The 57,172-nt window shown below is 58.8% G+C and carries 54 protein-coding genes, 1 other RNA gene and 1 riboswitch (1 of these 56 cut by a window edge); of the genes, 21 read left to right on the top strand and 34 right to left on the bottom strand.

Features of this window, described 5'->3' with window-relative positions; translation table 11 throughout:
• The 5 genes from ACR0IM_RS22055 to rplJ form a co-directional block, all read right to left on the bottom strand.
• A protein-coding gene (locus ACR0IM_RS22055; protein WP_480683236.1) for a sigma-54-dependent Fis family transcriptional regulator crosses the window boundary here: on the bottom strand, positions 1-1,549 show its 5' portion. The gene continues 83 nt to the left of window position 1, outside the view; the window shows 1,549 of its 1,632 coding nt (coding positions 1-1,549); the start codon lies at positions 1,547-1,549; the stop codon falls past the left edge of the window.
• Positions 1,550-1,879: 330 nt separating this feature from the next.
• Positions 1,880-6,121: a DNA-directed RNA polymerase subunit beta' gene (gene rpoC / locus ACR0IM_RS22050; RefSeq protein ID WP_480643217.1), complete on the bottom strand. Its 4,242-nt coding sequence runs from the start codon at positions 6,119-6,121 to the stop codon at positions 1,880-1,882.
• 50 nt (positions 6,122-6,171) lie between these two features.
• Complete coding sequence (gene rpoB, locus ACR0IM_RS22045) at positions 6,172-10,308, bottom strand: DNA-directed RNA polymerase subunit beta (protein WP_480595524.1); 4,137 nt, start codon at positions 10,306-10,308, stop codon at positions 6,172-6,174.
• Between the two features lie 250 nt (positions 10,309-10,558).
• Positions 10,559-10,933, bottom strand: coding sequence for a 50S ribosomal protein L7/L12 (rplL, locus tag ACR0IM_RS22040; protein WP_037314964.1), 375 nt, complete (start codon positions 10,931-10,933; stop codon positions 10,559-10,561).
• Positions 10,934-11,013: 80 nt separating this feature from the next.
• Entirely contained in the window at positions 11,014-11,532 is a 519-nt protein-coding gene (rplJ, locus tag ACR0IM_RS22035; RefSeq protein ID WP_480595523.1) for a 50S ribosomal protein L10, read from the bottom strand.
• A gap of 404 nt (positions 11,533-11,936) precedes the next feature.
• Between rplJ and ACR0IM_RS22030 the strand changes: the two genes are divergently transcribed.
• Positions 11,937-12,902: a phosphotransferase family protein gene (locus ACR0IM_RS22030; protein WP_480683235.1), complete on the top strand. Its 966-nt coding sequence runs from the start codon at positions 11,937-11,939 to the stop codon at positions 12,900-12,902.
• Positions 12,903-13,133: 231 nt separating this feature from the next.
• Positions 13,134-14,042 carry a phosphotransferase gene (locus tag ACR0IM_RS22025; protein ID WP_480683234.1) on the top strand — a complete coding sequence of 303 codons (909 nt, stop codon included), beginning with the start codon at positions 13,134-13,136 and terminating at the stop codon, positions 14,040-14,042.
• A 100-nt stretch (positions 14,043-14,142) separates the two neighbouring features.
• On the opposite strand, the gene rplA is transcribed toward ACR0IM_RS22025, so the two are convergent.
• Together rplA and rplK are read right to left on the bottom strand one after the other, a co-directional pair.
• Positions 14,143-14,841: a 50S ribosomal protein L1 gene (gene rplA, locus ACR0IM_RS22020; protein ID WP_170407486.1), complete on the bottom strand. Its 699-nt coding sequence runs from the start codon at positions 14,839-14,841 to the stop codon at positions 14,143-14,145.
• Between the two features lies 1 nt (position 14,842).
• On the bottom strand, positions 14,843-15,292 hold the full coding sequence (gene rplK / locus ACR0IM_RS22015; protein WP_010440985.1) for a 50S ribosomal protein L11: 450 nt from the start codon (positions 15,290-15,292) through the stop codon (positions 14,843-14,845).
• Between the two features lie 311 nt (positions 15,293-15,603).
• On the opposite strand from rplK, the gene ACR0IM_RS22010 reads away from it, so the two are divergent.
• Both ACR0IM_RS22010 and ACR0IM_RS22005 read left to right on the top strand, forming a co-directional pair.
• Positions 15,604-16,464, top strand: a complete 861-nt coding sequence (locus ACR0IM_RS22010) for a hypothetical protein (protein WP_480643212.1) — start codon at positions 15,604-15,606, stop codon at positions 16,462-16,464.
• A complete protein-coding gene (locus ACR0IM_RS22005; RefSeq protein WP_480683233.1) occupies positions 16,461-17,225 on the top strand; it encodes a hypothetical protein in 765 nt (254 codons plus the stop codon). Before ACR0IM_RS22010 ends, ACR0IM_RS22005 begins: the two co-directional genes overlap by 4 nt.
• A gap of 121 nt (positions 17,226-17,346) precedes the next feature.
• Here the strand turns inward: ACR0IM_RS22005 and nusG are convergent, their stop codons facing one another.
• The 7 genes from nusG to ACR0IM_RS21970 all read right to left on the bottom strand — a co-directional run bounded on the left by nusG (position 17,347) and on the right by ACR0IM_RS21970 (position 23,556).
• A complete protein-coding gene (gene nusG / locus ACR0IM_RS22000) occupies positions 17,347-17,880 on the bottom strand; it encodes a transcription termination/antitermination protein NusG (RefSeq protein WP_170328796.1) in 534 nt (177 codons plus the stop codon).
• 199 nt (positions 17,881-18,079) lie between these two features.
• Positions 18,080-18,277: a preprotein translocase subunit SecE gene (gene secE / locus ACR0IM_RS21995; protein WP_170335602.1), complete on the bottom strand. Its 198-nt coding sequence runs from the start codon at positions 18,275-18,277 to the stop codon at positions 18,080-18,082.
• A gap of 68 nt (positions 18,278-18,345) precedes the next feature.
• The gene (ccoS, locus tag ACR0IM_RS21990) at positions 18,346-18,504 is read right to left on the bottom strand and encodes a cbb3-type cytochrome oxidase assembly protein CcoS (protein WP_170335604.1); all 159 of its coding nucleotides are present in this window, start codon (positions 18,502-18,504) and stop codon (positions 18,346-18,348) included.
• A 5-nt stretch (positions 18,505-18,509) separates the two neighbouring features.
• Complete coding sequence (locus ACR0IM_RS21985) at positions 18,510-20,687, bottom strand: heavy metal translocating P-type ATPase (protein WP_480643209.1); 2,178 nt, start codon at positions 20,685-20,687, stop codon at positions 18,510-18,512.
• 4 nt (positions 20,688-20,691) lie between these two features.
• Entirely contained in the window at positions 20,692-21,150 is a 459-nt protein-coding gene (locus ACR0IM_RS21980; RefSeq protein WP_480595517.1) for a FixH family protein, read from the bottom strand.
• A 1-nt stretch (position 21,151) separates the two neighbouring features.
• On the bottom strand, positions 21,152-22,579 hold the full coding sequence (ccoG, locus tag ACR0IM_RS21975; protein ID WP_480683232.1) for a cytochrome c oxidase accessory protein CcoG: 1,428 nt from the start codon (positions 22,577-22,579) through the stop codon (positions 21,152-21,154).
• Positions 22,580-22,680: 101 nt separating this feature from the next.
• Complete coding sequence (locus ACR0IM_RS21970; RefSeq protein ID WP_480595515.1) at positions 22,681-23,556, bottom strand: LysR family transcriptional regulator; 876 nt, start codon at positions 23,554-23,556, stop codon at positions 22,681-22,683.
• Positions 23,557-23,656: 100 nt separating this feature from the next.
• Between ACR0IM_RS21970 and ACR0IM_RS21965 the strand changes: the two genes are divergently transcribed.
• Positions 23,657-23,794: a hypothetical protein gene (locus ACR0IM_RS21965; RefSeq protein WP_480683231.1), complete on the top strand. Its 138-nt coding sequence runs from the start codon at positions 23,657-23,659 to the stop codon at positions 23,792-23,794.
• A gap of 136 nt (positions 23,795-23,930) precedes the next feature.
• Here ACR0IM_RS21965 and ccoP read toward each other — a convergent pair whose 3' ends face one another.
• The 4 genes from ccoP to ccoN are packed head-to-tail and all read right to left on the bottom strand — an operon-like array spanning position 23,931 to position 27,337.
• Entirely contained in the window at positions 23,931-24,794 is an 864-nt protein-coding gene (gene ccoP, locus ACR0IM_RS21960) for a cytochrome-c oxidase, cbb3-type subunit III (RefSeq protein WP_480595514.1), read from the bottom strand.
• Positions 24,791-24,976: a cbb3-type cytochrome c oxidase subunit 3 gene (locus ACR0IM_RS21955; protein WP_170328812.1), complete on the bottom strand. Its 186-nt coding sequence runs from the start codon at positions 24,974-24,976 to the stop codon at positions 24,791-24,793. Before ACR0IM_RS21955 ends, ccoP begins: the two co-directional genes overlap by 4 nt.
• Positions 24,977-24,986: 10 nt before the next feature.
• On the bottom strand, positions 24,987-25,715 hold the full coding sequence (gene ccoO / locus ACR0IM_RS21950) for a cytochrome-c oxidase, cbb3-type subunit II (protein ID WP_480595513.1): 729 nt from the start codon (positions 25,713-25,715) through the stop codon (positions 24,987-24,989).
• Between the two features lie 14 nt (positions 25,716-25,729).
• The gene (ccoN, locus tag ACR0IM_RS21945) at positions 25,730-27,337 is read right to left on the bottom strand and encodes a cytochrome-c oxidase, cbb3-type subunit I (RefSeq protein ID WP_480643206.1); all 1,608 of its coding nucleotides are present in this window, start codon (positions 27,335-27,337) and stop codon (positions 25,730-25,732) included.
• Between the two features lie 194 nt (positions 27,338-27,531).
• Here ccoN and ACR0IM_RS21940 point away from each other — a divergent pair, with 194 nt between their 5' ends.
• Positions 27,532-28,371 carry a universal stress protein gene (locus tag ACR0IM_RS21940; protein ID WP_480595511.1) on the top strand — a complete coding sequence of 280 codons (840 nt, stop codon included), beginning with the start codon at positions 27,532-27,534 and terminating at the stop codon, positions 28,369-28,371.
• Between the two features lie 42 nt (positions 28,372-28,413).
• On the opposite strand, the gene ACR0IM_RS21935 is transcribed toward ACR0IM_RS21940, so the two are convergent.
• The gene (locus tag ACR0IM_RS21935) at positions 28,414-28,665 is read right to left on the bottom strand and encodes a GlsB/YeaQ/YmgE family stress response membrane protein (RefSeq protein WP_480595510.1); all 252 of its coding nucleotides are present in this window, start codon (positions 28,663-28,665) and stop codon (positions 28,414-28,416) included.
• A gap of 74 nt (positions 28,666-28,739) precedes the next feature.
• Positions 28,740-29,483, bottom strand: a complete 744-nt coding sequence (gene fnrL, locus ACR0IM_RS21930; protein WP_480595509.1) for a transcriptional regulator FnrL — start codon at positions 29,481-29,483, stop codon at positions 28,740-28,742.
• A 61-nt stretch (positions 29,484-29,544) separates the two neighbouring features.
• Between fnrL and hemN the strand changes: the two genes are divergently transcribed.
• The 3 genes from hemN to ACR0IM_RS21915 all read left to right on the top strand — a co-directional run bounded on the left by hemN (position 29,545) and on the right by ACR0IM_RS21915 (position 33,580).
• A complete protein-coding gene (gene hemN, locus ACR0IM_RS21925; RefSeq protein WP_480643205.1) occupies positions 29,545-30,900 on the top strand; it encodes an oxygen-independent coproporphyrinogen III oxidase in 1,356 nt (451 codons plus the stop codon).
• A 175-nt stretch (positions 30,901-31,075) separates the two neighbouring features.
• Positions 31,076-33,007, top strand: a complete 1,932-nt coding sequence (locus ACR0IM_RS21920; RefSeq protein WP_480683229.1) for an elongation factor G — start codon at positions 31,076-31,078, stop codon at positions 33,005-33,007.
• Between the two features lie 93 nt (positions 33,008-33,100).
• Complete coding sequence (locus ACR0IM_RS21915) at positions 33,101-33,580, top strand: DUF995 domain-containing protein (RefSeq protein ID WP_480643203.1); 480 nt, start codon at positions 33,101-33,103, stop codon at positions 33,578-33,580.
• A gap of 28 nt (positions 33,581-33,608) precedes the next feature.
• Here the strand turns inward: ACR0IM_RS21915 and ACR0IM_RS21910 are convergent, their stop codons facing one another.
• From ACR0IM_RS21910 to ACR0IM_RS21890, 5 genes are all read right to left on the bottom strand, one after another.
• On the bottom strand, positions 33,609-35,186 hold the full coding sequence (locus ACR0IM_RS21910; protein ID WP_480683228.1) for an ABC transporter ATP-binding protein: 1,578 nt from the start codon (positions 35,184-35,186) through the stop codon (positions 33,609-33,611).
• Complete coding sequence (locus tag ACR0IM_RS21905; protein WP_480595504.1) at positions 35,183-36,289, bottom strand: ABC transporter permease; 1,107 nt, start codon at positions 36,287-36,289, stop codon at positions 35,183-35,185. Before ACR0IM_RS21905 ends, ACR0IM_RS21910 begins: the two co-directional genes overlap by 4 nt.
• Entirely contained in the window at positions 36,290-37,375 is a 1,086-nt protein-coding gene (locus tag ACR0IM_RS21900) for a microcin C ABC transporter permease YejB (RefSeq protein ID WP_480595503.1), read from the bottom strand.
• Between the two features lie 5 nt (positions 37,376-37,380).
• The gene (locus ACR0IM_RS21895; RefSeq protein WP_480643197.1) at positions 37,381-39,321 is read right to left on the bottom strand and encodes an extracellular solute-binding protein; all 1,941 of its coding nucleotides are present in this window, start codon (positions 39,319-39,321) and stop codon (positions 37,381-37,383) included.
• 174 nt (positions 39,322-39,495) lie between these two features.
• Positions 39,496-40,005 (bottom strand): c-type cytochrome, encoded by a 510-nt coding sequence (locus ACR0IM_RS21890; RefSeq protein ID WP_480595531.1) that lies wholly within the window; start codon positions 40,003-40,005, stop codon positions 39,496-39,498.
• A gap of 119 nt (positions 40,006-40,124) precedes the next feature.
• On the opposite strand from ACR0IM_RS21890, the gene ACR0IM_RS21885 reads away from it, so the two are divergent.
• The gene (locus ACR0IM_RS21885; RefSeq protein WP_480643196.1) at positions 40,125-40,958 is read left to right on the top strand and encodes a prephenate dehydratase; all 834 of its coding nucleotides are present in this window, start codon (positions 40,125-40,127) and stop codon (positions 40,956-40,958) included.
• 11 nt (positions 40,959-40,969) lie between these two features.
• Here ACR0IM_RS21885 and ACR0IM_RS21880 read toward each other — a convergent pair whose 3' ends face one another.
• From ACR0IM_RS21880 to nudC, 3 genes are read right to left on the bottom strand one after another with little or no spacing between them, the layout of a single operon-like run.
• A complete protein-coding gene (locus ACR0IM_RS21880) occupies positions 40,970-41,461 on the bottom strand; it encodes an N-acetyltransferase family protein (protein ID WP_480683227.1) in 492 nt (163 codons plus the stop codon).
• Positions 41,451-41,918 (bottom strand): SRPBCC family protein, encoded by a 468-nt coding sequence (locus ACR0IM_RS21875; RefSeq protein WP_480683226.1) that lies wholly within the window; start codon positions 41,916-41,918, stop codon positions 41,451-41,453. The genes ACR0IM_RS21880 and ACR0IM_RS21875 overlap by 11 nt, the downstream gene beginning before the upstream one ends.
• A gap of 39 nt (positions 41,919-41,957) precedes the next feature.
• The gene (gene nudC, locus ACR0IM_RS21870; protein ID WP_480683225.1) at positions 41,958-42,938 is read right to left on the bottom strand and encodes an NAD(+) diphosphatase; all 981 of its coding nucleotides are present in this window, start codon (positions 42,936-42,938) and stop codon (positions 41,958-41,960) included.
• 175 nt (positions 42,939-43,113) lie between these two features.
• Here nudC and ACR0IM_RS21865 point away from each other — a divergent pair, with 175 nt between their 5' ends.
• Positions 43,114-44,994 (top strand): bifunctional 2',3'-cyclic-nucleotide 2'-phosphodiesterase/3'-nucleotidase, encoded by a 1,881-nt coding sequence (locus ACR0IM_RS21865; protein WP_480683223.1) that lies wholly within the window; start codon positions 43,114-43,116, stop codon positions 44,992-44,994.
• Positions 44,995-45,033: 39 nt separating this feature from the next.
• Positions 45,034-45,132: signal recognition particle sRNA small type (gene ffs / locus ACR0IM_RS21860), an RNA gene on the top strand.
• A 39-nt stretch (positions 45,133-45,171) separates the two neighbouring features.
• Here ffs and ACR0IM_RS21855 read toward each other — a convergent pair.
• A complete protein-coding gene (locus ACR0IM_RS21855; protein ID WP_480683222.1) occupies positions 45,172-46,029 on the bottom strand; it encodes an alpha/beta hydrolase family protein in 858 nt (285 codons plus the stop codon).
• Between the two features lie 141 nt (positions 46,030-46,170).
• Positions 46,171-46,392: riboswitch (cobalamin riboswitch) on the top strand.
• Positions 46,393-46,473: 81 nt separating this feature from the next.
• Between ACR0IM_RS21855 and ACR0IM_RS21850 the strand changes: the two genes are divergently transcribed.
• On the top strand, positions 46,474-46,881 hold the full coding sequence (locus ACR0IM_RS21850) for a hypothetical protein (RefSeq protein ID WP_480683221.1): 408 nt from the start codon (positions 46,474-46,476) through the stop codon (positions 46,879-46,881).
• A gap of 1 nt (position 46,882) precedes the next feature.
• Here ACR0IM_RS21850 and ACR0IM_RS21845 read toward each other — a convergent pair whose 3' ends face one another.
• Positions 46,883-47,386: a protein-tyrosine phosphatase family protein gene (locus ACR0IM_RS21845; RefSeq protein WP_480683220.1), complete on the bottom strand. Its 504-nt coding sequence runs from the start codon at positions 47,384-47,386 to the stop codon at positions 46,883-46,885.
• Between the two features lie 133 nt (positions 47,387-47,519).
• Between ACR0IM_RS21845 and ACR0IM_RS21840 the strand changes: the two genes are divergently transcribed.
• The 4 genes from ACR0IM_RS21840 (at position 47,520) to recR (ending at position 50,659) form a co-directional block, all read left to right on the top strand.
• Positions 47,520-49,271, top strand: coding sequence for a DNA polymerase III subunit gamma/tau (locus tag ACR0IM_RS21840; protein WP_480683219.1), 1,752 nt, complete (start codon positions 47,520-47,522; stop codon positions 49,269-49,271).
• Between the two features lie 86 nt (positions 49,272-49,357).
• Positions 49,358-49,645 (top strand): hypothetical protein, encoded by a 288-nt coding sequence (locus ACR0IM_RS21835; protein WP_475211595.1) that lies wholly within the window; start codon positions 49,358-49,360, stop codon positions 49,643-49,645.
• A gap of 11 nt (positions 49,646-49,656) precedes the next feature.
• A complete protein-coding gene (locus ACR0IM_RS21830) occupies positions 49,657-50,001 on the top strand; it encodes a YbaB/EbfC family nucleoid-associated protein (RefSeq protein WP_475211596.1) in 345 nt (114 codons plus the stop codon).
• 64 nt (positions 50,002-50,065) lie between these two features.
• A complete protein-coding gene (gene recR / locus ACR0IM_RS21825) occupies positions 50,066-50,659 on the top strand; it encodes a recombination mediator RecR (protein ID WP_170328853.1) in 594 nt (197 codons plus the stop codon).
• 20 nt (positions 50,660-50,679) lie between these two features.
• Here the strand turns inward: recR and ACR0IM_RS21820 are convergent, their stop codons facing one another.
• Positions 50,680-51,348, bottom strand: coding sequence for a hypothetical protein (locus ACR0IM_RS21820; protein WP_480683218.1), 669 nt, complete (start codon positions 51,346-51,348; stop codon positions 50,680-50,682).
• A gap of 194 nt (positions 51,349-51,542) precedes the next feature.
• On the opposite strand from ACR0IM_RS21820, the gene ACR0IM_RS21815 reads away from it, so the two are divergent.
• Positions 51,543-52,031 (top strand): hypothetical protein, encoded by a 489-nt coding sequence (locus tag ACR0IM_RS21815; RefSeq protein ID WP_480683217.1) that lies wholly within the window; start codon positions 51,543-51,545, stop codon positions 52,029-52,031.
• On the opposite strand, the gene ACR0IM_RS21810 is transcribed toward ACR0IM_RS21815, so the two are convergent.
• Complete coding sequence (locus ACR0IM_RS21810; RefSeq protein WP_480683216.1) at positions 52,028-52,657, bottom strand: ribonuclease T2 family protein; 630 nt, start codon at positions 52,655-52,657, stop codon at positions 52,028-52,030. The genes ACR0IM_RS21815 and ACR0IM_RS21810 overlap by 4 nt on opposite strands.
• A gap of 130 nt (positions 52,658-52,787) precedes the next feature.
• On the opposite strand from ACR0IM_RS21810, the gene ACR0IM_RS21805 reads away from it, so the two are divergent.
• Both ACR0IM_RS21805 and ACR0IM_RS21800 read left to right on the top strand, forming a co-directional pair.
• The gene (locus tag ACR0IM_RS21805; RefSeq protein WP_480595484.1) at positions 52,788-53,549 is read left to right on the top strand and encodes a DUF1013 domain-containing protein; all 762 of its coding nucleotides are present in this window, start codon (positions 52,788-52,790) and stop codon (positions 53,547-53,549) included.
• A 39-nt stretch (positions 53,550-53,588) separates the two neighbouring features.
• Complete coding sequence (locus ACR0IM_RS21800; protein WP_480643178.1) at positions 53,589-53,993, top strand: hypothetical protein; 405 nt, start codon at positions 53,589-53,591, stop codon at positions 53,991-53,993.
• Between the two features lie 38 nt (positions 53,994-54,031).
• On the opposite strand, the gene ACR0IM_RS21795 is transcribed toward ACR0IM_RS21800, so the two are convergent.
• Positions 54,032-55,063: a permease gene (locus ACR0IM_RS21795; RefSeq protein ID WP_480643177.1), complete on the bottom strand. Its 1,032-nt coding sequence runs from the start codon at positions 55,061-55,063 to the stop codon at positions 54,032-54,034.
• Complete coding sequence (locus ACR0IM_RS21790; RefSeq protein ID WP_058283064.1) at positions 55,056-55,364, bottom strand: ArsR/SmtB family transcription factor; 309 nt, start codon at positions 55,362-55,364, stop codon at positions 55,056-55,058. Before ACR0IM_RS21790 ends, ACR0IM_RS21795 begins: the two co-directional genes overlap by 8 nt.
• 135 nt (positions 55,365-55,499) lie before the next feature.
• On the opposite strand from ACR0IM_RS21790, the gene pdxR reads away from it, so the two are divergent.
• Positions 55,500-56,960: a MocR-like pyridoxine biosynthesis transcription factor PdxR gene (gene pdxR / locus ACR0IM_RS21785; RefSeq protein ID WP_480595481.1), complete on the top strand. Its 1,461-nt coding sequence runs from the start codon at positions 55,500-55,502 to the stop codon at positions 56,958-56,960.
• Positions 56,961-57,172 lie beyond the last annotated feature (212 nt).

The raw sequence follows: 57,172 nt of genomic DNA, 5'->3' as shown, positions 1-57,172 counted from the left end.
ACATGTTCCAATCACAGGCGCGCAGGAGCGCTTCCAGATCATCCACGTCCCGCTCTTGATCAGAGGCCAGCACCGGAGCGGGTAAGTCCGTCAAGTCGATGATGTTGTCCTGACATAAGGCGACAGTACTGAGCAGCAGATGTTCCAGTTCACGAATATTGCCGCGCCAGAGTCGTGACTTCAGATCAGCACGCGCGGCTGTGGACAGGCGGATATCATGGCTGGCAAACCGTCTGAGCAGGCGATCAATCAGCCAATCCAGATCCGCCCGATGTCGTAACGGCGGCAGGGGCAAGGTGGCACCTGCGATCCGGTGCAACAGATCCTCGCGCAGATAACCTTGCAATCCGGCCGGGGCCTCTCGGCAAGAGGCGATGATCCTCAGATCGGCCCGCCGCTCCAGCACCGCCAAAAGAGAGGCCTGCGCAGGTTTGCTAAGATCTTCGACACCGCGCAGGAACAGCGTTCCGGGATCAATGGCGTGGCAGAAATCGAGTGTCTCGGTGTCGCAGCAGATCACGGTGTGAAAATCCTGCGTCGCAGGATCGGCCATGTGGATTGCACGCGCCAGTTTTGTCTTGCCGGTTCCGCTTTCACCGGTCAGCACAAGCGGCAGATTGGTTGGTGCAAGACGCGCAGCTTTGTTCAACAGTTGCTGAAGGTCCGCATCCGGCCCCGCAAAACTGCCAAGGGTCCCGGGCAGAACCTGTTCTCGCTTGCGCAGGGCTGCCGCCATTTGCGGTGTCTGCGGCGCGACGGCATGGCCATAAAGCGCGCGCCCGTCCTTAAGGTGCAATACACGGTCCTCGGACGGCCTGCCGCGCATGAATTCGGGCATGTCGTCAACGCTGATTTCAAGCCAGTCCTGCAACCGAGAACCGATCAGGTGTCCCGTACCGTCCGGGTCCAGCGCGCGGCGGGCTCCCGAGGTCATACCGATGATCTTGCCACCTCCGTCCACTGCAACCGCCGCTTCGGGATCGACCTCCAGAAACTCGGGGCTGGCTGAAAAGCGCAGGACCCAATCGCGCCGGGTCGATGCCATCAGGTTTGCCATCTCGACGCGACGGGCGGAATTCGTCACCAATGTCATGGCCAGATTCTGCGACGCCTTAGGCGAGGGTCCACGCAACAAGGACACATCCAGAACAGCCGCAAGACCACCCTTGGTGTCAAAAATAGGTGCTGCCGTACAAGACAGCGGCGTATGTGTGATCGAAAAATGATCGCCCTGATGGATCGTCACCGGCTGACCTGTAACAATGCACGAACCCACCCCGTTCGTTCCCGCCAACTCTTCCGTCCACTTGAATCCTAGATGAAGACCCGCAGTTCTGAGCTCGTCCTCGAAGTTCCGGTCGCCAAAGAAGTCGACGCAGACTCCATCCGCATCCGCAAGCAGCAGGACGTAGTTCTGCCCTGCCACCTGCGCAAACAGCGATTGCAGCCCCGATCGCGCCGTTGCGATCAGACGTTCGGATTGTTCCAGATGTTCACGGAATTTGGTGTCAGGCAGGATATGCGCGGGTTCCTGCCGTGAGGGATCCATACCATAGGTTTCAACACAGCGCTGCCAGCTATCCGCGACGAGTCGGTCTCGCCCTGTATCGAATCCGCTTAAGACACGGTCAATCTCATTTGTGTGCTGGCGATCCAACAGCTTCCCGTCCTACAAATCCTTCCTAAAAATAGCATGAGGATGGCTTCGCGCCCATGTTCAAGTTTCGTCCGGCAAGCGTTTGGCGCTTCGTCGCGTCAAGCTGAGCTTCGTTGAACGCGCAGCATCGGGCCCTAAAGACTCGAAGCAGTCATTGACTAGTCCACAAAAAGAGGCCCCGCGATAGATATCGCAGGGCCTCTTTTTTGCTTGTGACGAGACTTACTCGCGGCTTTCCGGTGTTTCCACCAGAACGTCCAGCTCGTCGCCGACCATGTCGTCGTCCATCATCGGCGCAGCCAGGGCAGCGGCCGCTTCGGCCTCTTCCCGGCGAGCTTCGATCACGACGTTGTCGCGCGATTGCGCAACCTGACGCACGGCCTGGGTCGCACCACCGGTACCGGCGGGGATCAGGCGGCCAACGATAACGTTCTCTTTCAGGCCGACCAGTTTGTCCTTTTTGCCCTGTACCGACGCTTCGGTCAGAACACGGGTGGTTTCCTGGAACGACGCCGCCGAGATGAACGAACGCGTCTGCAGCGAGGCTTTGGTGATCCCCAAGAGGATCGGCTCGCCCTGAGCCGGACGTCCACCGCGCGAGATGGTCTTCTCGTTGGCCGCGTCGAACTCCTGCTTGTCGACATGTTCGCCTTTCAGCAGGGTGGTGTCGCCTGAATCCAGGATCTCCCACTTCTGCAGCATCTGGCGCACGATGACTTCGATGTGCTTGTCGTTGATCTTCACACCCTGCAGACGATAGACGTCCTGCACCTCGTCGATCATGTAATCCGCCAGCGCTTCGACACCCATGATGGACAGGATGTCATGCGGAGCCGGGTTACCGTCCATCAGGTATTCACCCTTCTGGATGAAGTCCCCTTCGGCGACCGGGATGTGCTTGCCCTTGGGCACCATGTATTCGATGGTCTCCATGGACTCGTCCGCCGGTTCGATGCTGATGCGGCGCTTGTTCTTGTAGTCGCGGCCAAAGCGCACGTAACCATCGGCTTCCGCGATGATCGCGTGATCTTTCGGACGACGGGCTTCGAACAGTTCGGCCACACGCGGCAAACCACCGGTGATGTCCTTGGTCTTGGCGCCTTCACGCGGGATACGCGCGACAACGTCACCGGCTTCAACCTGCTGGCCGTCTTCGACCGACAGGATCGCGTCCACCGACATCGGATAGTGAACCGGGTTGCCCGCATCATTGCGGACCGGCTCGCCATCTTCACCGACCAGAATGATCTCGGGCTTGAGGTCGCTGCCTTTGGGGGCGGCGCGCCAGTCGATCACGATCTTCTGGGTCATACCGGTGGCTTCGTCGGTCTCGTCGCGAACAGCAAGGCCCGAAACAAGGTCGACGTATTTCGCGGTACCGGCTTTCTCGGCGATGATCGGCAGGGTGTAGGGATCCCATTCGAACAGCTTGTCGCCACGGGCGACTTTGGTGCCGTCCTTGACGAACAGCTTCGAGCCGTAGCCCAGCTTGTGGCTGGCACGCTCTTCGCCGTGCTCGTCCTTGATCACCAGCTTCATGTTCCGGCCCATGACCAGGCTTTCGCCTGCAGCATTTACCAAAATCTGCGGGTTTTCGAACGAAACGACACCTTCCTGGCTGGCTTCCTGGAACGACTGCTGACCACCTTGCGCAACACCACCGATGTGGAAGGTCCGCATCGTCAGCTGCGTACCGGGTTCACCAATGGACTGGGCGGCGATGATGCCGACGGCTTCACCCGTGTTCACCATGGTACCGCGCGCAAGGTCACGACCGTAGCAAGTTGCACAGACACCTTCCTCGGACTCACAGGTCAGAGGCGAACGGATGCGGGTCGACTGAACGCCGGCTTCATCAATGGCATCTGCCATACGCTCGTCGATCAGCTGACCAGCCGCAACGATCACCTCATCCGTTCCCGGACGCAGGATGTCGTCAGCCGCCACACGGCCCAGGATACGTTCGGCCAGCGAGGCGACAACCTCACCGTCGTTCACGGCGGCTTCGGCTGTGATTGCGCGCTCGGTGCCACAGTCGATCTCACGCACGATGCAGTCCTGCGCCACGTCCACCAGACGACGGGTCAGGTAACCCGAGTTCGCGGTCTTCAGAGCGGTATCCGACAGACCCTTACGGGCACCGTGGGTCGAGTTGAAGTACTCGAGAACGGTCAGACCTTCCTTGAAGTTCGAGATGATCGGCGTCTCGATGATGTCACCGTTCGGCTTGGCCATCAGGCCGCGCATACCGCCCAGCTGTTTCATCTGAGTGACCGAGCCACGCGCACCGGAGTGGGCCATCATGTAGACCGAGTTCGGTTCCTGTTCGGATCCGTCCTCTGCCCGATCCGAGGATGAGATCGTGCTCATCATCGCCTCAGTCACGCGGTCGTTACACTTCGACCAGGCATCGACAACTTTGTTGTACTTTTCGCCCTGAGTGATCAGGCCGTCCATGTACTGTTGTTCAAAGTCCTTCACCTGACCGCGGGTGTCATCGACGATGCCCCACTTGTCGTCCGGAATGACCATGTCGTCCTTACCGAACGAGATGCCCGCCTTGAACGCTTCTTTGAAGCCCATCGACATGATCTGGTCACAGAATATAACCGACTCTTTCTGACCACAGTAACGGTAGACGGTGTCGATCACCTGCTGCACTTCTTTCTTCCGCAGCAGGCGGTTGACCAATTCAAACGGCGCCTTGTTGTTCATCGGCAGCAACGCACCCAGGCGCAGACGGCCCGGAGTGGTTTCATAACGCTTCTGAACTTCGTTGCCTTCGTCGTCGATCTGCGTGATCCGCGCGGTGATTTTCGAGTGCAGATGCACCTCACCCGCGTCCAGCGCGTGCTGAACTTCTTCGATCGAGCCAAAGACCTTGCCTTCGCCCGGCATGCCTTCGCGTTCCAGGGTCACATAGTAGAGACCCAGGATCATATCCTGCGAAGGAACGATGATCGGCGCGCCGTTTGCAGGCGACAGAACGTTGTTCGTCGACATCATCAGAACACGCGCTTCCAGCTGGGCCTCAAGGCTCAGCGGGACGTGAACGGCCATCTGGTCACCGTCGAAGTCGGCGTTAAAGGCCGAACAGACCAGCGGGTGCAGCTGAATGGCTTTACCTTCGATCAGGACCGGCTCGAACGCCTGAATGCCAAGACGGTGCAGCGTCGGTGCACGGTTCAGCATGACTGGGTGTTCGCGGATCACCTCGTCAAGAATATCCCACACTTCGGGACGCTCTTTCTCGACCAGTTTCTTCGCCTGTTTCACGGTCGAAGACAGACCCTTGGCTTCAAGGCGCGAGTAGATGAACGGCTTGAACAGCTCCAGCGCCATCTTCTTGGGCAGACCACACTGGTGCAGCTTCAGCTCCGGGCCGGTCACGATGACCGAACGGCCCGAGAAGTCGACGCGTTTACCCAGAAGGTTCTGACGGAAGCGGCCCTGCTTACCTTTCAGCATGTCCGACAGAGATTTCAGCGGGCGCTTGTTGGCGCCGGTGATCACGCGGCCACGGCGACCGTTGTCGAACAGAGCGTCCACGGATTCCTGCAGCATCCGCTTTTCGTTGCGGACGATGATGTCAGGTGCGCGCAGTTCGATCAGACGCTTCAGACGGTTGTTCCGGTTGATGACGCGGCGATACAGATCGTTCAGATCCGAGGTCGCAAAGCGGCCGCCATCCAGCGGAACCAGCGGACGCAGTTCCGGCGGAATGACCGGAATCACGGTCATCACCATCCATTCGGGCCGGTTACCCGACTCGAGGAAGGATTCAACTACCTTCAGACGCTTGATGATCTTCTTGGGCTTCAGCTCGCCGGTCGCTTCGGCCAGATCAGCGCGCAGCTGTTCGGCTTCGGCTTCCAGATCGATCTGGGCCAGCATCTCACGAATGGCTTCGGCACCGATATTGGCGGTGAACGCGTCCATGCCATAGGCATCCTGCGCGTCCATGTACTCTTCTTCAGTCAGCATCTGGCCATAAGACAGGTCTGTCAGACCGGGCTCGATGACGACGTAGTTTTCAAAGTACAGAACACGTTCCAGATCGCGCAGCGTCATGTCCAGCATCAGACCGATGCGGGACGGCAGCGACTTCAGGAACCAGATATGTGCGACGGGCGCGGCCAGCTCGATGTGGCCCATACGCTCGCGGCGGACTTTCTGCAGGGTGACTTCCACACCGCATTTCTCGCAGACAACGCCGCGATACTTCATCCGCTTATATTTGCCGCACAGACATTCGTAGTCTTTGATCGGGCCAAAGATACGTGCACAGAACAGACCGTCACGTTCAGGCTTGAACGTCCGGTAGTTTATGGTTTCGGGTTTCTTGATCTCGCCATAGGACCAAGACAGAATCCGCTCGGGCGACGCCAGCGAGACCTTGATCTCGTCGAAAACCTTCGGGGGCGTCAGCGGGTTGAACGGGTTGTTGGTGATTTCCTGGTTCATTTGTTACCTCAAATCTTGCGGAAGGGGGGACGGGAGAAAGGGCAGCGCCCTTACTCCTCAACCTCCGCATCCAGGAGTTCCATATTCAGGCCGAGGCCACGGACTTCTTTCACCAGAACGTTGAACGATTCCGGTACGCCCGCTTCAAAGTTATCCTCGCCCTTGACGATCGACTCATAGACCTTGGTCCGGCCGGCGACGTCATCCGATTTCACGGTGAGCATCTCCTGCAGGGTGTAGGCGGCGCCGTAAGCTTCCAGAGCCCAGACTTCCATCTCACCAAAGCGCTGGCCACCGAACTGCGCCTTACCACCCAGCGGCTGCTGGGTGACCAGGCTGTACGGCCCGGTCGAACGCGCGTGGATCTTGTCGTCCACCAGGTGGTGCAGTTTCAGCAGGTACTTGATGCCCACGGTCACCGGACGTGCGAATTGCTCACCGGTGCGACCGTCGAACAGGATCGACTGACCGCTTTCCGAGAAGCCCGCACGCACCAGCGCGTCGTTGACGTCAGCCTCTTTGGCACCGTCGAAGACCGGGGTTGCGATCGGAACACCGCGGGTCACGTTGCCCGCAGCCTCGATCAGGCCATCCTCGTCCAGACCGGTGATGCCTTCTTCGTAGACATTCTCGCCATAGGCCAGCTTCATTGCTTCGCGCACCGGGGTCAGGTCGCCGGAGCGGCGGTATTCACCCAGTGCGTCGTCGATGTTCAGACCCAGACCGCGCGCGGCCCAACCCATGTGGGTTTCAAGGATCTGACCAACGTTCATACGCGAAGGCACACCCAGCGGGTTCAGACAGAAGTCAACCGGAGTACCATCGGCCAGGAACGGCATGTCTTCCATCGGAACAACCTTGGAGATCACACCTTTGTTCCCGTGACGACCGGCCATCTTGTCGCCCGGCTGCAGCTTGCGCTTCACGGCGATGAAGACTTTGACCATCTTCATCACACCCGGCGGCAGGTCGTCGCCACGGCGGACCTTCTCGACCTTGTCCTCGAAACGGGCGTCCAGAGCACGCTTTTGCACTTCGTACTGCTCGTTCAGAGCCTCGACGATCTGTGCGTCCTGCTCACCTTCCAGCGCCAGCTGCCACCACTGACCACGGGTCAGGGTTTCCAACAGCTCCTCGGTGATCACCGAGCCCGGCTTGACGCCTTTCGGGCCTTTGACAGCAGTTTTACCCAAGATCAGGCCCTGCAGACGCGCATAGATGTTGCGGTCAAGGATCGCCAGCTCGTCGTCCCGGTCACGAGCCAGGCGTTCGACTTCCTCACGCTCGATCTGCAGCGCACGCTCGTCTTTCTCGACGCCGTGACGGTTGAAGACGCGGACCTCAACGACCGTACCGTAATCGCCCGGCTTCACGCGCAACGAGGTGTCGCGCACGTCAGATGCTTTTTCACCAAAGATGGCGCGCAGCAGCTTTTCTTCCGGGGTCATCGGGCTTTCGCCCTTTGGAGTGATCTTGCCGACCAGAATATCGCCCGGCTCGACATCCGCACCGATGTAAACGATGCCCGCCTCGTCGAGGTTGCGCAGCGCTTCTTCACCGACGTTCGGGATGTCGCGGGTGATCTCTTCCGGGCCCAGCTTGGTGTCACGGGCGGCGACTTCAAACTCCTCGATATGAACCGAGGTGAAGACGTCGTCACGCGCGATACGTTCCGAGATCAGGATCGAGTCTTCGTAGTTGTAACCGTTCCACGGCATGAACGCGACGACCACGTTCTTGCCCAGCGCCAGTTCACCCATATCGGTCGACGGACCATCGGCAATGACCTCGCCCTTCTGGACGGTGTCACCCACCTTGATCAGCGGACGCTGGTTGATGCAGGTGTTCTGGTTCGAACGCTGGAACTTGCGCAGACGGTAGATGTCAACGCCAGCGTCGCCCAGTTCCAGATCTTCGGTGGCGCGGATAACGATACGCTGGGCATCGACCTGGTCGATGATACCGGCGCGTTTCGCCTGAATAGCAGCGCCTGAGTCGATCGCAACCTTTTCCTCGATCCCGGTACCGACCAGCGGTGCCTCGGCGCGCAGCAGCGGAACCGCCTGACGTTGCATGTTCGAGCCCATCAGAGCGCGGTTGGCGTCGTCATTTTCAAGGAACGGGATCAGCGATGCAGCGACCGAAACCAGCTGTTTCGGCGACACGTCGATCAGGTCAACATTCTCACGCGGGGCAAGAGTGTAGTCACCAGCCTGACGGGTCGACACCAGATCGTTGATGAACTTGCCATCAGCGTCCAGAGTCGCGTTCGCCTGCGCCACTGTGTGACGCATTTCCTCGGTCGCGGACATGTAATGAACCTCATCGGTCACCTCGGCGTCTTTAACAACGCGGTAAGGTGTTTCAATGAAGCCATACTTATTCACGCGGGCAAAGGTGGCCAGCGAGTTGATCAGACCGATGTTCGGACCTTCAGGCGTTTCAATCGGGCACATCCGGCCATAGTGGGTCGGGTGCACGTCGCGAACCTCAAAGCCCGCACGCTCACGCGTCAGACCACCGGGGCCAAGCGCCGAGAGGCGGCGTTTGTGGGTGACTTCCGACAGCGGGTTGGTCTGGTCCATGAACTGCGACAGCTGCGATGAGCCGAAGAATTCACGCACAGCAGCCGCAGCCGGTTTCGCGTTGATCAGATCCTGCGGCATGACGGTGTCAATCTCGACCGACGACATACGCTCTTTGATCGCGCGCTCCATGCGCAGCAGACCGACTCGATACTGGTTCTCCATGAGTTCGCCGACCGAACGCACACGACGGTTGCCGAGGTGGTCGATATCGTCCACGTCGCCTTTGCCATCGCGCAGTTCCACCAGCGCTTTGATGCAGGCCACAATGTCTTCGCGGCGCAGGGTGCGCAGGGTGTCCGGCGCGTCCAGTGCCAGACGCATGTTCATCTTCACGCGGCCAACGGCGGACAGGTCATAACGCTCGCTGTCGAAGAACAGGGTGTCGAACAGGGCCGACGCAGCTTCGACGGTGGGCGGCTCACCCGGACGCATAACGCGGTAGATGTCCATCAGCGCGCTTTCACGGTTCAGGTTCTTATCCTGAGCCATGGTGTTGCGCATGTAGGGGCCAACATTGACGTTGTCGATGTCCAGAACCGGGATGTCGGTGATACCCGCATCGATCAGTTCCTTGACAGTGCCACCGATCAGGTCGCCGTCCTTGTCGTATTCCAGGGTCAGCTCATCACCGGCTTCGACATAGATCGCGCCGTTTTCTTCGTTGATGATGTCCTTTGCGACATACTTGCCGACGATGTGATCGAACGGAACCAGCAGGTCGGTAACGACGCCTTCTTCGATCAGTTTCTTGACCGCGCGCGGGGTGACTTTCTTGCCCGCCTCGGCAATGACTTCACCGGATTTCGCGTCGATCAGATCATAGGTCGGGCGGGTACCGCGAACACGCTCGGGGAAGAATGGCGCGATCCAGCCCTTCTTCTTGTCCAGCTTGTAGGACACGGTGTTGTAATACGCGTCCATGATCGCTTCCTGATCCAGACCCAGTGCATACAGCAGGGTTGTCACAGGCAGTTTACGGCGACGGTCGATACGGGCGAAGACGATGTCCTTGGCGTCAAACTCAAAGTCCAGCCAGCTGCCGCGATACGGGATGATGCGGCAGGCAAACAGCAACTTGCCCGAGGAATGGGTCTTGCCCTTGTCGTGGTCGAAGAACACACCGGGCGAACGGTGCATCTGGGACACGATCACACGCTCGGTACCGTTCACGATGAACGTCCCGTTCGGCGTCATCAGGGGCATGTCGCCCATGAACACGTCCTGTTCCTTAATGTCCTTGACCGATTTGGCGCCGGTGTCCTCATCGACATCAAACACGATCAGACGCAGAGTGACCTTCAGCGGCGCGCTGTAGGTCATGTCGCGCTGCATGCATTCTTCGACGTCGTACTTGGGTTTTTCCAGATCGTATTTTACGAACTCCAGAACGGAGGTTTCGTTGAAATCCTTGATCGGGAAAACCGACTGGAACACGCCTTTGATGCCTTCGCCGTCGGTGGGCTGCTCTGCATCGCCTGAGCGCAGGAAAAGATCATAAGAAGATTTCTGGACCTCAATGAGGTTCGGCATCTCCAGCACTTCACGGATTTTGCCGTAATATTTACGAAGACGTTTCTGGCCAAGGAACGTTTGAGCCATGTCAGATGTCACCTTTCGATGTTCTCAGCGGGCAAAGACACCGTCGGGCCCCGGCATCTTGCACATTCGAGACGACACGTCCGGATCAATTCATGGCCACCGTCCCGAAGGCAGCCTCCCGATCCGCGAACCGCGTCTTAGAAAACGCCCCAACCCATGAGGCCCTTTCTAAGACAGGTTCGGCTGGACCCGGATTTCTCCGGACCCAGCCAAATTTTTCGGCGCATCAGCGATGCACCTGTCGGTTGACTTAGGCCAGCTCGACTTCGGCGCCAGCTGCTTCCAGCTTGCCTTTGACTTCTTCGGCTTCGTCTTTCGACACGCCTTCTTTGATCTTGCCGCCAGCTTCGACCAGCTCTTTGGCTTCTTTCAGGCCCAGACCGGTGATGCCGCGAACTTCTTTGATCACGTTGATTTTCGAAGCGCCGGCGTTCTTCAGAACGACGTCGAATTCGGTTTTTTCTTCCTCAGCTGCGCCACCGGCGTCGCCACCGGCTGCCATGACAACCGCGCCGCCAGCTGCGGGCTCGATGCCATATTCGTCTTTGAGGATGGTTTTCAGTTCTTGTGCTTCCAGCAGGGTCAGACCCACGATGCTTTCTGCGAGTGCTTTCAGATCAGCCATTGTATTAGCTCTTTCCGTTTTACAGTGTGTGTTCCAACGTCAGGGCAAATGCCCCACGCAGATCATTCAGTGCCAACCGCTTACGCAGCTTCCGCCTTCTCTTCGATGGTGGAAAGGATGCTTGCGATGTTGCTTGCAGGTGCGCCAATCGCGCCAGCGATGTTCGAAGCAGGTGCGCCAATGCAGCCAACGATCGAGGCAATAAGCTCATCGCGGGACGGCATTTTCGATACTGTTTCGACGCCTTTGCGGTCCAGAGCGTTCTCACCCATTGCACCGCCGAGGATTTCAAAATTCTTGTTATCCTTGGCGAAGTCCTCGGCCACCTTGGCTGCTGCCACGGGGTCCTCGGAATAGGTCAGAACGGTCATCCCTGTCAGCAGGTCGGCCATGCTTTCACACGGCTTACCCTCAAGGGCGATTTTGGCGAGCCTGTTCTTGGCAACACGCACGGAGCCTCCGGCTTCGCGCGCACGCGAACGCAGGTCCTGCATCTCGGCAACTGTCAGACCGGCGTAGTGCGAAACCACTACGACGCCAGAGCTTTCGAAGATTTGGCCGAGTTCCTCGACCACTTTCTCTTTCTGGGCTCTATCCACAGTTCTCTCCAAGTTTGGGATGATATCTCACCCCGGCTCATATTTGCCGCGGCTTGCGCCCCGGCGTTCAGGTCCGTTGTTACGGGATTGGCCAAAACTCGCCCGAGGATCGTGACCCTCAGAATTCTTTGGTCTTACCCGTCTCAGGCAGGGAATTAAGGGACCGAATGGACCCACCCACCGTCTTGGACGAAACGAAATAAAGCGCACGACGAATCGCACGCTTTACTACGCAGCTCTCTTTAGGGCAGATGGCCGGGGTTTCCAAGGGGTAAATTGCCCGCTCCGGTAGTTTGGCAAGACCAAGCCACCGCACTCCGGCGCAAGTCAGCGATTGACATGGCTTGCGCGCTGGGGTCCTGTCAACCAACCCCTTTGTTTCACGACCGACTTTTGCTTATCCTATGCTAATCCTCACCGAAGATGAACACAGGCGCGCAACTGAGTTTGTCGAGGAGTTTTCGCGCCATGCCGGGCTGCGCGGGAAGCTACAATTCGATTGCGTATACCGGTCGCACGGCTTTCCCGACACCCGCCTGGTTTTGCGGGTTCAGGGGCCTGCGAATGACTATGCGGTGAAGATTGACACCGCCTCGCCCAAATCCGGCCGGCTGAAGAAAGAGTTCGATATTCTGACCCGGTTGGCGCGGTATTTTGACGGACACGAGACGTCACGGGTGGTTCGCCCCTATTACGTGTCGCCCGGAAATATGTTCTTCGTCTCCGAGTTCATCGACCGACCCACCGCCGTGGACGTGATCCACAACAGCGGGGATAACGATCAGGTTGCCCAGGTCTATCGCCGCGCCGGGGCGTGGCTGCACGACCTTCATGGCTTTCAACCCGCCGCGGAATACGAATTTCGCCCACGCTGGATGACTCTCAGCATCAAAGAGCTGCTGAACTCCGTGCCGCCGCATATCAAAGAAGAAAGTCAGCCGATGGTGGAGAGCTTGAAAACCGCAGCCCGGCATCTGAAGGGCATCCCGGATACACGGGTGTTTTCACACGGAGACTTCCACGGACAGAACCTGATAGTGGGCAAGGGTGAGATGATCGGTCTGGATTTCACCGAGGCGCGGGAGAAACTGGCCGTCTATGACATCGTCGATTTTCTCAAGTCGGATGTTTTCCGCGATACCAGCCCATCCGATGTAGACCGCAGCGGTATCTTAAAACCAAACAAGGACATGTTTTTTCGCCGCTACCGCCACCCGATCCATATGGGGATACTGGATTTCTGCATCCGCGGACGCCTGCTGAAAGACTGGCTTGCGTCGTGGCACATCGACCATAGCTGCAGCCCCTACGAGGAAGACAGGCGGCGGCGCTTGGGGGACCGGCTGAAGATCGCGTTTCAACACCGCTGAAATCACCCAACTCACGCTTCAGACCGGCAGGAAAACCGAAGCCAATTTGAACCGGTTTGCGTTCTGGTACCAAAGTGAACATGATCGCCGCAACCGGGTGTCTTGGTTAAAACTCAAAAGACGGCTTTCTGTATGTGGTTGAACTTCAGAGACACGGACCTTGACCAAGCCGCGTTGAAAGCATGGCCGATGATAGCGGCCGAAGCCGGACTGCCCCGAAGGGGGTGGAAGATGACCCGGCTATATCGCCGGGACGAAGCTGACACGTCTTGTATAGTCCTGCTATTGCAGCACCCGTCCGGTAAGAACCTTGCCTACAAGTACCAAATGAGGCCAGAGGGACAGGGCGGTTTCGTTGCCCAATTCGAACGCCAGCAAAAGTTTTTCAATGTATTTGGTCATCATGACAACCTGGCCATGCCCGAGCCGATCTATGTATCCAAAAAACGTCAGGCCAGCCTGATGGAGTATGTTCCGGGGCGCACGATCGGAAAGCTCGTTCGGCTGGCAGAGGGCAACACGATAAGGCAGCTGGAGCTGTTGTCACACGCTGGTGCGTGGCTGGATGCTTTTCATCGCACCCTAAGCCAAGAGCAAAGGGTGTTTCAGCCAAAACGCACTCTAGAGTATTATCACGACCTGAGAACCCGGATCTTGGCCGGGGAAACCCGCGTGGCCGCCAAACAGATGTTTCTAAACGGAATTGCCCGCCTTTCCGAGCTTGCGCCGCATTTCGAAGGGCGGGAAACCATCGCGGCCGCCCATCACGGCGATTTTCACATGGGCAACCTCGTTTTCGATGGAACAAAGACTTATGGGCTCGATATCTCAAGTGATCGTGTTGAGCCCGTTGGGTATGACATCGCCAAAGTCCTGTTGGATTTTGCGGCCATCGCTCAAAATCTGCGGACTGTCCCACCCGGCAAGATCGTATCAAGCGACGTAATGCGCGCCTTCTTTGACGGCTACACTCTTGTCGGACCCGACGACCCCAGCGTCAATTTTCTGATCTACCCGCGTTTGCTGGCGACCCTGACCCGCGTTCCGCAAAAAAAGAGTGCTCGGAGTATTGCCCAACAACGCACTTTGAGAACGCTGAGACCTTTTGCAAAAAACGCCTTTGAACACCGGCCAGACTGACACACCGGGACCTGGCAAATCAAAAACCCAAAGGCTCAAAAGAAAATCCCGGGCAGTTCGCACCACCCGGGACCAATTCTTCGCAACTTTGCGTAAAGGCTTATTCGCCCGCCGCAGCTGCCACATCCAGAGTCACGCCCGGGCCCATGGTCGAGCTCAGTGCGATTTTCTTCATGTAGGTGCCTTTGGCGCCCGACGGCTTGGCCTTGGCCACAGCCGAAACGAAAGCACGGACGTTTTCAGCCAGCTTGGCTTCGTCGAAGGACGCTTTGCCAACGCCTGCGTGCACAACGCCGCCTTTTTCCGCCTTGAACTGAACTTCACCGCCCTTGGCTGCTTCCACGGCCGCTTTCACGTCCATGGTCACAGTGCCAACTTTGGGGTTCGGCATCAGGTTGCGTGGGCCCAAAACTTTACCCAGACGGCCAACGATTGGCATCATGTCAGGGGTTGCAATGCAGCGATCGAATTCGATGGTGCCGCCCTGAATGGTTTCCATCAGGTCTTCTGCGCCAACGATATCCGCGCCTGCTTCTTTCGCTTCGTCAGCCTTCGGGCCACGAGCGAAAACAGCAACACGCATCGCTTTGCCGGTGCCGTTCGGCAAGCCGACGACGCCGCGAACCATCTGGTCCGCGTGACGGGTGTCAACACCCAGGTTCAGAGCGATTTCGATGGTCTCGTCGAATTTCGAGGTTGCGTTGGCTTTGACCAGGGCAACTGCTTCTTCGACCGACAGGTTTTCCTTGCCGGCGACAGCTTCGCGCGCAGCGCGGGTACGTTTACCGAGTTTTGCCATCTTACTTCACCTCGATGCCCATGGAGCGGGCCGAGCCCAGGATGATCTGCATTGCGCCTTCGACGTCGTTGGCGTTCAGATCTTTCATTTTGGCTTCGGCGATTTCGCGAACCTGCTTCGAGGTCACGGTGGCCACGGTCTCACGACCGGGGTTTTCCGCACCACGGGGGCGGTTACGCTTGCCGACCGGCTTCAGACCAGCTGCTTTTTTCAGGTAGTAAGACGCGGGCGGCGTCTTGATGTCCATGGTGAAGGACTTGTCCTGATAGTAGGTGATCACGGTCGGGCACGGAGCGCCGGGCTCCATGTCTGCGGTCTTGGCGTTGAACGCCTTGCAGAATTCCATGATGTTGATGCCGCGCTGACCCAGCGCCGGACCAACTGGCGGCGACGGGTTCGCCTGACCTGCAGGAACCTGCAGTTTCATTGTACCAGCAAGCTTCTTGGCCATTTGGTTTTCCTTTCAACGTGAATGGGACGCGTCCCACCCGGTATATGTTGCGTGGTCCGATCCGGGATCGCGATCCCAGCAACCTCCCACGAGAGAATCTCGCCCGAAGACGATAGAGGCGGCGTTTACAGGGGAATGTGGAGGTTGGCAAGTGGCTGGCTCATAATCCCAAGGGACCTATTTGCACCGCAATCGGCCCACAGTCAAATATGGGAACTGAGCAACAGAACAGATTACTTGAATACATAAGTTGCCAAAGAGACGCAGGTGGGTATCTTTGCACAGCTTGATTACAAAAGAGGTGGTCAGGGATGGCATCATCTCGGCTGAACAAGGGACTGCTGATCTGCATTCTGATTGCGATGCTGCCGGGGTGCGGCAGTAAGGCGCAAGATCAGAGCGCTGGCTCCGAAACGGCCACCCAAACCGACGGCGGCAACGGAACTTCTTTGCCCTCAACAACAGGGATTGACCCCGCCACTTATGCAGGCCGGTTCCAGATCAAGCTAACCAAAGAAGTTCCCCTGCGTGACATTCCCGTCCCTTTCACCGTCTATAGCGGACTGGAAGAATCCAGCCCGACCCGTTTGCGATTGAGAGCGTTCATGGATTTGCGTGGATTGCAGGAAAAAGCGCCCCGTATACTGACAGGCCCACTTGAAGAAAGCTGCAAACGCCAGATTTACCTCGAAATCCGGGACGTCACCGCCATAGGCGACACCGTAAAGGTCGAGGGTTCAGCCCGTGCCCAGTTCACGCGGTGTAACAGACGAGAAGAACCGGGTATTCGTTATTTTGGGGCGACCGTAGATGCAATTGCTGTCGCTAAGGCAGAAGTGAAAGGCCAATGCCTCACATTCAGTATCGAAAAGGTTAACCTTAGCCCGCGTGGGTTCATCGGAGCCGTCAGCAATCTCTTTGGCCTGACCAACCGGATCAACGAAGCCGTGTTCGAAAAGGGCGGCGAGTTTTTGGCAGCGCATCCGGTTTGCCCACCCTTGCCCGAAGAATTCACTGTTCTCGACCCGATTTACGAGTCCGGCGGCACACGTGAAATTGCTCCTGGCGGGCTGGGAGCAGCTGTTGTCGGATCGGCTGATGTCAGCGCAGAGACAATAGTCAAAGTCCTTGGGGGACTGAAGGAGCTTGGTGATTTGGAGTTCGCTGAATGAGACTTTGGTTAGTATTCCCGGTCTTAATGGCAGCTTTTTTGGACGCCCGGGCCCCAAGCGCACAACAGGTGAACTTCGTTATCAATGCGTCACTGCCCTTTCGCGACACGGAATTGCCGTACACGCTTGACCTGAACCTCACGGCAGTAGCCCCCACTCGGATCGGGGTGGGCGCACTTTTGGATTTGCGTGAAATACAAAAAACCGTACCTGAGCGTTTGGCTGATAATGCAATTGTCGACAATTGCGGCCTGCAAATCAGGCTTGATGGTATGAGTTTTCATGCCAAGGACGATGTGATCGATCTGGACGGGGAAGTAACAGTCACGAACTTTGAATGCAGCCGCACCAGTGAACGTGACTTTCAGCGGGGCGAACAAAAAAGAGCTATCTTGGCCAACATGTCCACCGAAGCAACCGTCGATCTGCGTGACAACTGTGCCTATTTTAAACTCAAAGACCTTACATTAACGGCTCCCGAAGCTCAGCGAGAGCAACTGCTGGAAGACGATACACTGGAATCCGTAAAAGACTTGATGTTGGCTGCTGTGGATCTTGTGCTCAATGAAACCCCATTGTGCCCGGAGTTGCCGGCGGAGCTAGCGTCCCTTGATCCAGTGTATGATAAAGGCGGCCCGCGCGAAATCGGAGAGGGTGGCCTAGGTGTTTTTCTTGACGGATCCGTTGATGTAAGCCCGTCAACAATTCTCGACATACTGACAGTTCTTCAGCAAAAAGAACTGCTTCCAGGTCGGCCATAACGAAAGCTTTTCACAGCGTAGGCGCCATCCTTCACCTGCAGGCTTTAGATTTGGCTCGCCAATACAAAAACGCCGCGTTGCTGATCGCAACACGGCGTCGAAAAACCAGTGGGCGAGCCCTTTAGCTCTGCTTCGTGACTTGAGTGAAGTCCAGCTCGACCGGGGTTTCACGGCCAAAGATCGAAACCGAAACCTTCAGCTTCTGGTTCTCGTCATCCACGCCTTCCACCATGCCGTCGAAATCCTCGAACGGGCCGTCGTTGACCTTGACCTTCTCGCCAACCTCGAAGGTGATCATCAGTTTGGGCGCTTCTTCGCCTTCCTGAACGCGGTTGAGGATCTGGTTCACTTCGGCATCACGCATCGGCATTGGGCGGCCTTGCGGGCCCAGGAAGCCAGTGACGCGGTTGATCGAGTTCACCAGGTGATAGCCCTGATCCGACATTTCCATGTGAACCAGCACGTAGCCGGGCATGAAACGGCGTTCGGTCGTGACCTTTTTACCCCGGCGCACTTCGATCACCTCTTCGGTGGGCACCAGAACCTCGTCGATGTCATCCTCAAGGCCCTGCTCGGCCACGGACGTGCGGATCTGCTCTGCGATCTTCTTTTCGAAATTCGAAAGAACGCTGACCGAGTACCACCGTTTCGCCATGAACCTGTCGTCCTTGTTTTTCTTCGGTGCGCACGGATGGCCGCAAGCACCGTCATTGAAATTCTATCGCATCACCCGGAATAAAAAGCGGCGCGCAGCCCGAATCGCCGCACGCCCATTCCGAATAGTACCGCGTCACCTACTCTGACATCGCGCGCGGTGCAAGGGGGCAGTGGTGTTTCCGCCCGCCCGAGCCGGTTTAGCTGAACGCGCCCAGGATCGCCTGAAGCCCGCCGCGAATGGCTAGGTCGACCAGTGCGAAGAACACGGCCGTCAGAGCCGCCATGATGAACACCATGACCGTGGTCAACAGAACTTCACGCCGGGTCGGCCAGACGACCTTTGCAACTTCGGCGCGGACTTGCTGAATGAACTGGATCGGATTCATAGTTGCCATTTGGCTTGGTTCTCTCTGCTAGCGGATGGGCCGGACATAACCGGGCATTGCGGCAATTTCAAGGGCCGTCAGGGCTTGGGCTTGTCGTCCCATTCATCGCTGAGGATACGGCGCGCATCGCCTTCGGGATCATCATACTGGTTCGACCGCACCGTATAAATGAACGCAACAAGGCCAACCCCGCCCAAAAGCAGGGAAATCGGTATCAGATAGGCCAGAACTTCCAATTCAACTACCTCAGGCGCAGGGCATTCAGAGACACGGTGATGGACGAGGTCGACATCGCCAGCGCCGCGATTAGCGGTGTGGCCAAGCCAACGACAGCCAACGGGACCGCGATGATATTATACACGGTTGCGATGCGGAAGTTTTCACGAATCCGTTTCGTCGCTTTGACGGCCGTATCGCAGGCATCTGCGATTGGGGCAAGATCATTACCCAATAGTACGATATCCGACGCCACCCGCGCCGCATCCAGCGCCGAGGCCGGAGAGATCGACACATGCGCCGCTGCCAGCGCGGCAGTATCATTCAGGCCATCGCCGACCATAAGGACGTGGCGGCCCTGCTCGCTCAATTCCTGCACGCGGGCCGCCTTGTCCTGCGGCAGGGCCTGCGCGACCCAGTTGTCGATCCCCAGTTTTGCAGCCAGTACCTGAACCGCGCCCTGCGTGTCGCCGGATATCAGGACAACGTCCTTACCCGCATCCCGAAGGGCCTGAACCGCCTCGGCCGCGCCGGGGCGCAGTCTGTCCGAGAACAGAAAGGTTGCGGGGGCTTGTCCGCCAACCGACAGCCAGGCCGCTGTCTGGTTGCCCTCTTCCGCGCCGGTCCAGGCAGCGCGGCCAAGGCGCACGCGCTGACCATGCCAACTGCCCTCTGTGCCATAGCCCGGAACTTCGGTGACATCCTTAAGGGTGGCCGGCTTAATCCCGGCGTCGCGCGCAGCCTTGGTCAGAGCGACGGACAACGGATGCGAGGACACCTCGGCCAGTGCCAGAGCGACCTCAAGGTCCACACGGGAATGATCACCCAGATTAGTCAGCTCGGGCGTGCCCGAGGTCAGCGTACCGGTCTTATCGAAGACGACCGTATCGACTTCGGCCAGACGCTCCAGCGCGGTGGCATGTTTGATCAGCATCCCCTTGCGGAACAGCCGCCCCGAGGCCGCCGTGGTCACCGCAGGCACGGCCAGACCCAGCGCGCAGGGGCAGGTGATGATCAGAACGGCGGCGGCAATGTTCAGCGCAGTGCGGATATCGCCGGAATAGATGTACCAGCCAAGAAAGCTGAGCGCCGACAGGATGTGCACGCCCGGCGCATAGAGTTTGGCCGCCTTGTCTGCCAGCGAGGTATAGCGAGACCGGCCCGATTCAGCGATGGCGACCAGATCGGCCATGCGATGCAGTGAGGTATCCTCGCCCACCGCCGTTGCCCGGATGGTCAGGGGGCCGGTCAGATTGACCTCACCGGCACTTACGGTCAGGCCAGCCTCGGCGAAGACCGGTAAGGTCTCCCCGGTCAGCAGAGACCGGTCGAGTTCCGATTGGCCAGAGACGATTTCGCCATCCACCGGCATTCGGCCCCCGGGCCGGACAAGGATCAGGTCACCGACGGTCAGAGTGGCCACAGCAACCTCTTCTTCTGACCCATCGACCAGCTTTACGGCACGGGGCACTTCAAGCGCCGTCAGTTCCTCGGCCGCAGACCGGGCCGCGGCACGGGTGCGGTAGTCCAGATACCGTCCGGCCAGCAGGAAGAAGGTCAGCGTCAGCGCTGCATCGAAATAGGCATGTTCACCGCTGAGTACGGTTTCCCAAAGCGACGTCACCAGCGCCAGCACGATGGCCAGTACAATCGGTACGTCCATATTCAGACGGCGTACGCGCAGGGCGCTCCAGGCGTTGGCAAAGAAGGGCTGCCCGGAAAAAGCAATCGCCGGCAGCGCAATGGCTGCCGATATCCAGTGGAACATGTCGCGGGTGGCATCCGATGCTCCCGACCAGACAGACACCGACAACAGCATCACGTTCATCGAGGCAAACCCGGCCACCGCCAGCCGCATCAGCAGATCGCGGCCCGCCTTGTCCGCCTGCGTGGCCGACAAGGCGCCGGGGTCCAGCTCATGGGCCTCGAACCCCGCCCGTTCCAGCACCGGGATCAGGTCGGTGGCCCGCAGGTCTGGCGCCGCTTTGACCATCGCGCGTTTCAGGGTCAAGTTCACCCGCGCGTCTTCCACGCCGGGGTGGGCGTTCAGCTCTCGCTCGACCGTCGCGATACAGGCCGAACAGTGAATGCCCGGCAGCGACAGCGCGATCTGCACATCCTGCGGAATGGGCCGCGCCGGTTCCGCCGGGCCGGCAATGCATCCCGGACAGGCCGCCGTGCCGGATGTCAGTTGCGCCGCCATCCGTTCACCCCTTCACATACAGCGGCACACGCTGCGCGAACTCGGCGCCCGAGCTGTCCTTGGCCACCAGTCGGATGTTCCAGTTGCCCTTGCCCAAAACCGCCGGGGTCGCATAGGCCTGACCATCAAAGGTGAAATCGGGCGCGAAGTCGTCTTTCACATGGGTTGCGCGGCCAACTACGGCCTGCAGTTCCGACACTTCGACCGGGGCACCGGTCTTGTCGGTAATATGCAGGATCAACAGCCCACCGGACACCTCGGCACGGATGTTCCAACCCAGCGCCTGCTGTTCCTGCAGGCGCTCATTGAACTCCTGGCTGGCGACGTAGGAGTTCTTCACCTCGAGCCCCGGAAAGGTTTTGACCGCGCTATATGCCAAGACGAGGTTGACGGCGATGATCACGCCGAAGGCGACGATAAACACCGCCAGGGCGTGCTTTCCGGTAAACTGACGCTCGGCCATCTTAGTTTCCTCGTCCGTTGAACGTGGTGTCCTTATAGGCGCGCTCACCACTTTCCACATCTTCGACCCAGATACGCACCGGCGTGGAAGCCGCGGCCGCAGGTCCGGTACCTTGTTCTGAAATGATGTAGACGCGTGTCAATTGTGCCGTATCTGCGGTGACATTAACAGTGCTGCCCTCGATCCCTTCGATTTGCAGCTGCAGCGCCGGATCACCGGCCAGTGTCAGTTCGAACGGCCGATTCACTCCATGTTTGTTGCGCAGACGCACATCATAGGTGTTTCGGATGGTACCGTCGGACAGGGTCACGAAGGTCGGGTTGCGCACCGGCGCCACCGTCAGATCGATGTCAGAACGGATAAACAGCGCAAACAGCAGGCCAAAACCAACCAGAGACCACAGGGACGTATACATGATCGTCCGAGGCCGCAGGATGTGCTTCCAGACATTTTTGGGTGCATGCCCCGCGCGTTCTCGGGTCTCATCGCTGAGAGCCATATAGTCGATCAGGCCGCGTGGCTTGCCGATCTTGGCCATCATGTCGTCGCAGGCATCGATGCACAGGGCGCAGGTGATGCACTCCAACTGCTGGCCGTCGCGAATGTCGATACCCACGGGGCAGACATTCACACAGGCCATGCAGTCGATGCAGTCGCCCAACTCGGAATCCGCTGTCCGCTTGCCCTTACCGCGTGGCTCACCCCGCCATTCGCGGTAGCCAACGACCAGAGTATCCTCGTCCATCATCGCAGCCTGAATACGCGGCCACGGGCAGGCATAGATACAAATCTGCTCGCGGGCGAAGCCACCGAACAGAAAGGTCGTGCCGGTCAGAATCAAAATGGTGGTGTAAGCAATCGGATGGGCGTTGCCGGTGACCAGATCGCGCAGCAATGTCGGCGCATCGGCAAAATAAAACACCCAGGCGCCGCCAGTAGCCACGCCGATCAACAACCACACGGTCCACTTGGTCAGACGCAGCCGAGCCTTGCGGAAATCCAGTTTCTCCTGCCGATGCAGACGCAGGCGGGCATTTCGATCTCCCTCGATCCAGCGTTCAACCAGAATGTAGAGGTCCGTCCACACGGTCTGCGGACAGGCATAGCCGCACCACACGCGCCCCAGCGCCGAAGTGAACAGGAATAACCCAAGACCGGCCATGATCAGTAGACCCGCCACGAAATAGAACTCGTGCGGCCAAATCTCGATCCAGAAGAAATAGAACCGCCGGTTCGCCAGATCCAGCAGTACCGCCTGATCCGGCAGACTGGGACCGCGGTCCCACCTGATCCATGGCGTCAGATAGTAAATCCCCAATGTGACCGCGAGGATGATCCATTTCAGGTTTCTAAAAGGACCGGACACGCGCCGGGGAAAAATGGGCTCCCTAGCAGCATAAAGGCTGGGGGCGGGGTCGGAATCGCTCACGAGCTGGCTCCAGATGTGGCTGTTTTTTAGGCGTCTTGTCCCAAATCACAACGTGTCCCACTTTGACATGGGTCAAAAGCGCATCGCACAGACACCTTTTGTCACATGCGACCAGATTGCCGCCTGAGCCAAGCCACAAAAACCTTGACGGCAGGCCGCAGCGGTGCATCGCCGGTTACAATATGATAGCCTCGTTCGCCCGGTTCGCAAAACAGTTCGACAAGGCGACCCGCTTTTATGTCGGGTTCAACGAAATGCCGCGCCGTGACGGTCACCCCCTGCCCGGCCCGCAGCCCTTCAAGCACCAGATTGCCCGGCAACACGATACGACCGGCGCGGGGGCCATGTTCCACCCCTTGTCGGTTAAGCCACGAGGTCGCCTCGGTGGTTCCAAGCTCTTCAAGCCAGGGCAACTGGCTTAGTTCGTCCGGGGTCATCGACGCCCTGCCCTGCAGCAGCGAGGGCGCAGCGACGATCACGATCGGGCTTTGCAGCAACAGTTCCGATGTCATACCGGACCAGTTCCCATCCCCGTACCGGATCGCAACATCCACCCCGCCCGGGCGCAGGCTAACCAATTCCGGGGAGGGGTCCAGCACCAGAGGAATATCGGGATGGTCGAGCTGAAAGGCAGGCAGGCGCGGCATCAGCCACGAGGCCGCAAAAGACGCGGTCAGCGAGATGTGAACCGGACGATCTTCGGCCAGATGCATCAGGTCGGCCACCGCATCACCGATGGCACCAAATCCCAGATGCAGGGCACGGGCCAGTTTCTCGCCCTCGGGGGTCAGGGTCATGGATTTTCCGCTTCGGTCCAGCAACGCGGCACCCAGATGCTTTTCCAACGCACGCAATTGCTGGCTGATGGCAGCGTGACTGACATTCAGCTTTGTACCCGCCTGCACCACATTTCTCGTTTCCGCGAAGGCATTGAAGGCCTTCAGCGACGCAAGCGGTGGCATCTTCAACCAATCCATATGTAAGTCCACCTTACATTTTCACACATCAATTGAGTCGCATTTCCGCGCCCGCAGATCAATCTTGAATCCAGTTGGACCCACATTCAGGAGAGATCAGATGCTGTCTATTCTTGCCAGAACTTTCATGGTCGCCACCCAAACCGAGCCGCGCGACGAACCGCCAAAGCCAAAGTGGCTTTCTGATGATCACTGGTGGAAGAAAAGCTTGCGCGTCACAGGTTCGTGCTCCAAGTAATAGGTGCACTGGACCGGTACATTTTGGATTACTGGCCTGGAAATGTAGCACCGGCTGTTCAGGAAACGCGCGAACAGATGGAACAGCCGGTGCCTCAACCTTCGGCGGCGAACCGTCCGAAGGTATTCTTTAAACCTTACTGACCACCACCAAGCTGGTGGACGTAAGCCGAGACAGCGCGAATCTGCGCGTCGGTCAGACGGTTTTCCCAAGCAGGCATCACACCAAAACGGCTGTAGGTGACCGTTTCGGTCAGAGCCTCTTCACTGCCGCCATAGAGCCAGATCGCGTCGGTCAGGTTCGGCGCGCCCTGGAAGACATCGCCTTTGCCGTCTTCGCCGTGGCAAGCCGCACAGTTGTCTTCGAAGACAACCTTGCCCGCCTGCGCCGCCGCATCGTCGGTCTGCGCATTGGTCAGCGACATGACATACTGAACCACCTGAGTGATTTCGTCTTGTTCAAGCATTTCGCCAAAGGCCGGCATCTCGGAATAGCGCGCATCATCGCTTTCCTCGTTCCGAATACCGTGGGCAATGGTGAACTCGATGTCCTCGAGCGTACCGCCCCACAGCCAGGCATCGTCCAGCAGGTTCGGGAAGCCAGTTGCACCCTGTGCCCCCGAGCCGTGACACTGCGCACACCAGGTGCGGAACACAGCACCACCCGAGTTCACCGCGTATTGCTGCAACTCAGCGTCAGCCGAGATCTGCTCTAACGGCGTTTCGACCAGCTTGGCATTCCACGGTGCGTTGGCCTCTTCGAACGCCACCATATCCTCTTGCACGATTTCACGTGTGGACCAGCCCAGAACACCTGCAGTCGCCGAATGGACCAACGGCCAAGCCGGATACATGATCGTGTAGATCACGCCCCAGATGATGGTGGCGTAGAAGGTCCACAGCCACCATCGCGGCATTGGATTGTCGAATTCTTCGATGCCGTCCCAGGTATGTCCGGTTGTATTTGGATCGCCCGGCAGTTTTTCAGATGGTTTGCTCATTGCCGCGCCTCCTCGGATGTGGCCGGTTTGTCTTGATGCCGGAACGGGATGTTGGCGGTGTCCTTGTATTCCTTGCTGGCGCCAGGGCGGAAAACCCAGATGACGATGCCAACAAAGAAGGCAAACAAAAGCAACAGCATCCAGCTATCCGCGAATTGCCGTAAGAGAGTATATTCTTCCATCACACCCTCCTTAGCGGCTCGCGTCTGGGGTAAAGGTCGAAAAGTCGACCAGCGTACCCAGCATCTGCAGGTAAGCGACCAGCGCATCCGCTTCGGTCAGTTCGGGCTGACCGTCGAAGTTGCGAACGCTGACCTTGTCGCCATAGCGTTCCAGCAGCCCGTCATAGTCGCTGTCCGGATCAGCCTGCGCACGGAAGTCCGCCTGGGCGTTGGCCAGCATCTCTTCGGTATAGGGCGTGCCCACTACGGCGTTTGCCGCCATTACATCACCGATATACTTGCCGTCGATCTTGCGGTGCTCGAGGAAGCCGTATTTCGGCATCACCGATTCCGGCACAACCGACTGCGGATCACGCAGGTGGTCCACATGCCACTGGTCCGAATAACGGCCACCCACGCGTGCCAGATCAGGCCCTGTACGTTTGGAGCCCCACTGGAACGGGTGGTCATACATCGACTCGGCCGCCAGCGAGTAGTGCCCATAGCGTTCGACCTCGTCCCGCATCGGGCGGATCATCTGGCTGTGGCAGACATAGCAGCCTTCACGGATGTAGATCTCACGGCCCGCCATTTCGAGAGGGGTGTAAGGGCGCATGCCCTCCACCTTCTCGATGGTGTTCTCAAGATAGAACAGCGGGGTGATCTGCACCAGGCCACCGATGGTTACGACCAGAAAGCTGAAGATCAGCAGGAGGGTCGCGTTGGTCTCGAGGATCTTATGTTTGTCGAGAATTGCCATAGCTCCGGCCCTCCTTATTCAGCCGGGACCGCGACGGTCAGGCTGGCCTCTTTGGCCGGCGCTTTCCGCACAGTCATCCACAGGTTGTAGCACATGATCACAGCACCAGCGACGAACAGGACGCCACCCAGAGCACGCACCACATACATCGGGAACTTGGCCGCCACGGTGTCGGCGAACGAGTTCACCAGGAAGCCGTTGGCATCCACTTCGCGCCACATCAGGCCTTCCATGATACCGGTCACCCACATCGACGCGGCGTAGAGCACGATGCCGATGGTGGCGAGCCAGAAGTGCCAGCTGACCATCTGTAGCGAATACAGACGTTCACGCTTCCACAGGACGGGCACGAGGAAGTACAGCGCACCAAAGGTAATCATGCCGTTCCAGCCAAGCGCGCCCGAGTGCACGTGGCCAATGGTCCAGTCGGTGTAGTGGCTGAGCGAGTTCACAGCGCGGATCGACATCATCGGACCTTCAAAGGTGGACATGCCGTAGAAGCCGACCGAGATCACCATCATCCGGATCACCGGGTCCGTGCGCAGCTTGTCCCAGGCGCCCGACAGGGTCATCAGACCGTTGATCATACCACCCCAGGACGGCATCCACAGCACAATCGAGAACACCATACCCAGCGTCGAAGCCCAGTCTGGCAGCGCGGTATAGTGCAGGTGGTGCGGACCAGCCCAGATATACAGGAAGATCAGCGCCCAGAAGTGGATGATCGACAGCTTGTACGAAAAGACCGGACGTTCGGCCTGTTTCGGGATGAAATAGTACATCATGCCCAGAAAGCCTGCAGTCAGGAAGAAGCCCACAGCGTTGTGGCCGTACCACCACTGGATCATGGCGTCCTGTACGCCCGACCAGACGATGACCGATTTCGAACCCCAGATGCTGACCGGGATGGTCATGTTGTTGACCAGGTGCAGCATCGCTACGGTGACGATGAAGGCCAGGTAGAACCAGTTGGCCACGTAGATGTGCGGCTCTTTCCGCTTGACCACTGTGCCAAGGAAAACGGCCAGGTAGGCAACCCAGACGATGGTCAGCCACAAGTCAACATACCATTCAGGCTCAGCGTATTCTTTCGATTGGGTACCGCCCAGCACATAGCCCGTTGCGGCCAGCACGATGAACAGCTGGTAGCCCCAGAACACAAACCACGCCAAATTACCGCCCCACAGGCGCGCGGCACTGGTGCGCTGCACGACGTAGAACGAAGTCGCGATCAGCGCGTTGCCGCCAAATGCGAAAATAACCGCCGAGGTGTGCAGCGGGCGAAGACGCCCAAAGTTCAGATAGCCCTGGGCCCATTCGAAGTTGAGCACCGGAAAGGCCAGCTGGAACGCAATAAAGGTTCCCGCCAGGAACCCGACTACGCCCCAGAAGGCGGTTGCGATCACGCCGAAGCGGACGACTCCATCCATGTATTCGCCCGAGCGATCCACGAGAATATCTGGCTCATCGGTATTTCTGAGCGTCCAGATGAACAAACCAACGGCGATCACCATCACCAGAATTGCGTGCACCTGATACGCCAAATCGCGTGCATAATTGGTTCCGATCGCAGCGAATATCGCGATCAGACCAAGCACGATCAGCTTGATGTAATTTGACATATTGCGTCCCTTTGCCATGCCCCGCGCGATTCTATCTGTGTCGCAGGGCTTATTTGACTGGCTGCTGTTTTGTCCGACAGAGGCCAGAACTGCTTTGATCTGTGTCAAGACAATAGCCTGATTTCTGTGACAATCGTATTCTGGCGGCTGGGTCATCAGGACGCAGTCAGACGCTTTGCAGGCACGAGGTCAAAATGGCTTACAAATCTCTTCTCACCGTCATGACGGACACAAGCCAAAGCGATCCGGCTCTGGCCCAAATGGCGGCGCTGGCATCCGCACAGGACGCGCATATCGAAGCGCTCTGCCTCGGTGTCGACCGCAGCCAGACCGGCTATTACTACGCCGGTGCTAACGCCTTGATTCTTCAGGAAACGCTAAATCGTGCCAATGCCGAAGCCGAGGAAATCCTGTCCTACGCCAAAACCTATCTGGGCAAGACCGACACCCGCTGGTCCGCCGAAAGCGGTGTAGCGCAGATATCGGACATCGGCCGCCATGTCGCACATCGTGCGCGATTCTCCGACCTCGTCATCCTGCCACAACCTTATGGAGAGGATCGCGGCGCCGAGGCCGAACCCATCGTCGAAGCCGCTATGTTCGAGGGTCACGCGCCGGTTTTGATCGCACCGCAGGGCGCCACTCCCTTTGCACGACCCGGCACGATCCTGATCGGATGGAACGAAAGCGTCGAGGCCATGCGTGCCATTCGCCGCGCCCTGCCGTTCTTGGTCGCAGCCGATCTGGTGCGCATCGTCGTCATCGATCCGCCACGCCACGGCCCCGACCGGTCTGACCCTGGCGGTTTGCTGTCACAGATGCTGGCCCGCCATGGCGTGAAATGCGAGATTGACGTGCTAAGCAAGACCATGACCCGCGTGTCGGATATCCTGAACCGGCACGCTGCGGACACCGAAGCGGACATGATCGTCATGGGCGCTTACGGCCACTCTCGGTTCCGTGAAGCCATTCTGGGTGGTGCGACCCGGAACATGCTGGAACAATCCTCGGTGCCGGTTTTCCTGGCCCATTGAGGTAAAGGTGATCACAATAGCCGTCCCTCGGGGGCGGTTTTCCTATCGCTTCACCAGCCCGATCAGGAACAGCAGGATCACTGCCCCGACCGTGGCGAAGAAGATCGATGAGAACACTCCACCGCCCACGGCAAATCCGAGCGCCGGGAAGATCAATCCTGCAAGAAACGCACCGACGATGCCAACAATGATGTTGCCAATCAAACCAAAGCCACGGCCTTCCATGATCTTGCCCGACAGCCACCCGGCGATTGCGCCGATGAACAGCATCGCCAGAATGCTACTGAATCCCATGGTTCACTCCTGAGGATCGCTTCACCCGGACCCAGTAAAGCACGGTGTGCAGCCTCAGTCACGCCGCAAGCGTGTCAGACCAGAAACCCACCATCCGAGTCGTCTCCCGCCTCTTCCATCAGGCGCCCCATATCCGGGATCGTGACATGGCGCTTGCCTTCCAGCAGAATGACCTGTTCCTTTTTCAGGGCCGAGATCTGACGGCTGACTGTTTCCAGCGTCAGGCCTAGATAATCCGCCATCGCCTCGCGGGTCAGGGGCAGGTCGAACACGATCGGGCCGGCATTGCCCTTCTGGTGGATCGAGGCGTCGCGGCGGGCGATGATCGAAAGCAGGCTGGCGATCTTTTCGCGCGCGGTCTTGCGCCCCAGCACCAGCATCCATTCGCGCGCCGCGTCCAGTTCGTCGAGAGTCATCTGCAACAGACGATGCGCGATATGCGGCGTTTTGCTCATCAGGTCTTCGAATGGCTTTTTGCGAAAACAGCACATGACCAGATCAGTTGTCGCCAGCACGTCATAGGGCGCAGAATCACGCCCCGGCCGACCGACGAAGTCGCTGGGCAGCAATAGGCCGACCATTTGCGTGCGCCCGTCTTCCATTGTCTGTGTCAACGATGCGATACCCGACACGACAGAGCCGACAAAGTTCATCTGATCCCCGGACCAAATAATCGTCTGCCCCGCTTCAAAACTGCGGTAATACTTAATACCTTCAAGCTCTTCCAGCTCATTCGCATCGCAGTGCGCGCACACTGCGCGATGCCGGATAGGGCAGTCTCCACAGTTCGTATGGTCGATCTTGAATATCGGTGTCATGCGCGTTTCCACTTGATCTCGGTCAAAGCATCTGGCCGGGTCGTCCCTTAAACGTATCGCCATGATAGTGAAACCACAATTGGCAAAGCTTGGACTATTTGACGCGAAAGTCCCGCGTTACACAAGCTACCCCACTGCTCCCCATTTCAGCAATGATGTGGGGGCAAGTCTTTATGGTGACTGGATTTCCGGCCTCAAGCCCGGCAGTTCCGTATCGCTGTATATCCACGTCCCATTCTGCCGCAGGCTGTGCTGGTTCTGCGCCTGCCGCACGCAGGGCACGCAGACGGACAACCCGGTCATCGCTTACGTGGATGTACTGAAGGCCGAGCTGGACCTGCTGGCCGAGCGCCTGCCCGAAGGTGTCACCCTGTCGCGCCTGCATTGGGGCGGTGGTACGCCGACCCTGCTGAACCCGGATCTGATGCGCGATCTGGCAGCGCGGATTCTGGAGGTTGTGCCGCTGGGGCCGAACGCCGAATTCTCGGTTGAGATCGATCCGAACGAGATCGACGAAGGCCGTCTGGACGCGCTGGCCGAGGCTGGCATGAACCGCGCCTCGATCGGGGTTCAGGATTTCGACGATGAGATTCAAAAGACCATCGGGCGTATACAAAGCTATGACACCACCCGCGAAGCCGTGGACATGATCCGCGCGCGCGGGATCAACAGCCTTAATGCCGACATCCTGTATGGCCTGCCGCATCAGACCAAGAACCGGATGACGGAAAGCGTGCAGAAACTGCTGTCGCTCAGCCCGGATCGGGTGGCGCTGTACGGTTACGCCCACGTACCGTGGATGGCCAAGCGGCAACAGCTGATCCCGTCCGATGCCCTGCCCACCCCCGAAGAGCGGCTGGACCTGTTCGACACCGCCCGCCGCCTGTTCATGTGGGACAACTACGCAGAGATTGGCATCGACCACTTTGCCACGCAGGACGATGGTCTGACCCATGCGCTGAAAGCCGGGCGGCTCAAGCGGAACTTCCAGGGCTATACCGACGACCAGGCCGAAGTTCTGATCGGTGTCGGCGCCAGCTCGATCTCGCGTTTCCCGCAAGGCTATGCGCAGAACGCACCCGCGACCTCCGCCCATACCAAGGCAATCCGCGAGGGGCGCTTCTCAACTTCGCGCGGGCACCTGTTCAAAGGGCAGGACATCCTGCGTGCCCGGTTGATCGAAGCGTTGATGTGCGATTTCCAGATCGACAGCGCCGAGATTCTGCGCGACCACAATATCTCCGCTGCCGAACTGCAAAGCATGTATCAAGACGCCAACAGCGCCTTTGACGGGTTGTTGCGCATCACCGAGGACGGGTTGTTCATCCCGCCCGAGGCGCGTCCGCTGACCCGCATGATCGCGCGCAGTTTCGACGCCTATGATCTAAGTAAAGCCGGCCACAGCTCAGCAATCTGACCCGCCAAGAGGTCAGGGCTTGACGCGACGGGTCGGTTTTTCACACACTTGCAGGGCGGGCGACATCTCGCCCGCACCTGAGGCAGGCCGAGTAACAGACAATAGCGCCGACGCATTCGCGTAAGGCTTTCCTTTTCGTGCAGTTGATCTGCAATTTGAAAGAGGGACAGCACCTATGCGCGTTTTCACCGTCCTCGGCCCCAGCCAATCGGGCAAAACCACCCTGGTCGAGGCTATAAGCCGCCTCGACGACCGGCCCACCACATTCGACGTATCCGGAACCGTGCATTTGCACGGTTTTTCTTACTTGAACGAGCCCTGGTGCGCCATCGACGTGGATGGCGGCGGCGACAATCTGGCCTATGTCGGCCCGGCCATGGCAATCTCGGACGCCGCCGTAGTGGTCGTACCGCCCGACCCGAACGCCGCCGTCCTATGCGCCCCGTACCTGCGGCTCGTTGAAGAGGCGGGAATCCCCTGTTTCCTGTTCATCAACCGCATGGACAATCCAAATGGACGCATCCGCGACATCATTGCGGCGCTTCAGACCTATTGTACCCAGCACATCGCCCTGCGACAGGTGCCGATACGCGAAGGCGACACGATCATCGGCGCGGTCGACCTGATCTCGGAACGGGCTTGGAAGTACCAGGAAGGGCAACCCTCGGCCCTGATCGAACTGCCGCAATCGGTCGAAGACCGCGAGCAGGAGGCCCGCACCGAGTTGCTGGAAACCCTGTCAGATTTCGATGACCACCTGTTGGAGCAACTGATCGAGGACAAGCAACCCCCCAGCGCCGAGGTCTATGACCTGGCCGCGCAGGTGCTGCAAAACCATCAACTGATCCCGGCCTGCCTGGGCGCGGCCAGCCATGGTAACGGCCTGACCCGCCTGATGAAGGCGCTGCGGCATGAGGCACCCGAATTCGATATCGCTGCCGACCGTGACGAAGCAGCCGAGAATGCCCGCGCCATTGCCGGATTTGCTGATGTCAAAAAGCATATCGGCAAGATCGTCGTGTTGCGCGGGCTGGGCGATGGCGTAAAAGCGCATGAGAATCTGGGCGGTGAGACCGTGGGGAACCTGACCACGCTTGACGCCAAAACCCAGATATCCGATCTGCCCGCCGGGCAAATCGGGCTGGCGGTAAAATCCGACCACCTGAACCCCGGCAATCTCTATGACAGTACCGAGGCGACGCCTTTGCCGGAATGGGCGTCGTCCCGTCCCATCGCCTTCCGTCAAATCGTGTCCCCCGCGCATGAACGCGATGACGTGAGACTGTCGAACGCATTGAACCGTCTGGTCGAGATCGACCCGGGCCTGCATCTGGATCAGGATGAACTAAGCGGCCATGCAGTTTTGGGCTCGCAGGGTCCGCAGCACATGCGGCGCGTCACCGCCAAGCTGGCCGAGGATTTCGGCATCGAGATCGCGGCCGAGCAGGTTGAAACCGCCTATCGCGAAACCATCCGCGCACCCGTCGAACATCGCCACCGCCATCGCAAGCAATCCGGTGGCGCGGGGCAGTTTGCCGACGTGGTGATCTCGGTCGCGCCGATGCCGCGGGGTGCGGGCTTCCAGTTCGAGGAGATCGTCAAGGGCGGCGCGGTGCCCAAGAACTATATCCCCTCGGTCGAGCACGGCGCCAAGGACGCGCTGGCACAAGGCCCCGAGGGTTTCCCGGTGGTCGATGTGAAAGTCACGCTCAGCGACGGCAAGCACCACAATGTGGACAGTTCGGATTACGCCTTCCGCACAGCTGGCAAAAACGCCGTTCGTGAGGCCCTGCCGCAAGCCAAACCGGTGGTCCTGCAACCGATCCTAAACGCCGAAATTCACCTACCCTCGGATTTCGTCGGCGATCTGGTTCCGACCATCAGTTCGCTGCAGGGTCAGGTTTTGGGATTTGAAGGTAACCCCAACGCCTCGGGCTGGGAGATTTTCAACGCTCAACTGCCCGCCGTGGCCGAGGATGAACTGCACCGCACTCTCGCCAGCGCCACACGCGGCACTGGCTGGGTCAAGCTGAGCTTTGATCACTACGAGGAGTTGCGTGGACCAGTGCCGAAATCTGCATCGCGCGAAACGGCAAACGCACACTGACATTTCCAGAATTCCTCTGATCGGCACGCCGGTCAGAGGGCCTCCGGGACCACGTCCCTTTTTTTAAGAACGAGTTAGAAAGGAGTCTTTGTTATGGGGTATGCAAAATCCGTCCTGAGCACAGCTGCCGTAGTTTCCTTGGTACTACTTGCCGGTGAAAGCCTTGCGAAAGGGAAACCCAAGGGTGCATTGGCAACTGATCCCCAGCAAATTGCACAGTTATTTTCCGGCAAAACGTCAAACTGGAGCCGTGGCAGCAAGTTTTATTGGGCTCCCAACGGTGTCATGCACGGCGTCGGCAAGAGTGGAGACTCCATCGGTATCGGTAAATGGTACGTCACCAACAAAGGAAAACTGTGCAACGAAACAACTTGGTATTGGCCTGAGAACGGTCAAACAAAGTCAGAATTGTACAATGAGTGCTGGGAGTTCGTGACAGCGCCAGACGGAACCATTTGGGAACGTTACCTTCCTGAGAAATCAGATTGGTATAAGCACAAGTACGAAAAACAGGTCAAAGGCGACACCCAAAAGAGCAAATTCAACAAGATCAAAAAAGATCTGGGGCTTTGATCTCTGGCCGGGCGGGTCACTACCCGCCCTACCCCGCCGCTGCGATCAGTTCGCGGGTATAATCAGTCTGGGCGTTTTCGAACAAATCCTCGGCCGTTCCCATTTCGACCACATCACCGTTCCGCATGACGATCACACTGTGGGACATGGCGCGGACGACCTTCAGGTCATGGCTGATGAACAGATAGGCCAGACCGTATTTCCGCTGAAGGTCGCGCAGCAGGTCAACAATCTGCACCTGCACCGTCATGTCCAGCGCGCTGGTCGGTTCGTCCAACACCAGCAATTTGGGCCGCAGCACCATGGCCCGCGCGATGGCGATGCGCTGGCGTTGCCCTCCTGAGAACTCATGCGGGTAGCGGTCCATCGCCGCTGGGTCGAGCCCCACTTCTTTCATCACCACAGTGACCAACTCACGCGGGGCACGGTGCGGGTCGACTTTGTGGATCGCCAACCCTTCGGCAATGATCTGCTGGCAGGTCATCCGCGGACTGAGGCTGCCGAACGGGTCCTGAAACACGATCTGCATGTCCTTGCGCAGCCGCCGCAGCTGACGCGTGGACCAGCGGCGCACGTCCTGGTCCCGGAAGGTAATCCCGCCCTCGGACGCGATCAGCCGCATGATGGCCAACGCCAGCGTTGTCTTGCCCGAGCCGCTTTCACCGACAATCCCAAGCGTTTCACCTGCACGAACGCTCAGCGTCGCATCGTTGACAGCTTTCACATACCCGACCGTGCGCTTCAGAAATCCGCGCTGAATCGGGAACCAGACCTTCAGGTGGTCAGTCCGGGCAACTTCTTCTGCCTCTGGCGCGACCGGGTCAGGATGGCCCGAGGGCTCGGCCCCAAGCAGCTTACGCGTATAGGAGTGTTGCGGGTTGTCGAAAATCTCGGCAGTAGCGCCGGTTTCTACGATCTTGCCGTCCTTCATCACGCAGACCCGGTCAGCGATGCGCCGCACAATACCAAGGTCATGGGTGATGAACAGCATCCCCATGTTCTCGGATTTCTGGAGCTCGGCCAGCAGTTCGAGGATCTGCGCCTGAATGGTCACATCCAGCGCGGTTGTGGGTTCATCCGCGATCAGAATGTCGGGCTTGTTGGCCAAGGCCATGGCAATCATGACCCGTTGCCGCTGCCCACCCGACAGCTGATGCGGATAACTGTCCAGCCGCTCGCGCGGATCACGTATACCGACCTTGGTCAGCAGTTCCACAATTCGCTCGCGCGCCGCGTCACCGGTCAAACCCTGGTGCAGAGCCAGCGACTCGGCCATTTGCTTCTGGATCGTGTGCAGCGGGTTGAGCGAGGTCATCGGTTCCTGAAAGATAAAACTGATGTCGTTGCCGCGCACATTCATCAGCTTGTCTTGCGAGGCACCGATCATCTCGTCGCCATCGTATTTCACTGATCCCTCGACAATGGCGCTGTCGCCCAGCAACGAGACGGTGGACAGGGCGGTGACGGATTTGCCCGAGCCGGATTCGCCCACCAGAGCCACTGTCTCCCCCCGATCAACGGTGAAGGACACACCCTTGACCGCCGCGCTGATTTGTCCGTCCTGCCGGAACGAGACCTTGAGGTTGTTCACTTCCAGCAGGCTCATGAGAAGGTCTTTCTGGGATCAAACGCATCGCGGACGCCTTCGAAAATGAAGACCAGAAGCGACAGCATGATGGCAAAGGTGAAAAAGGCGGTGAAGGCCAGCCACGGCGCCTGCAGGTTCTGTTTCGCCTGAAGCGTCAGTTCCCCCAGCGACGGGGCCGAAGATGGCAGGCCGAAGCCCAGGAAATCCAGCGAGGCCAGGCCGCCAATGGTACCCGTCACGATGAACGGCATAAAGGTCAGTGTGGCCACCATCGCGTTGGGCAGCATGTGCCGGAACATGATCGTCATGTTGCCCACGCCCAGCGCCCGCGCGGCGCGCACGTATTCCAGGTTCCGCGCCCGCAGGAACTCGGCCCGCACCACACCCACCAGACCGGTCCAGCCAAACAGGATCATCAGCGCCACCAACAGCCAGAAACTGCGCCCCAGAATGGCGAACATGATGATGATCACGTAAAGCGATGGTGTGGCCGACCAGATTTCGATGATCCGCTGGAACACCAGATCCAGCCAGCCGCCAAAGAACCCCTGAATGGCGCCCGCGAAGATGCCGATCATACTGGCCACACCCGTGACGACGAGGGTGAACAAAATGGACAGGCGGAAGCCGTAGATCACCCGCGCCAGCACGTCCCGCTTGGTGTCATCCGTGCCCAGCAGATTCTGCCCGTTGGGTGGCAGAGGCGCAGCACCGGGGCGATCCACGCTCGTGCTGTAGGAATAGGGGATCAGAGGCCAGATGGACCAGCCACGTTCGAACCCATCCGCCTGGAATGTGCCTGCCTTGATGTCATCGATGATCCCTTCGGGATCGTCGAAACACGATTCCAGCCCGCCGCTGTCGATCAGGCATTGTACCTCGGGGTCGCGATAGATCGCTTCCGTCTGGAAATCACCGCCGAACTCGGTCTCGGGGTAGAAGTTGAAGATCGGCGTATAGAACTCACCCCGGTATTTGACCAGGATCGGTTTGTCATTGGCGATAAACTCGGCAAACAGCGACAAGCCGAACAGAACCGAAAAGATGATCAGCGACCAGAACGCCCGACCATTGCGCCGGAAATTGCGCCAGCGGCGCTGGTTGAGGGGGGACAATGCCATTTACCCCTCCCGCTTTTCGAAATCGATACGCGGGTCGACCAGCACATACATCAGGTCGCTGATTATGCCGACGACAAGGCTCATCAGGCCAAAGATGAACAGCGTTCCGAAGATCACCGGATAATCCCGCGCAACGGCGGCTTCAAAACCCAGACGGCCCAGACCGTCCAGCGAAAAAATGGTCTCGATGATGATCGAGCCACTGAAGAACACACCGATAAACACCGCCGGAAAGCCCGCAATCACGATCAGCATGGCATTGCGGAAAACATGGCCGTACAGCACCTTGCCCTCGCTCAGGCCCTTGGCGCGGGCGGTCATGACGTATTGTTTCTTGATCTCGTCCAAAAACGAGTTCTTGGTCAGCAGGGTCAGCGTCGCAAAAGCAGAGATTGTCAGGGCAATCACCGGCAGGGTGATGTGCCAGAAATAGTCGGCAATTTTGCCAAACAGACTGAGGTTGTCCCAATTGTCCGAGGTCAGCCCCCGCAGCGGGAAAATCTGCCAGTAAGAGCCGCCGGCGAACAACACCAGCAGCAGAATGGCAAACAGGAAGCCGGGGATCGCATAGGCCACGATGATGGTGCCACTGGTCCAGGTGTCAAAGCGTGACCCGTCCTTGACCGCCTTACGGATACCCAGCGGAATCGACACCAGATAAGCGATTAGCGTCGACCACAACCCCAGCGAAATCGACACCGGCATCTTTTCCAGCACCAGATCAATCACGCTGATCGAGCGGAAATAGCTCTGCCCAAAATCCAGCGTCATATAGTTGCCCATCATTGTGAGAAACCGCTCGACCGGAGGTTTGTCGAAGCCAAATTCCTTTTCCAGTTCTTCGATGAATTCCTTCGGCAAACCACGGGCGCCGATATATTCGCTGTCCGAACCAAAGGTCTCTTCGGCCGGCGCACCCTCGCCTCCGGCGAAACCTGCGAACACGTCACCTTCGCCCTGCATCTGAGCCAATATCTGCTCGATCGGGCCGCCCGGCACAAATTGCACCAGGGTGAAGTTCACAATCATGATTCCAAGTAGCGTCGGTATGACCAGCAAAAGCCGGCGAAGAATATACGCGCCCAAATCGGTTACCTCACCGCGCCAGCAGCTTTCAGTTTCTGGTACTTCTCTTCGTTAAACCACCAGAAGTCAAACTGCCCGACTGCCAGCGGCGGCAGGACTTCGGGATGTTCGAACATGTCGTAGTAAGCGACCCACGTGTCCGAGACATATCCGGTTGGGACTTGAATTCGGAGATACCGCAAAACACGGTCCAGAGATTTCAGCGCAGCGATCTCTTCCTCACGGGATTTCGTGTCCAGGGATGCATCTATGATGGCGTCTACAAGCGGTTCCTGCAGGGATTGAGGGTTATAGGAAGAAACAACTGCGGTCTCAGACCCATAGGCTTGCTTTAACCCGGTGCCCGCTTCCAGAAACGGCTGGTTTCGGAAAAAGATCATGTCGAAATCTTTGTCGTAGTACCGCTGAATCCACTGTGCGCTGTCGATTTTTTCGACTGTCACCGCTACGCCAAAGCTTTCCAGACTTGCTGCGTAAGTCGTCACAATGGCCTCGGCCGTGTCTGACGACGAGGCGTTGAGCATAATAGTGATCTTAAGCGGATTACCGTCCGCGTCCTGCAGTTTACCGCTACTCGACACCGACCAACCGGCCTCTTCGAACAGCTTCAGGGCCTTTCGCTTGTTGCGGCGGTCCACTGTACGATCCGCATTCGAGGTATGGGCAAGCACCGCCTCTTGCGTGAAAAGCTCTTCGGGAACGATATCACCCAAAGACCGCAAGAAAGCTGTTTCCATCTCGTCGGGTAAACCATCTGCCGCGACTTCCGAGTTTTCGGCGAATGAATGGCGCGGTTCCGTCAGCCCAAACTGAAGGGATTCGGACGTCCACTCAAAGTTGAACGCCAGCCCAAGCGCCTCGCGGACCTTGATGTTGTCAAACGGGGCACGTTGCATGTTGAAGATGAAACCCGATGGCGAAGGAGGCGTCATAACGGGAATGCTCTCACGCTTTACATAACCGTTCTGCACCGCCGGAAAATCGTACCCGGTGGCCCATTTCTTGGTGCTGCCTTCTTCGCGGAATGTGTAGATGCCAGCTTTGAACGCTTCGAACTCGGCGGAATCATCGGCAAAGTATTCGACCCGCACGGTTTCAAAGTTGTGCCGACCAACGTTGATCGGCAGGTGCCAACCCCAATAGTCGGGGTTTCGACGATAAACGATGTAGCGGTTTATTTCATAATCATCGAGCACATAAGGTCCGCTTCCCATCGGTGTCACGAGGCTTTGCTTATCCAAGCGCTCGCCGGTTTCTTCGTACCAGGCTTTCGAGAAAACGGGCGTTCCGCCGACCTGCGAGATAAGCGATCGGCGCGAGATACCGTCAACGAAATTATACTTGATCGTGTGATCATCAATGATCTCGTACCCTTCGATGCGCTGCTTAACGGCCCGCGCATAGCTGCGAATGCCCTGATCGAGGAACAGGTCATGGGTGAACGCTGCATCATGCGCTGTCAGCGGTGTGCCATCGGCAAAACGAGCCTCGGGCCGCATATAGAAAATGCACCATTCCTTGGTGCTGGGGTATTCGACGGCTTCCGCCAGCAGACCATAGGCTTCTGTAATTGAGTCTGCAGGCGAGGCCGATCCAAATGGGCTGTCACCAAACATACTTTCCGCGATCAATCCGGAGTAGAGACCCGCTTTGCCCTGCCAGTTGAAGCGGTTCATGCCATCGAAGGTTCCTCGCGAAGCAACCGAAATCTCGCCTCCGATCGGAGCGTTCGGGTTCACGTAATCGAAATGCTTGAAGTCCGGCGGGTATTTGAGGTCGCCAAAGAACGAATACCCATGCGCGCGAATGATTTCAGGTTCCGCCGCACCTGCTGCGAACCCCGGCACTGGCGCAAGCGTTGACGTCAGGAGGCCGCCGCCCAGCATCTGCAACGTGGTTCTGCGGTCGATCTGGAACCCCGCGCCCGAAACACTTTTTTTCGCCATGGCTGCCTCTCCTGATTATCCGGTCAGTTTATATCTTGCGCGCGCCAGCTAAATGACCAGCACTGTCAGGTTCAAGTTTAGAATGCGTGAACGCTTTGTGAAGATGTCGTTAGGCAAAAATAAAGCCGCTGCGCGGGGCAGCGGCTTTGAAACTCGGTGCGGTCGATCAAAGGATCAGTTGCCGATGGTCTGCAGATAAGCAATCAGGTCGGCGCGCTCCTGCGGCTTTTTCAGGCCGGCAAAGCTCATGGAAGTGCCCGAGATATAGCTTTTCGGGTTGGCCAGGAATGCGTCCAAAGCTTCGGGTGTCCAGTTGCCGCCATGAGCCTGCATCCCGGGCGAATAACCGCCGAAGCCGTTCGCCGACGCGACCGGACGATCCACAACGCCGTACAGATACGGGCCGGTGCCGTTGGCACCATCTTCAAGCTTGTGGCAAGCCGAGCATTTGCGGAAGACTTTTGCGCCCTTGTCCGGATCGGCAGCGGCCAGCATGTCTTCGAATACCACCTCTTCGCCGTCGGCGCTTTCACCCGCGCTTTCGGTTTCGATGATATATGAGGCCGTCTCGCCATGCCCATCGGCATGGTACAGCGCCTCGGCGCCCCATTTTGCCAGAAGCAGCACCAGGAAGGTGCCAAACAGGCCTGCGGCGGCCTTGGTAACTGTCATCGTGTCGAACATTGATCGCGAGTCCATTTCAGCTGTCTGCGGGGTGTCTAAGGCTTCCCCTCGCAAGAGGCAAGGTATAGACACCGCGACTAAACGCCCAATTCTGGAACTTGTTGCACGGAATCGATCAAATGACCAATCGTATCGCATTTCAGGGGGAACCCGGTGCCTATAGCCACGAGGCCTGCCGCAATGCGCGCCCCGATATGGAGGCCCTGCCCTGCCGTACGTTCGAAGATGTGATCGAATCGGTGCGCGCGGGCGAGGCGGATCTGGCGATGCTGCCGGTCGAAAACACGACCTATGGCCGGGTGGCCGATATTCACCGCCTGTTGCCGCACAGCGGGTTGCATATCATTGATGAGGCCTTCGTGCGTGTGCACATCAACCTGCTGGCGGTGCCCGGTGCTACGCTGACCGACATCACCGAGGCGCATTCGCATCTGGTCCTGCTGCCGCAATGCGCCGGGTTTCTTAAGAAACACAACATCCGCGGCCGGGTCAGCCCCGACAACGCCCGCGCCGCGCGTGAGGTGTCAGAGCAGGGTGAACTGCACTCGGCGGCGCTGGCCAGCGAACTGGCCGGCGAAATCTATGGCTTGAACGTGCTGGCTCGTCACATCGAGGATCAGGACAACAACACTACCCGCTTTCTGGTCATGTCCCGGCAGGCGGACCTGTCCCAGCGTGGCCCCTATGGCATGATCACCAGCTTTGTCTTTCAAGTGCGCAACATTCCGGCGGCGCTGTACAAGGCGATGGGAGGCTTTGCCACAAACGGGATTAACATGACCAAGCTGGAAAGCTACATGGTCGATGGATCGTTCACTGCTACGCAGTTCTATGCCGATATCGTCGGTCACCCAGACGACCACAATGTGCAGCTGGCCATGGACGAGCTGGAGCACTTCACCACCAATGTTGAAGTGCTGGGCGTTTACCCCGCGGCGCATCCGCGCGGATAAGTCTTGAAATATCAGCTGATACTGTAGGTCTTGCAGACAGAGTCGTCGTGCGACCTGTAGTCGATGAAACCCATGGCCGCATAATAGGCCAGACCTTCTAAATTTGTTGCGGCAATGGTCGCGTCAATCGCAGGAAGTCCTATTGCTCTTGCCACTTCCAGTGTCGCTTCAAACAAGCATCGCCCAATGCCTTGGCGCGCGGCAGAGGGGCGAACATGCGTTCCGATGACACCCCAATCGACAGGTGCACCGTAAGGGTTGTTTTCCACCGCTCGCTTCAACGATTGAAACCCCAGAATGCGCGCGCCTGAAAGTGCCACGTGGCATTTTATCTGTTCCGGGTGGGCCACATAATGCGCTTTAGCGAATTCCGGATCGCAAGGTTTACTGCGCTTACCAGCGGCTGCAATCTCCCGCAAAACCTCTGAGATACCCTCGGCGTCATCCACACCCGCCTGCCTGACAATCAGGTTTTCCATCGCCTTGCCCTTTTCAGCCGCCATGCAAATGGCGCTCTTCCATCTCACGGGCGAACTCGCTGAGCCGTAACTGAAACTGCCGCCGGAACCGCGCTTGTCCCAACCGCAACGATTGCAGCAACAGCCGCGCAGGCAGGGATCTGGCCGCAAGCGACATGTCGACACTCAGACGGGTGCGGCGCTGCGACAGGGCCAGTAATTCGATGATCGTCACCCCGTTCATGCCCTTACTCACCGCGTCGAACCGCAATAGTGACGGTGGGTCGCATTCGGCCATCTCAATCGCGATTTGGCGAGGCTTGCCGCGCAGCTTGAACTCGGTTTCCCACTGCGTACCCGGCACCACCCCCATATGGCCCGACAGGCGCCGCACTTCGATTCCGCGACGCATGGCCATACGCTCGAACCGCTCAAAATCGGCGACCATTTCGAACACAGCATTGATCGGAGCTTCGATGTCTTCGCGCGCGGTAAACTGCATGACGGTTCGTGGTTCTCTTTGCTTCCAGCCTAGTATCTGTCAGTCAAGAGTATCCGCAAGCCAGTTTTGCAACAGGAAATGCGCAATGGCGCCCTTGCGGGCTGGCAGCAGCTTCGGATGCTCTCCTGCAAAGGCCTGCATCATCTCGGGCTTGCTTACCCACATCGCATCTTCGATTTCCACCGGATCAATGGTGATCTCGCGCGACAGCGCCTCACCCGCGCAGCCAAACATCAATGAGGCCGGAAACGGCCAGGGCTGGCTGGACAGATAACTGACCGCACCGACGGGCACGCCTACCTCTTCCATCACTTCGCGCCGGACCGCCGCCTCCAGTGTTTCTCCGGGTTCGACGAAGCCCGCCAGCAGTGAGTACATTCCCTCGGGCCAGCCTGGAGATCGCCCAATCAGCACCGAATCTCCGTGCGTGATCAACATGATGACTACCGGGTCGGTGCGCGGGAAATGTTGCCCGCCGCAGGACGGACAACTGCGCTGCCACCCGGCTTGTGATATTTCGCTGGCGGCACCGCAGCGTGCACAGAACCGGTGGGTTTCATGCCATCCGATCACCGCCTTGGCAGCTGCGGCCAGTTCCGCGTCCCGGGCGGACAGGCGCGTCATGATCCGGCGCAGTTCGGCAAAGACATGGCCTCGGGGCAAGTCGGGATGTTGCTGCTCTGTCCGATCAACAAATGCTCCCAACTGCGACATGTCCAGCCCCTCGGGGGACCAGTTCGAGATATCGAGCGCAAAAACCGGATCTCCGTCCGAGAGACCCAGAAACACGGGTTCCTCCACTCTGCCGCCCGGTCCGTTCTGCACCAATCCGTGCGTCATGGGGATCAGACCCAGCCGATCCAGCGCCTTGCCCCGAACCAGTGGCTTTCCTCGCCACAGCAGCATGCAGGACGCCTGCGGATGGGCGCGCATCCGCGCAAGCTGGTCCGCGTCCCCCCGGATATGCGCCGCACGATCCAGGCCCGAGCTGCCAAACGTCACAAGTTCCGCATGTTTCATAAGTGTTCCTTTGGGTCGTCGGCACAGGGCTGCCACGGCTGCAGCCGCGTTGCAATGGCAATTCCAAACAGCCGGAAACCTGCGGTCGTCAAATGATCGCAGTCACACCTTAAATGTTGCGCCTAATATACTTTTTGGGGAAAATGCTTTACATATAACTGCCAAAAGTAGAAATTTGTCACACCCCATTCATCTGCCGCGCCCTGTCTTGAAGATACGGATATTGGCAACCTCCGATCTGCATATGAATCTGAGCGGCTTCGACTACTACTCTGACGCCCCGGAACCCACGATTGGGTTTACGCGCACCGCCAGTCTGATCCGGGCTGCGCGGAACGAGGCGGTGGCGGCTGGCGCGCTGGTTCTGCTGTTCGACAACGGAGATTCGCTGCAAGGCACACCAATCGGGGAATGGGCTGCGGAACCGGCCAATGCGCCGCATATTCTGATGCAGGCCTTTGGTGATCTGGACTATGACGCCATCGGGCTGGGCAACCATGATTTCGGCTTTGGACTAGAGGTTCTGGATCGAGTTCTGGCCGACGCTCCCTGCGCGGTGGTGTGCAGCAATGTGCAAAGAAGGAATGCCGATCCTCTCTGGCACAGCCATGCAATCCTGACGCGTACAGTCCCGTACCAGGACCAGCAGGTTACGCTGAAAATCGGAGTGCTTTCAGTGCTTCCCCCTCAGACCGCCAAATGGGAGGCGCACCGGTTGCAGGACCGGGTCACCGTTGGCGATATCCTGACCTGCGCCCGCAACAAGGTGCGGGACTTGCACGCAGAGGGCTGTGATCTGATCCTTGCGCTGGCGCATACGGGGTTGGGATCGCCCTTTGCGGAACCCGATTTGGAAAACGCGATCATCCCGATGGCTGCCATCGACGGCATCGACGTCCTGATCGCCGGGCATTCCCACCTGACTCTGCCCGGTCCCGTGCATGAGGGGCTGAACAATGTCGATGCAGCCCGGGGGCGGGTACACGGGAAACCGGTGGTCATGCCGGGCCCGGCCGGATCGAATCTGGGGGTGATTGACCTGAACCTCCGCAAGGCGGATGACAGTACGTGGACGATAAAAGACCACAGCACCGAATTGCGCTCGGTTTGCCCGACCCGGTCTGGCGGAGAGGCCCATCCGGTTGCGGAAGACCCTGAATTACTGCGGCTTTTCGCCAAAGGCCATTTGGAAACGCGCCGTCAAACGGCTCAACCGGTGGGCCGAACCGATCAGCACCTGCACAGCTATTTCAGCTTTTGCGTTGAGGATAGAGGGCTTGCTTTGGCCGCAGCGGCGCAGGCGGCGGCTCTGCGCCCGTATCTGCAGGGATCGCCCGTTGCGGAGTTGCCCGTTCTGTCCGCGATGGCGCCTTCAAAATTCGGAGGACGCGCCGGGCCGCGGTTTTATACGGATGTGCCACCTGGACAGGTATTCCTGCGTCATATCAACGACCTGTATGTTTTTCCCAACGAATTGCAGGCCGTTGTCGTTAATGGCGCGCAGATCGGCGATTGGCTGGAAATGTCGGCAAGCGTGTTCAACCAGATCAAACCGGGGTTCGAAACCGACCTGGTCGACCCCAGCCGGGCCGGGCATAATTTCGATGTTCTGCAAGGGTTGAGCTATCAGATCGACCTCTCGCAACCTCCACGCTTTGACGCCTCAGGTCATCTGAGCGCCTCTGCACATCGCCGTGTTCACGACATCCGATTAGAGGGCCGTCCCGTAACACCCGACAAGCGCTTTGTCGTTGCGGTGAGCAATTACCGAGCCAGCGGGGGCGGCTATTTCCCTTTTGTCGACCAGGCCGAGCCGATCCCGCTGCCTGCACAACCCGTTCAGCACATATTGCGAGACTACGTCTCGGGTGCCCTGCCACGGGACCCGCTGGAAAAAGCGCCCCGCGCCTTTCAGTTTGCTCCATTTCCCGGCGCGACAACCTTGCTCAGAACCGGTCCGAAGGCCCGCGATCACATTGCTGAACTAGAGGAATACACCCCACATCTGATCGGTGCAGACGATGACGGCTTTCTGCTGATCCGTTTGACACTCTGACGGGTTGTCATTTCCGCGTCTGTTGCCTATATCGTGCGTTGAGAGGTTGGCGCGGGCGAGCGCCTCGCCAACCTGGTCAGGTCCGGAAGGAAGCAGCCACAACGAGCCCCGCTTGGGTCGATGTCCAACCTCTCACTTCCTCCCTGTAGCAAACGTAAAGCGCCAGAATCGGCGAAGTCATGCAATCAGCCGTGGCCAAAGGACTGCGTTGCGGCGGGCAAAAGCGCCGATGTGCCCAACTTCCGACAAGCCAAATTCACCGGGTGACAACAGGTGACGTCGCGCATCTGGGCCGTACAGATCGGCCAATCGCCACACCGCATTGGGTGGCACCACATCATCATCCTCGAAGGTAAACAGGTCCACGGGCGTCCCTGACTGCGCCCAGCGCGCATCAGGCAAGGAGGTCCCGATCTCGGGCAGGTAGTTGCGCGGTGCGGTGCACCACCGCCGCCACTGCCAATATACCGATGCCGGCAGGTCCGCCCCGAACCCCAGCGCCTTGCCAGGAAGGTACCCCAGGGCTTTCACCGCCAAGGGAGCGTGACCATACCAGAACAGCAAAGCCAGCGCCCGATACGGCCAGGGGTGATCCGATACCGTTACAGGGCCAGAACAGACGCAGATCATGCGGTCGATCTGATCGACGTCGGGCTGAATCGGCCCCAGCATCCCGCCGACTGAGTGTCCGATGCTCCACTGCTGCGCATCGGGGAACCTGCGCCGCATTTCAGCCCGGGCCGCGGGCATGTCGACCAAGGCCCAGTCGGCCATCTTGACCCGTGATGCTTTCAGCGACCCGTTCAGAGAATGGCCGAAATCGCTGTAGTCGTAAGTCAGACAGGCCATCCCCCTCTCGGCAGCCAGCCAGCGGGCAAAATGCTGGTAATAATCTCTCGGTACGCCGGTAGCACCGTGAATGACTACGGCCACCCGGGGCGCGGACGCTGGCAGATAAAGGCGCGCCGACAAGGAACCCGTGCCGGACGGAAACTGAAAGTCCTCGGTCGAATCGGTTTGTGCAGTGTCCAGCATGGTTCGGTCTCCGGATTTTGAACCGATTGGTTCACTTTCTCCAGTCCGCAGTGTTTCTCGCCACAAGTCAACAGTGACCGTACATGACCACACGTCCGCTTGGCCGTGCAAATTGCCCGCTTGACTCGGCTCGCCCGTACCCGCTAGCGATGGCGTGATGGTTCTCGACCCCGATCGCGGGGCGAGATGAAAAGGGAACACGGTGCGGTTCTGCCCCGGTTATACCGGAACGAACCAAGGCCGCGACTGCCCCCGCAACTGTAAGCGGTGAGCAATGCCGAAATACCACTGGCCGAAAGGCTGGGAAGGTCGGCAACGCGATGACCCGCAAGTCAGGAGACCTGCCATCGAACCGAAACCGAAACTCGGGCGGGGTGTCCGGGCAGGTTGTCAGCATGCTGTCACACCTGATCTACGCCCCGTCCTACGCGCGGAGGGCGCACAATGATCTGGAAGACAAAGACCCACGAATACTCGGCCACCGTATGCCAGCGAACCGGCAAGACCTGCCCAGCTTTGGCACGGGTCGCGCGTGTCATTACACAGGCGATAGAGACCGCCGCACCTGCAACAACCCCCGATTTTCAGGTCGAAGGCAGCAGTGAACTGACCCATTGCCCCGAAGGTTGCACCGCCCGATTTTGCGCACGGCCTGATCAGATTCGGATCTTTTGCGGCACGGACTCCGACGTTTCCACCGATTCACTTGATAGGTATGCCGACATGATGTTCGCGGATGTGTTCAGCTCTCTGCCCGCCGATGTTATGGCCAGCCCACCCTGCGCGATGCTCGAGGTTTTATTGCTGGCCGCAAGTCCGGTTGCGCAACCGGAGCAGCACGCGGCGCTCTAAGCTAGCTGCCCTTTCGGGCGCTGGCCGCCTGCGCCGCCCATTGCAACTGGCCGTCGGTTTCAACGGCGCAGGCCCGTACGGCGCGCAGACGTTTCAGCGCTGCCTCGGGCTGTTCGCCCTGTTCGACCATAAGGCGCAAAGCGACCATGCCAGACCGGCCACAGCCACCCCGGCAATGCACCAACACCCGCCCTCCTCGGGACAGGACTTGTGCCGCCGCTGCGCTGACCTCGGCCCATGCGGCCCGAACCTCTGGCGGTGGCGCGCCAAAATCCGCGACTGGCAGATGCGCCCACCCGATGGCGGCGATGCGAAGATCGTCACCGAATCCGGCGGCACCTTCCTCCAGCATCTCAACCTCGGTGGTCATGGAAACCACCAAATCCGGCTGCCAGTCCCGGATGGTACGAAGATCCTGCAGGTAGTTGCCACCGCGCCCCGGGATTGGTGAAAGGGCAACCGTGCCATTTCCCACCTGCACGGCGTGAATCGCAAAGAGTCTCAAAAGGTGGCCCTCCTGCGAACGTTTCTACGATGCGTAAACTGTCCTGCAAACCGAATTTCGACTACAGCGGCGGTGGACGCGGGCGGCAGGGGTCTCTACGCTGCATTCCTGAACCGAATCCGACAGAGCAGACATGAACGACACGCCAAGCCCCGCCTATCAGGTTCTTGCCCGCAAATACCGCCCCGAAACCTTTACCGATCTCGTCGGTCAGGATGCGATGGTTCGCACGCTGAAAAATGCGTTCGAGGCCGACCGGATCGCACAGGCCTTCATCATGACCGGCATTCGCGGCACGGGTAAGACCACCACGGCGCGGATCATCGCCAAGGGCATGAACTGCATCGGCCCCGATGGCCAGGGCAAGCCGACCACGGAACCCTGCGGCCAGTGTGAACATTGCGTGGCCATCATGGAAGGCCGCCATGTGGACGTGATGGAGATGGACGCCGCCAGCCGCACCGGCGTCAACGACATCCGCGAGATCATCGACAGTGTCCGCTACCGCGCCGCCTCGGCCCGCTACAAGATTTACATCATTGACGAGGTCCACATGCTCTCGACCAGCGCCTTTAACGCGTTGCTCAAGACGCTTGAGGAACCGCCCGAGCATGTGAAATTCATCTTTGCCACCACCGAGATCCGCAAGGTGCCGGTCACGGTGCTGTCCCGCTGCCAGCGTTTTGATCTGCGCCGGATCGAACCCGAGGACATGATCGGACTGCTGCGCAAGATCGCCGATGCCGAGGGCGCACAGATCGCCGAGGACGCGCTGGCGCTGATCACCCGCGCTGCCGAGGGCTCTGCCCGTGACGCAACCTCGCTGCTGGATCAGGCGATCAGCCACGGGGCGGGCGAGACCAGCGCCGATCAGGTGCGTGCCATGCTGGGTCTGGCCGATCGGGGCCGGGTACTGGACCTGATCGACATGATCCTGCGCGGCGATGCCGCCGCCGCACTGACCGAACTCAGCGCTCAATATGCCGAAGGGGCCGATCCGCTGGCGGTGCTGCGCGATCTGGCCGAGATCACCCACTGGGTATCAGTGGTCAAGATCACCCCGGATGCAGCCGAGGACCCGACCGTTTCACCGGATGAGCGCGCCCGCGGTCAACAGATGGCTGAGGCCCTGCCTATGCGCGTGCTGACCCGGATGTGGCAAATGCTGCTGAAAGCGCTCGAAGAAGTCTCGGCGGCTCCGAATGCCATGATGGCTGCCGAGATGGCCGTGATCCGCCTGACCCACGTGGCCGACCTGCCGAGCCCGGAAGAACTGATCAAACGGCTGCAAGACGCACCGTCGCCCCCGCCGAACGGAGGCCCCGGTGGCGGCATGGCCGTACCGTCTCATGCGCCTGCACAGCCAGCTCCTGCTTCGTATACCACAACAGCGCGCGGCCCTGCTGGCGCACCCACCGCCGCGCTGGCCCAAGACACCCAAGCAGCCCTTGCGCGCTATCCTAGCTTTGACCATGTCGTGGAACTAATCCGCACAAACCGCGACGTGAAACTGTTGGTCGAAGTTGAAAATGGCGTCCGCCTCGTATCCTACCAACCCGGCCGGATCGAGTTCACACCGACGGATAACGCCCCCACCGATCTGGCCGCCCGGATCGGTTCGGCACTACAGCGGTGGACCGGAAACCGCTGGGCGGTGTCCATCGTCGCCGATGGGGAAGCGGCAACCATCGCCGAGGTCCGTGACGCAGCTGATCTGGCATTGAAGGCGCAGGCCGAGCAGCACCCTTTGGTGCAGGCCGTCCTGATGCAGTTTCCCAAAGCGCGCATTAAACGGATTGAGACACCGGAAGAACGCGCTGCCAAGGTCGAAACCGAAGCCCTGCCCGAGGTGGAAGACGAATGGGATCCCTTCGAGGAGGATTGATCCTCTCTTTTGCAGCTTCAAGTGCGATGGCCGAGGTATGCGATAAAGAAAGACCGCTGTGGGACCCGACGTCAGGACCTGCGTCCATGCTTGACGAGTTCGTGGCACTGGCCCTCAACCCGTTGATCGTAGTTCTTGTGAGTCTCAGCCTGATCGCGATCACAGGAAATCGACGTGTTATCAAGTGGGTGATCGCCGCGCTGTGGTTCCTTGCTGCCATTGTGGTTAGCGGGGATTATTATGGCCCCGTATTGGACGATGTCAGATGGGAAGCAATGCGCGAAGGTTGCATTGGATCTCCCCTCTTGTTCCTTGGGCTGGCAATTGCGATATGTGCCACACTCATTCACGGCGCTCTGCGCCCCCGCAATTAGGAGAAAGAACAATGCTCAAAGGACTCGGCGGTCTGGGCGATATGGCCAAGATGATGAAATCAGCGCAGGATTTGCAGGCCAAGATGACGGATATGCAGGAAGAGCTAAACAACCTGATGGTTGTCGGCGAATCCGGCGCAGGTCTGGTCAAGGCGACCGCCACTGCCAAGGGTGAGCTCAAAGGTCTGGACATCGACCCGTCGATCTTCAATGGCGACGACAAGGAAGTGGTCGAAGACCTGATCCTGGCCGCCATCAAAGACGCGCAGACCAAAGCGGCCGAGCGTTCTCAGGCCGAGATGGCAAAACTGACCGAAAGCATGGGTCTGCCCGCAGACATCAAACTGCCGTTCTGATAGACACTCCTGACGGAAAACCGGCCGGGCACCCCTGCCCGGCCCTTTTGCAGGAGCATTCGCGGTGAGCTCGAACAGCGATATCGACAATCTGATCGACCTGATGGCCAAGCTGCCGGGCCTCGGGCCCCGCTCGGCCCGTCGCGCCGTGCTGCACCTGATCCGCAAACGCGCCCTATTGCTGACACCGCTATCTGACGCGATGCAGCAGGTTGCCGTCACCGCCCGAGAATGCCTGAACTGCGGCAACGTGGGCACCACCGACATCTGTGACATCTGCGACAGCGAGGCCCGCGCGACCGGAGAACTGTGCGTGGTCGAGGACGTCGCCGACCTCTGGGCGATGGAGCGCGCCGGGGTCTTCAAAGGCCGCTATCACGTTCTGGGCGGCACATTGTCGGCACTAGACGGTGTCGGCCCGGACGAGTTGCGCATTCCCCGTCTGAAAGACCGAGTGATGGCCGAAGGGATCACCGAAGTCATCCTTGCCCTGAACGCCACCGTCGATGGCCAAACCACCGCCCATTACATCGCCGATCAGTTGGAGGGGCAGGTCCGCTTGACCTCACTGGCGCAGGGTGTGCCGATTGGGGGCGAGCTGGATTATCTGGATGACGGGACGATTACGGCAGCGTTGCGGGCGCGGAAGGAATTGTAACCGGCCGTGAGAGGCAAGCGTCAATACAAACCGCCCGGTCCATCCATGATGATTGGCGGCCCAAAATAATCCGCCGTAAAGCTGACCCTCACGCCGCCCAAGTTTTCGACCCTTAACGACAGACCAAGCGTTTCGTTTCTAAACGAACCCTTTATGTACCCATCAAAGCCCTCAATACTGCCGACCCACCCGTTTGCTTCGGACAGCCTGTGCTCCGCCCACTTCTTTAGTTCTTCAACGCGTGTCTCGTCCAATACCAGCTCGGGAGAGCTTGTGTTCTCGCAATTAAAAACACCATATCCCGCATATGGGCTGCCCTCAGTTGCGTAGGGCCAGTCAAAAACGTGCAACCGGGCCGCGAAATCACCTAAAATAAGATAGAATCCGTAGTGGTCTCCGACCTCGCCATTAGGCGTCCCGCTATTCCAAGCACTGTCACTTTTGGTCAGGAAGTAACCCAAGCAGACATCTGCGCCCCAGACCGCAAGATCCAAACTTTCAAACGGTTTCCACTCTTGATCCCAGATTGGTGGATCCAGCAGAGATGGCCCCCTTCGGCATTCGTAGGTTTCGCAATACTCTTTGGGTCCCAGTAGGTACTTTTTGTAATTTTCAGAGTCTGCTGAGGCAGACGAAACTGCTGCTGCGGCAATAGCAACAAGCACAAAAACGTTCCTGACAATCAGCATGCGAACACCCTAGCTTTAAAGTTCGAAGTACATTTGCCGGCTCATCAAAGATCAGCATTAAGTCAAAAAAGCCTCACATCTAAATCAGGTAAGTTAATGGAAAAAACTGCATCGTAACCTAATGAGCTCTTTGTTTAGCGTTACCTGTCAAATAGAGTTCGGGCTGATCTACAATTGAATTTTGGATAAAGATTATGACCCGCCTTCTCGCCCTCACCCTCGCCGCATTCACCGCAACCGCCGCCCTGTCGCAAGAACTCATCGACAAAGGCTTCGTCGAAGGCTGGAACATCATGATGGACCCCGCTCTTGGCAACGGGTGTCTGATCCAGACGGTGTATCAGGACCTCTCGGTGGTGCGCATCGGTTATGACGCTTTGGACAATCGCGGGTATTTCGCCGTCTACAACAAGGCGTGGGGCGATATCGAGCAAAGCAAAAGCTATCCGATCCGGTTCGAGCTGGACGGAAAGAGCTTTGACGCCACCGCCATCGGCTTCAATCAGCGCGACGTACCGGGCGCGACGGTGTTTTTCACTGACCGGAACTTCGTTAACGCCATCGCTCAGAACAAGACGATGACCGTCTACAACCCGGCAGGCGAAGTAGTGATGGCGATCGATCTCAATGGCACCGCCAAAGCGCTGGACTATGCGCGGGATTGCCAGAACAAAAAGCTCTAACGAATCGGATCGAACAGCGCGTCCTTGGCCGTGCAGTCGCGGATCACGTCCCGTCCGCAAGGCACCGGTTCAAGGTCGCGGGACAAGCACAGGCGAACTTCTTCAATGTAGCCCTGTTTGCAGGTGATGGTGATCATGTCCCGCTCCAGCACGGGATTGGCTTTCAGAAACGCATCCTCCACGACCGATGCGGGCAATTTGACCGTGGCGTCCAGCTTGCGGAACACATGTGGCCGCTCGACGCGGTCATAAGCTTGACGGGACAGAGCATAGTAGTCGGTCGCGCTGAGGCCCGAGCAGGTCCCGTGCTTTTTCCATTGATGCCATGCCAGGCCGGAACTGCCCTGAATATCGGTCATTTCGCGGGTCATCGCCCGCGAAGGTGGTGCCTCTGATGTGCGGCAATAAGACGGCCAACCCTGATGGTATTGTGGCCAAAGCCCGTGCAATACCCATCCGTGGTCATGGCGCGCATCGCATTGGTCCGATCCACGCGCATCACCTTCCCGCGCGCACCAGTTGGGCGACCAGCTCAGAGACAGAACATAATAGTCGAACTCTCCCGCCTTTTCGCCATCAGCCAGCGCTGCCACAGCGCTGAACACCCACAAAATTACCCAGCGCATTCGCCTCTTCCCTTCTTGCCTTTGCGCGACTATATAGGCCCCAAGTTCCCCGACAACGGAAACCTGCCCCAAGACCAAGGGGCCGCCGAATTCCGGCGACGGGATAGATGTATTTATAGGAGACGGGCTGATGGCAAAACCGCTTATGGCCAAGGCAACAGCCGTATGGCTGGTGGACAACACCACGATCAGCTTCAAGCAGATCGCGGATTTCGTAGGCATGCACGAACTTGAGGTGCAGGGCATCGCAGACGGCGACGTCGCGGCAGGCGTGAAAGGCTTTGACCCCATCGCCAACAACCAGCTGACGCAAGACGAGATCGATACCGCCCAGAACAACCCGCTTCACAAGCTGAAGCTCAAGTTCAACCCGGCTGCGTCGGGCGAAGAAAAGCGCCGTGGACCACGTTACACTCCGCTATCCAAGCGACAGGATCGTCCGAACTCGATCCTGTGGCTGGTCAAGTTCCATCCGGAACTCAGCGACGGTCAGATCGCCAAGCTGGTGGGTACCACCAAACCAACCATTCAGTCGATCCGCGAGCGCACCCATTGGAACATCTCGAACATGCAGCCGATCGACCCGGTTGCGCTGGGCCTTTGCAAACAGTCGGAACTGGACGCGATCGTTCAGAAGGCCGCTGCCAAGAAGGCAGCAGAAGGTGGCGTGATGTCTGACGACGAGCGCCGCAAGCTGGTTTCCACCGAGCAGTCGCTCGAAATGGACGCCGCACCCAAGATTCCGACCGCCATCGAAGGTCTGGAAACTTTCTCGCTGTCTGACGACCCGGCAGAAGAGGCCGAGGAAGAACCGATCATCGACGCCGACAGCTTCTTCAACCTGCCAAAGGGCGGGGCCGAGGATGAAGACGAAGACGATCTGCGCCCCTAACGCTCAGATGGCCCCGGCAGAACAGGCCGGGGTCTTTTTTTGCAGAAAACCATGCTGTCCATCCTGTCCAAAATCTTCGGCCCGCACCGTGCCGTATCGATTTACGCTTTCCTGAAAACCTGGGGTTTGCTGGTGGTTGCAATCGTTGGCACCATCATGGTGGCGACCGCATTGCTGGTACTCAATGACGATGGCAAGCACGAGCATGACTCTTTCATCACCGTTGCGGTCCTGTCGGCAACACCGATCAACGGCGACCTTAAAAACGGTGTCATCGCCTCGGTCCGTTTGCCGGATGGGTCGGCCACTTCCATCAATGAACCCAAAGAGCATGTCGCCCGAACCGTCGGCACCACAGCCTGTGTGGAAAAACGCGTCTACGTCGAAAGCGGAGAGGCACGGTACCGATTCAAACTGCCGAGCCTCTGCGAGGCTGACAAATAAGCAAAACCACCCGGTGGTCACACCGGGCGGTTTTTCCTTCAGATCACCTGAAAGATGATCCCCGCGATTATGGCACCTGTGATCCCCAACCCCAGATAAATTGCAAAAACATGGGGTTTGACCAGCGACCAGACCGCCGCCATCGCCGGGATCGAACTGACCGCGCCGGCGATCATGAACGACATCGCCGCCCCCGCGCTCATCCCCTGTTCCATCAGCCCCGCCAACAGTGGCGGCGCGACGTAAGAGTTCAGATAGGCCGGCATCCCGACCAACGCAGCGATCACGATTGGAACGATGCCTTCACCACCGACCACGCGTGCAATCAGATCGGCCGGAACATAGCTGACCAGCAGTGCCTCGAGCACGTAGGCCAGCGCCAGCCATTTCAGCAGGAACAACCCATTGTGAACAAACTCGGACCGGAACCGCTGACGACGTTCGGGCTCGTGCCAGAACAACCAGACCGGTTTGTCATCCTGCTTCGGACCACACCCACAGCACCCAGCCGGATTGTATTCACGCAGAGGTTGGGCGAATGCCCCCGAACGCATGAGACCACGCACGATGAAGCCTCCGAACAGACCCAGCGCGACAGCCGCAACGGCTTTTCCAATGGCAAACGGCCACCCCAATGCGCCCGCAGTGATCAGCAAGGTCGGTGGATCGATCAACGGAGAGCTGAGCCAGAAGGCCATCACAGCAGACAGAGGCGCGCCGAGCGCCAACAGCCCTGCGATGAACGGAATAACCTCGCAGGAACAGAACGGGGCCAACCCGCCGAACACTGCGGCAAGGAAGATCATCCGCGTTTCGCGCCCTTCAAAAGCGCGGGCAACCATGACTTCGGCCCCGGTCGCCTTGAGATAGGACAGCAACAGGACTGCGAACAGGATGTACTGACCGGTATGCGCCAGCGCCTTTCCCGCAAAGGTTACGACGTCACCCCAGTTGCCCGGGTCCAGAACGACCACGGCGGCAAGGATTGCTACGATCAAAGCCCAAGGCGTTTTGATCAGATCCAGGGCGGCCTTGGCCGAAACCTTAGGGTTTTGTGTCAACTCAGCCATCGTTCGCGGCCTTTCCCACTTCGTCAGCGCAGCACTCGGCAAGGATGAACTGCGCGAGATTTCTCAACTCGTCATAGCAGGCGCGATTGATTGTGCTGCGCCCGACTTTCTCTTGCTCAACCACGCCGCCAGCAGCCAGAAACCGCAGGTGATGCGCCAGGGTCGACGGGGCGATCCCCGTCCGCTCCTGTATCTCGCCAACCGTCAGTCCGGCCTGCCCGGCCCGTACCAACGTCCTCAGAACCTTCAGCCGGGCCTCGGACCCCATGGCCGAAAATCCTGCTGCAGCGGTCTCCCACATCGCAATTACTCCATTAAACTAGATTTTTGGTTATTTAATCAAATCCAACCATAGGGTCAACTACCTGCATCACGAATTCTCGGTAAATTCGTAAGTCCAGATTGCTCACCCCATAAGTCCAACCTATAAGACCCTATGGCAATATCGGTCGAAACCTTCTTTCTTGAGCTGAACGGGCAAGGCACACTGCAGGCGCAGATCCAGCAGATGATTGCCGAGGGCATCCTGTCCGGCAGGTTCCATGTCGGGGAAAAGCTGCCCTCGTCCCGCAAACTGGCAGCCCATCTGGGCGTCAGCAGGATCACGGTGACGCTGGCCTATACCGAGTTGCTGGCCAATGACTACCTGACAGCCAAAGGCCGGTCGGGGTATTACGTTTCGCAAAACGCGCCGGTGCCGCCGAAATACACTCCCGTCCAGCGGGGCACTGAAACTGTGGATTGGGATGGGGCGCTGGCCCGGCGGTTCTCAGGGGGCGATGTGCTGTCGAAACCGGCCGACTGGCGCAACTACCGTTATCCGTTCATCTACGGGCAAGCCGACCAGACCCTGTTTGACCACGCCAATTGGCGCCTCTGCGCCGTGCGGGCGCTGGGTCATAAGGATTTCGAGTCCCTGACCGCAGATTACGTCGATCAGGATGATCCGCTGCTGGTCGAGTTCATCGCCCGCCACACTCTGCCCCGCCGCGGTATCGCCGCCCGCCCCGAAGAGATTCTGATCACCATGGGTGCGCAGAACGCGCTGTGGCTGGCCTCGCGCATCTTGCTGACTCACAACCGAACAGCCGTGATCGAAGACCCCTGCTACTACGCCCTGCGCAACCTGTTGGAGCACTGGGATTGCGACGTAACCCCACTGCCGGTTGATCGCGACGGGCTGCCGCCGGATGCGCTGCCCGAGGACACCGACGTCATCTTCACAACACCCAGCCATCAAAGCCCGACGACCTCTACCATGCCTGTCAGCCGTCGACACAGATTGCTGGAGCGCGCACGGGAACTGGACGCGATGGTGGTCGAGGATGACTATGAATTCGAATTGGCCTTTCTGGGCGCGCCCTCCCCGGCGTTGAAGTCGATGGACCGGGACGGGCGAGTGATCTATGTGGGCAGCTTTTCGAAATCATTGTTCCCGGGATTGCGGCTTGGCTACATGGTCGGGTCCGAGCCGTTTATCCGCGAGGCGCGCGCGCTGCGGTCGCTGGTGCTGCGTCATCCGCCGGGACATATCCAGCGCACGGCGGCCTATTTCCTGTCGCTGGGCCATTACGATGCGCAGATCAGGCGCATGTCCAAGGTTCTGGCACGACGGCGCGAAGCTCTGGACAACGCGGTCGAAGAACACGGGCTGACCGTGGCCGGGCGCGGCATTCTGGGCGGGTCCTCGCTGTGGATGTCGGCCCCCGACCATATCGACACAACCCGGCTGGCACTCACCTTGCAGGACCAGAGCGTTCATATCGAGCCCGGCGTGCCGTTCTTCTCTGGACCGGATCGCCCGCAGAATTTCTACCGCCTCGGCTACTCTTCGATCCGGCAGGACCGTATCGAGCCGGGTGTGAAGCTGATCGCCGAAGCCATTCGCGAAAGCTGACACGCCTCTGGACCTATTCCGCCGCAAATTCTGGCCCTAACGCCGCCCGGTCCCTTGCGCCTAAACCATATCTAACGCTGGGCTGGTGGCTCAGCTCCACTTAGCTTTGCGCGGAGAACACACAGATGAAAATGACGACGGAAGAGGCCTTTGTTAAGGTTCTGCAGCTTCACGGTATTGAACACGCGTTTGGTATCATTGGTTCGGCGATG

It is taken from the genome of Ruegeria sp. BF6 (genome assembly GCF_056538665.1).
The sequence above is the reverse complement of the archived record's forward strand: the minus strand, read 5'-3'. Positions and strand labels throughout refer to the sequence as shown.

Coding starts and splice junctions, on each gene's coding strand:
- ACR0IM_RS22010 (WP_480643212.1), top strand. CDS start 15,604: ATGGCATCATCTCGGCTGAACAAGGGACTGCTGATCTGCATTCTGATT.
- ACR0IM_RS21810 (WP_480683216.1), bottom strand. CDS start 52,657: ATGCGCTGGGTAATTTTGTGGGTGTTCAGCGCTGTGGCAGCGCTGGCT.
- ACR0IM_RS21940 (WP_480595511.1), top strand. CDS start 27,532: ATGGCTTACAAATCTCTTCTCACCGTCATGACGGACACAAGCCAAAGC.
- ACR0IM_RS21835 (WP_475211595.1), top strand. CDS start 49,358: ATGCTTGACGAGTTCGTGGCACTGGCCCTCAACCCGTTGATCGTAGTT.
- ACR0IM_RS21895 (WP_480643197.1), bottom strand. CDS start 39,321: ATGGCGAAAAAAAGTGTTTCGGGCGCGGGGTTCCAGATCGACCGCAGA.
- ACR0IM_RS21970 (WP_480595515.1), bottom strand. CDS start 23,556: ATGGATTGGTTGAAGATGCCACCGCTTGCGTCGCTGAAGGCCTTCAAT.
- ACR0IM_RS22025 (WP_480683234.1), top strand. CDS start 13,134: ATGACCCGGCTATATCGCCGGGACGAAGCTGACACGTCTTGTATAGTC.
- fnrL (WP_480595509.1), bottom strand. CDS start 29,483: ATGACACCGATATTCAAGATCGACCATACGAACTGTGGAGACTGCCCT.
- ACR0IM_RS21815 (WP_480683217.1), top strand. CDS start 51,543: ATGACCCGCCTTCTCGCCCTCACCCTCGCCGCATTCACCGCAACCGCC.
- ACR0IM_RS21905 (WP_480595504.1), bottom strand. CDS start 36,289: ATGGCATTGTCCCCCCTCAACCAGCGCCGCTGGCGCAATTTCCGGCGC.
- ACR0IM_RS22030 (WP_480683235.1), top strand. CDS start 11,937: ATGCTAATCCTCACCGAAGATGAACACAGGCGCGCAACTGAGTTTGTC.
- rplA (WP_170407486.1), bottom strand. CDS start 14,841: ATGGCAAAACTCGGTAAACGTACCCGCGCTGCGCGCGAAGCTGTCGCC.
- ACR0IM_RS21980 (WP_480595517.1), bottom strand. CDS start 21,150: ATGGCCGAGCGTCAGTTTACCGGAAAGCACGCCCTGGCGGTGTTTATC.
- ccoP (WP_480595514.1), bottom strand. CDS start 24,794: ATGAGCAAACCATCTGAAAAACTGCCGGGCGATCCAAATACAACCGGA.
- ACR0IM_RS21850 (WP_480683221.1), top strand. CDS start 46,474: ATGATCTGGAAGACAAAGACCCACGAATACTCGGCCACCGTATGCCAG.
- rplK (WP_010440985.1), bottom strand. CDS start 15,292: ATGGCCAAGAAGCTTGCTGGTACAATGAAACTGCAGGTTCCTGCAGGT.
- ACR0IM_RS21795 (WP_480643177.1), bottom strand. CDS start 55,063: ATGGCTGAGTTGACACAAAACCCTAAGGTTTCGGCCAAGGCCGCCCTG.
- ACR0IM_RS21920 (WP_480683229.1), top strand. CDS start 31,076: ATGCGCGTTTTCACCGTCCTCGGCCCCAGCCAATCGGGCAAAACCACC.
- ACR0IM_RS21890 (WP_480595531.1), bottom strand. CDS start 40,005: ATGTTCGACACGATGACAGTTACCAAGGCCGCCGCAGGCCTGTTTGGC.
- nusG (WP_170328796.1), bottom strand. CDS start 17,880: ATGGCGAAACGGTGGTACTCGGTCAGCGTTCTTTCGAATTTCGAAAAG.
- ACR0IM_RS21915 (WP_480643203.1), top strand. CDS start 33,101: ATGGGGTATGCAAAATCCGTCCTGAGCACAGCTGCCGTAGTTTCCTTG.
- ccoO (WP_480595513.1), bottom strand. CDS start 25,715: ATGGCAATTCTCGACAAACATAAGATCCTCGAGACCAACGCGACCCTC.
- rpoB (WP_480595524.1), bottom strand. CDS start 10,308: ATGGCTCAAACGTTCCTTGGCCAGAAACGTCTTCGTAAATATTACGGC.
- ACR0IM_RS21790 (WP_058283064.1), bottom strand. CDS start 55,364: ATGTGGGAGACCGCTGCAGCAGGATTTTCGGCCATGGGGTCCGAGGCC.
- ACR0IM_RS21805 (WP_480595484.1), top strand. CDS start 52,788: ATGGCAAAACCGCTTATGGCCAAGGCAACAGCCGTATGGCTGGTGGAC.
- pdxR (WP_480595481.1), top strand. CDS start 55,500: ATGGCAATATCGGTCGAAACCTTCTTTCTTGAGCTGAACGGGCAAGGC.
- ACR0IM_RS21880 (WP_480683227.1), bottom strand. CDS start 41,461: ATGGCGGCTGAAAAGGGCAAGGCGATGGAAAACCTGATTGTCAGGCAG.
- ccoN (WP_480643206.1), bottom strand. CDS start 27,337: ATGTCAAATTACATCAAGCTGATCGTGCTTGGTCTGATCGCGATATTC.
- ACR0IM_RS21910 (WP_480683228.1), bottom strand. CDS start 35,186: ATGAGCCTGCTGGAAGTGAACAACCTCAAGGTCTCGTTCCGGCAGGAC.
- nudC (WP_480683225.1), bottom strand. CDS start 42,938: ATGAAACATGCGGAACTTGTGACGTTTGGCAGCTCGGGCCTGGATCGT.
- rplL (WP_037314964.1), bottom strand. CDS start 10,933: ATGGCTGATCTGAAAGCACTCGCAGAAAGCATCGTGGGTCTGACCCTG.
- ACR0IM_RS21840 (WP_480683219.1), top strand. CDS start 47,520: ATGAACGACACGCCAAGCCCCGCCTATCAGGTTCTTGCCCGCAAATAC.
- rpoC (WP_480643217.1), bottom strand. CDS start 6,121: ATGAACCAGGAAATCACCAACAACCCGTTCAACCCGCTGACGCCCCCG.
- hemN (WP_480643205.1), top strand. CDS start 29,545: ATGATAGTGAAACCACAATTGGCAAAGCTTGGACTATTTGACGCGAAA.
- ACR0IM_RS22005 (WP_480683233.1), top strand. CDS start 16,461: ATGAGACTTTGGTTAGTATTCCCGGTCTTAATGGCAGCTTTTTTGGAC.
- ACR0IM_RS21965 (WP_480683231.1), top strand. CDS start 23,657: ATGCTGTCTATTCTTGCCAGAACTTTCATGGTCGCCACCCAAACCGAG.
- ACR0IM_RS21830 (WP_475211596.1), top strand. CDS start 49,657: ATGCTCAAAGGACTCGGCGGTCTGGGCGATATGGCCAAGATGATGAAA.
- ACR0IM_RS21820 (WP_480683218.1), bottom strand. CDS start 51,348: ATGCTGATTGTCAGGAACGTTTTTGTGCTTGTTGCTATTGCCGCAGCA.
- ACR0IM_RS21985 (WP_480643209.1), bottom strand. CDS start 20,687: ATGGCGGCGCAACTGACATCCGGCACGGCGGCCTGTCCGGGATGCATT.
- ACR0IM_RS21875 (WP_480683226.1), bottom strand. CDS start 41,918: ATGCAGTTTACCGCGCGCGAAGACATCGAAGCTCCGATCAATGCTGTG.
- ACR0IM_RS21955 (WP_170328812.1), bottom strand. CDS start 24,976: ATGGAAGAATATACTCTCTTACGGCAATTCGCGGATAGCTGGATGCTG.
- secE (WP_170335602.1), bottom strand. CDS start 18,277: ATGGCAACTATGAATCCGATCCAGTTCATTCAGCAAGTCCGCGCCGAA.
- ACR0IM_RS21935 (WP_480595510.1), bottom strand. CDS start 28,665: ATGGGATTCAGTAGCATTCTGGCGATGCTGTTCATCGGCGCAATCGCC.
- ACR0IM_RS21855 (WP_480683222.1), bottom strand. CDS start 46,029: ATGCTGGACACTGCACAAACCGATTCGACCGAGGACTTTCAGTTTCCG.
- ACR0IM_RS21885 (WP_480643196.1), top strand. CDS start 40,125: ATGACCAATCGTATCGCATTTCAGGGGGAACCCGGTGCCTATAGCCAC.